The 42,521-nt window shown below is 73.8% G+C and carries 30 protein-coding genes and 1 pseudogene; 14 read left to right on the plus strand and 17 right to left on the minus strand.

The genetic code is table 11. From position 1 onward, the window contains the following. Nucleotides 1–493: 493 nt before the first annotated feature. Nucleotides 494–1,540, minus strand: coding sequence for an MGDG synthase family glycosyltransferase (locus ACZ5CW_RS10075; protein WP_468599852.1), 1,047 nt, complete (start codon nucleotides 1,538–1,540; stop codon nucleotides 494–496). 271 nt (nucleotides 1,541–1,811) lie between these two features. Between ACZ5CW_RS10075 and ACZ5CW_RS10080 the strand changes: the two genes are divergently transcribed. Then, nucleotides 1,812–2,642 carry a ribonuclease BN gene (locus ACZ5CW_RS10080; protein ID WP_468599815.1) on the plus strand — a complete coding sequence of 277 codons (831 nt, stop codon included), beginning with the start codon at nucleotides 1,812–1,814 and terminating at the stop codon, nucleotides 2,640–2,642. A gap of 27 nt (nucleotides 2,643–2,669) precedes the next feature. On the opposite strand, the gene ACZ5CW_RS10085 is transcribed toward ACZ5CW_RS10080, so the two are convergent. The 5 genes from ACZ5CW_RS10085 to ACZ5CW_RS10105 form a co-directional block, all read right to left on the minus strand. Then, entirely contained in the window at nucleotides 2,670–5,495 is a 2,826-nt protein-coding gene (locus ACZ5CW_RS10085; RefSeq protein WP_468599816.1) for an NHLP bacteriocin export ABC transporter permease/ATPase subunit, read from the minus strand. A gap of 1 nt (nucleotide 5,496) precedes the next feature. Next, the gene (locus ACZ5CW_RS10090; protein WP_468599817.1) at nucleotides 5,497–7,719 is read right to left on the minus strand and encodes an NHLP family bacteriocin export ABC transporter peptidase/permease/ATPase subunit; all 2,223 of its coding nucleotides are present in this window, start codon (nucleotides 7,717–7,719) and stop codon (nucleotides 5,497–5,499) included. Next, nucleotides 7,716–8,522 carry a hypothetical protein gene (locus tag ACZ5CW_RS10095; protein ID WP_468599818.1) on the minus strand — a complete coding sequence of 269 codons (807 nt, stop codon included), beginning with the start codon at nucleotides 8,520–8,522 and terminating at the stop codon, nucleotides 7,716–7,718. The genes ACZ5CW_RS10090 and ACZ5CW_RS10095 overlap by 4 nt, the downstream gene beginning before the upstream one ends. Before the next feature lie 146 nt (nucleotides 8,523–8,668). Further along, complete coding sequence (locus tag ACZ5CW_RS10100) at nucleotides 8,669–8,884, minus strand: type A2 lantipeptide (RefSeq protein ID WP_468599819.1); 216 nt, start codon at nucleotides 8,882–8,884, stop codon at nucleotides 8,669–8,671. A gap of 456 nt (nucleotides 8,885–9,340) precedes the next feature. After that, nucleotides 9,341–9,754, minus strand: coding sequence for a PaaI family thioesterase (locus ACZ5CW_RS10105; RefSeq protein ID WP_468599820.1), 414 nt, complete (start codon nucleotides 9,752–9,754; stop codon nucleotides 9,341–9,343). A 186-nt stretch (nucleotides 9,755–9,940) separates the two neighbouring features. Between ACZ5CW_RS10105 and ACZ5CW_RS10110 the strand changes: the two genes are divergently transcribed. Continuing rightward, a complete protein-coding gene (locus tag ACZ5CW_RS10110; RefSeq protein WP_468599853.1) occupies nucleotides 9,941–11,461 on the plus strand; it encodes a S1 family peptidase in 1,521 nt (506 codons plus the stop codon). Nucleotides 11,462–11,631: 170 nt separating this feature from the next. Here the strand turns inward: ACZ5CW_RS10110 and ACZ5CW_RS10115 are convergent, their stop codons facing one another. Then, on the minus strand, nucleotides 11,632–13,782 hold the full coding sequence (locus ACZ5CW_RS10115) for a SpoIIE family protein phosphatase (protein ID WP_468599854.1): 2,151 nt from the start codon (nucleotides 13,780–13,782) through the stop codon (nucleotides 11,632–11,634). Between the two features lie 362 nt (nucleotides 13,783–14,144). Between ACZ5CW_RS10115 and ACZ5CW_RS10120 the strand changes: the two genes are divergently transcribed. Then, nucleotides 14,145–14,753 carry a LuxR C-terminal-related transcriptional regulator gene (locus ACZ5CW_RS10120; protein WP_468599821.1) on the plus strand — a complete coding sequence of 203 codons (609 nt, stop codon included), beginning with the start codon at nucleotides 14,145–14,147 and terminating at the stop codon, nucleotides 14,751–14,753. Here the strand turns inward: ACZ5CW_RS10120 and ACZ5CW_RS10125 are convergent, their stop codons facing one another. From ACZ5CW_RS10125 to lanKC, 4 genes are all read right to left on the minus strand, one after another. Further along, a complete protein-coding gene (locus ACZ5CW_RS10125; RefSeq protein WP_468599822.1) occupies nucleotides 14,754–16,805 on the minus strand; it encodes an ABC transporter ATP-binding protein in 2,052 nt (683 codons plus the stop codon). It abuts the gene before it with no gap. A gap of 181 nt (nucleotides 16,806–16,986) precedes the next feature. Continuing rightward, nucleotides 16,987–18,894 carry an ABC transporter ATP-binding protein gene (locus tag ACZ5CW_RS10130; RefSeq protein ID WP_468599823.1) on the minus strand — a complete coding sequence of 636 codons (1,908 nt, stop codon included), beginning with the start codon at nucleotides 18,892–18,894 and terminating at the stop codon, nucleotides 16,987–16,989. Between the two features lie 98 nt (nucleotides 18,895–18,992). Then, nucleotides 18,993–19,106, minus strand: coding sequence for a SapB/AmfS family lanthipeptide (locus tag ACZ5CW_RS10135; RefSeq protein WP_055704589.1), 114 nt, complete (start codon nucleotides 19,104–19,106; stop codon nucleotides 18,993–18,995). Nucleotides 19,107–19,165: 59 nt separating this feature from the next. Next, entirely contained in the window at nucleotides 19,166–21,769 is a 2,604-nt protein-coding gene (lanKC, locus tag ACZ5CW_RS10140) for a class III lanthionine synthetase LanKC (RefSeq protein ID WP_468599824.1), read from the minus strand. A 220-nt stretch (nucleotides 21,770–21,989) separates the two neighbouring features. Between lanKC and ACZ5CW_RS10145 the strand changes: the two genes are divergently transcribed. The 3 genes from ACZ5CW_RS10145 to qcrB all read left to right on the plus strand — a co-directional run bounded on the left by ACZ5CW_RS10145 (nucleotide 21,990) and on the right by qcrB (nucleotide 26,278). After that, nucleotides 21,990–24,437: a SpoIIE family protein phosphatase gene (locus ACZ5CW_RS10145; protein ID WP_468599825.1), complete on the plus strand. Its 2,448-nt coding sequence runs from the start codon at nucleotides 21,990–21,992 to the stop codon at nucleotides 24,435–24,437. 81 nt (nucleotides 24,438–24,518) lie between these two features. Continuing rightward, nucleotides 24,519–24,788 (plus strand): hypothetical protein, encoded by a 270-nt coding sequence (locus ACZ5CW_RS10150; protein ID WP_468599826.1) that lies wholly within the window; start codon nucleotides 24,519–24,521, stop codon nucleotides 24,786–24,788. Then, complete coding sequence (gene qcrB / locus ACZ5CW_RS10155; protein WP_468599827.1) at nucleotides 24,785–26,278, plus strand: cytochrome bc1 complex cytochrome b subunit; 1,494 nt, start codon at nucleotides 24,785–24,787, stop codon at nucleotides 26,276–26,278. Before ACZ5CW_RS10150 ends, qcrB begins: the two co-directional genes overlap by 4 nt. Here qcrB and ctaF read toward each other — a convergent pair. Beyond that, nucleotides 26,214–26,597 carry an aa3-type cytochrome oxidase subunit IV gene (ctaF, locus tag ACZ5CW_RS10160; protein ID WP_468599828.1) on the minus strand — a complete coding sequence of 128 codons (384 nt, stop codon included), beginning with the start codon at nucleotides 26,595–26,597 and terminating at the stop codon, nucleotides 26,214–26,216. The genes qcrB and ctaF overlap by 65 nt on opposite strands. Next, a complete protein-coding gene (gene ctaD, locus ACZ5CW_RS10165) occupies nucleotides 26,594–28,276 on the minus strand; it encodes an aa3-type cytochrome oxidase subunit I (RefSeq protein ID WP_468599829.1) in 1,683 nt (560 codons plus the stop codon). The genes ctaF and ctaD overlap by 4 nt, the downstream gene beginning before the upstream one ends. Nucleotides 28,277–28,420: 144 nt before the next feature. Between ctaD and ACZ5CW_RS10170 the strand changes: the two genes are divergently transcribed. Both ACZ5CW_RS10170 and ACZ5CW_RS10175 read left to right on the plus strand, forming a co-directional pair. Beyond that, nucleotides 28,421–28,789: a DUF6479 family protein gene (locus ACZ5CW_RS10170; protein ID WP_468599830.1), complete on the plus strand. Its 369-nt coding sequence runs from the start codon at nucleotides 28,421–28,423 to the stop codon at nucleotides 28,787–28,789. Nucleotides 28,790–28,864: 75 nt separating this feature from the next. Continuing rightward, nucleotides 28,865–29,050 carry a hypothetical protein gene (locus ACZ5CW_RS10175; RefSeq protein WP_468599831.1) on the plus strand — a complete coding sequence of 62 codons (186 nt, stop codon included), beginning with the start codon at nucleotides 28,865–28,867 and terminating at the stop codon, nucleotides 29,048–29,050. A gap of 76 nt (nucleotides 29,051–29,126) precedes the next feature. On the opposite strand, the gene ACZ5CW_RS10180 is transcribed toward ACZ5CW_RS10175, so the two are convergent. The 3 genes from ACZ5CW_RS10180 to ACZ5CW_RS10190 are packed head-to-tail and all read right to left on the minus strand — an operon-like array spanning nucleotide 29,127 to nucleotide 31,556. Then, complete coding sequence (locus ACZ5CW_RS10180) at nucleotides 29,127–29,711, minus strand: isochorismatase family protein (RefSeq protein ID WP_468599832.1); 585 nt, start codon at nucleotides 29,709–29,711, stop codon at nucleotides 29,127–29,129. Between the two features lie 7 nt (nucleotides 29,712–29,718). Beyond that, the gene (locus ACZ5CW_RS10185) at nucleotides 29,719–31,122 is read right to left on the minus strand and encodes an MFS transporter (RefSeq protein ID WP_468599833.1); all 1,404 of its coding nucleotides are present in this window, start codon (nucleotides 31,120–31,122) and stop codon (nucleotides 29,719–29,721) included. Next, nucleotides 31,119–31,556: a MarR family winged helix-turn-helix transcriptional regulator gene (locus ACZ5CW_RS10190; protein ID WP_468599834.1), complete on the minus strand. Its 438-nt coding sequence runs from the start codon at nucleotides 31,554–31,556 to the stop codon at nucleotides 31,119–31,121. Before ACZ5CW_RS10190 ends, ACZ5CW_RS10185 begins: the two co-directional genes overlap by 4 nt. 140 nt (nucleotides 31,557–31,696) lie before the next feature. Here ACZ5CW_RS10190 and ACZ5CW_RS10195 point away from each other — a divergent pair, with 140 nt between their 5' ends. The 5 genes and pseudogenes from ACZ5CW_RS10195 (at nucleotide 31,697) to ACZ5CW_RS10215 (ending at nucleotide 38,223) form a co-directional block, all read left to right on the plus strand. After that, on the plus strand, nucleotides 31,697–34,738 hold the full coding sequence (locus ACZ5CW_RS10195) for an FAD-binding and (Fe-S)-binding domain-containing protein (RefSeq protein WP_468599835.1): 3,042 nt from the start codon (nucleotides 31,697–31,699) through the stop codon (nucleotides 34,736–34,738). After that, nucleotides 34,735–35,844: an enolase C-terminal domain-like protein gene (locus ACZ5CW_RS10200; RefSeq protein ID WP_468599836.1), complete on the plus strand. Its 1,110-nt coding sequence runs from the start codon at nucleotides 34,735–34,737 to the stop codon at nucleotides 35,842–35,844. The genes ACZ5CW_RS10195 and ACZ5CW_RS10200 overlap by 4 nt, the downstream gene beginning before the upstream one ends. 48 nt (nucleotides 35,845–35,892) lie before the next feature. Continuing rightward, a pseudogene (locus tag ACZ5CW_RS10205) lies at nucleotides 35,893–36,892 on the plus strand (SDR family oxidoreductase). Nucleotides 36,893–36,911: 19 nt separating this feature from the next. Continuing rightward, complete coding sequence (locus ACZ5CW_RS10210) at nucleotides 36,912–37,412, plus strand: metallophosphoesterase family protein (RefSeq protein WP_468599837.1); 501 nt, start codon at nucleotides 36,912–36,914, stop codon at nucleotides 37,410–37,412. 196 nt (nucleotides 37,413–37,608) lie between these two features. After that, nucleotides 37,609–38,223: a GNAT family N-acetyltransferase gene (locus ACZ5CW_RS10215; protein ID WP_468599838.1), complete on the plus strand. Its 615-nt coding sequence runs from the start codon at nucleotides 37,609–37,611 to the stop codon at nucleotides 38,221–38,223. A 516-nt stretch (nucleotides 38,224–38,739) separates the two neighbouring features. Here the strand turns inward: ACZ5CW_RS10215 and ACZ5CW_RS10220 are convergent. Beyond that, nucleotides 38,740–39,846 carry an XdhC family protein gene (locus ACZ5CW_RS10220; RefSeq protein ID WP_468599839.1) on the minus strand — a complete coding sequence of 369 codons (1,107 nt, stop codon included), beginning with the start codon at nucleotides 39,844–39,846 and terminating at the stop codon, nucleotides 38,740–38,742. Nucleotides 39,847–40,078: 232 nt separating this feature from the next. On the opposite strand from ACZ5CW_RS10220, the gene ACZ5CW_RS10225 reads away from it, so the two are divergent. After that, nucleotides 40,079–42,406, plus strand: coding sequence for a GTP-binding protein (locus tag ACZ5CW_RS10225; RefSeq protein ID WP_468599840.1), 2,328 nt, complete (start codon nucleotides 40,079–40,081; stop codon nucleotides 42,404–42,406). Nucleotides 42,407–42,521 lie beyond the last annotated feature (115 nt).

Below are 42,521 nucleotides of genomic sequence, written 5' to 3' on the forward strand. Positions count from 1 at the left end.
CCTCGGTGCCGGTTCGGGCCCTGGCGGATGGCGGAGGGTGTCGATGAGGGCCCTGGTCGAGGAGGGAGTGGCGGGCGTGGGTGGCTCGGTGCCGGTTCGGGTGTCGGTGCTGATGCCGGCCTCGGCGGATGAGGAGGGCCGTCGATGAGAGCCCTGGTCGAGGAACGAGTGGCCGGCATGTGTGGCTCGGCGTGGGGCCGGGCCTTGGTGTCGACGTTGGTCTTGGCGGATGGGTGCTGATGCCGCTTTCGGCGGAGGAAGGGCAGGTGCCGATGAGAGGCGCGGTCGAGGAGGGCGTGTGTGGCTCGGTGTCGGCAGGGGTCTGCGTTCCGGTGCCGGAGCCGGCGGATGACGGAGGGCGTCGATGAGAGTGCCGGACGAGGGGCGAGCGGGTGCCGGGCGGAGGTCGGGATCGGTCGGCTGCCGTGCGGTTGTCCTGCGGATCGGGCGCGCCGCGTGGCCCGGCGTCCGGCCCGGCCGGGTACCGGCCGCCTCACAGCTCGGCCACGCACTCCATAGGGTCACGTCGGAAGAGGGCGCGGCCGCGGGCCACCCGTTCCGCGCGTTCCCGGCCGGTCCCCGAGAGCCTGCCGAGCGCCGCCAGCAGCGCCGGGCCGTCGCTGGTGAAGTCCGACAGGCCGAGCGCGGCCATCCGGCGCACCCCGTCCGCCCCGTGGCCGGGCAACGGCCGGTGTCCCACCACGGGCAGCCCCGCCGCCAGGGCCTGCACGGCGGTCTGACCGGCGGCGTTGTCCACCAGGGCGTACGCGGCCGACAGCAGGCCGGGCATGTCGTCGACCCAGTCCAGGGCGACCGCCGACGGCACCTGGGACACCCGGGCGAGCAGCCGTTCGTTGCGGCCGCACAGCACGACGGGCAGATAGCCCGCCCCCGCCAGCAGCCGGGCCGTGTCGGCCGGGCGGGACGCCGTGCCCCAGGCACCCGCGGACAGCAGCACCGGCGGCCGGCCGGGCGCCCGCCCCGCGAACCGCTCGCGCCAGCGTGCCGCTGCCGCGACCGGTCCCAGGAAGGCGGGCGCGACCACCGGGCCGGTCGTCACGGTGGGCGTGCCCAGTGCCCGGCGCACCTCGGCCGCCGCTGCGTCCGTCAGGCACAGGTACCGGTCGTTGCCGGGATGCAGCCACTGCCGGTGCACGGCGAAGTCGAGCAGGAAGACGGCGCTCGGCACCCGCAGCCCGCCCCGGGACCTGAGATGCCCGGTCAGCTGTGCGGCCAGATGGAAGACGGACACCACCACGTCGATGTCCAGCCGGTCCACCAGGTCCGTGAGGCGGCCGGCGGCGAGCCGGGCCAGCGGCACCCCGCTGGGGCGCGATCCGGTGCCGCCGCGCAGGAACGCCCCGTAGACACCGGCGTACACCCAGGGGGCGTGCCGTACCGAGGCCTGGTAGGAGAGGCGCAGGCCGGTGCCCAGGCCGTACGGCAGCAGCCGCAGCACGTCGACCACGTGCGGTGCGTGCCCGTACGCCGCGGCGCGGCGCGCGAGTTCCGCGGCCACGGTGTCATGGCCGGCGCCCATGCCCGCGCTCACGATCAGCGTCCGTCGCCGGCCGCCCGGGGGGCGCGGTTTTGGGCGGGGCACCTCGGCAGGAGTACGCACGGGGTCCGATTCTCCGGTGACGTGACCGGCAAACGGCGGACCCGTCGGTCGTGTCGCCGGATCGGACGGCCACGGCTGCGCACCATGGCGCCGTGCCGGTTCCCGCTGCCGTCCGGCCAGGCGCCCGGTCCGCGCCGGGGTGGGGGAATCGGCACAGGAGAGCGTGTGGGCGGCGAGCACGGGAGGAGCCGTGAACCGGTTGCGGCGCGGTCTGCACCGCGCTAGGGAATGGCTGAGCATCGGGCGCCTGTTCGCGCACGGCCGCGAGCTGGAGCTGATGCACCGGGCCATGGGGTTCGCGACGCTGGCACTGGTGACGCTGGCGCCGCTGCTGATCGTGATCGCCGCGGCGGATCCCCTGGCGCGGGGCGGTTTCGCCTCGTGGCTCACCGACGGCATGGGATTGTCGGGAAAGTCCGCCCACGCGGTCACCGACGTCATCAGCCCCCCGCGCAGCGTCATCGGCACCACCAGCGTCTGGAGCGGGATCCTGCTCGCGGTCTTCGGCGTGGCCTTCGGCGGCAGCGTGCAGAACGCCTACGAGCGGATCTGGGGCCTGGCCTCCGGCCCCTGGCACCGGGTCTGGCGCCAGGCGACGTGGCTGGTGGTCCTCATGGCCTACCTGTACCAGGAGGTGGCGACGAAGACGGCGCTGCACGGCGGCCAGCGGATCGCCCTGTCCGCGGTCAGCGGCGTGGCGTTCTTCTGGTGGGGGCAGCGCTTCCTGCTCGGCGCCCAGGTCCGCTGGCGCGCCCTGCTGCCGGGTGCGCTCGCCACCGTCATCGGCCTGGTCGGTCTGCGGGCCTTCTCCTACCTCGTCTTCACCCCGCTCATCGTCACCAACGCCCTCAGTTACGGCGCCGTCGGCACCGTGCTCGTGGTCGAGTCCTGGCTGATCGGCGTCGGTTTCGTCATCTACGGCGGGGCCCTGTTCGGCCGCTGGTTCGTCGAACACCACTGGATGCCCTCCCACGACGACCACCGGGACGACGACAGGGAGCGGCGCAGGGGCAAGTACTGACCGCGGCGGCCGGCCGGGCGACGGGGCCTAGGTGAGCTGCCGGCGCACCAGCTCGTGCAGCCGCCCCCCGGTGTCCGCGAGCAGTTCGGCAGGTGTGCCCTGCTGGACGACCTTGCCGTCCTCCATCACGATCACCCGGTCGGCGTCCAGCACCGTCGAGAGCCGGTGGGCGATGACGAAGCGGGTGGCGTTCAGCTTCCGGGTGCTGTCGATGACGATGCGCTGGGTGTCGTTGTCCAGGGCGCTGGTGGCCTCGTCGAAGAAGAGGATGCGCGGGCGCCGGATGAGAGCCTGGGCGATCATCAGGCGCTGCCGCTGCCCGCCGGAGATCGCGCCGTTGCCCGCGACGATCGTGTGCAGGCCCATCGGCATCCGCTGGATGTCCTCCGCGAGCCCCGCCAGCTCCGCCGCCGCCATCGCCTCCTCCGGCGTGTACGGCTCGGTGCCGCAGATGACGTCCAGGATGGAGCCGGTGAAGGGCTGGGCGTGCTGCAGGACCACTCCGCACTGGCGGCGGACCGCCGACTGGTCGAGGGCCGCCAGGTCCTGGCCGTCGTACAGCACGCTGCCCGACACCGGCTTGTCGAAGCCGATGAGCAGCCGCAGGAGGGTGGACTTGCCGCAGCCGCTCGGGCCGACGACCGCCACGAACTCGCCCGGCCGGACGGCGAAGGACACGTCGTCGAGGACGAGCGGGCCGTCGTCGGCGTACCGGAAGGACAGCCGGCGGGCCTCGACGGCGCCGGACAGCGGGCCGGGGCGGGTGCTCGCCGTGCGCACCTCGGGCGTGGCGTCCAGGACCGGCCTGATCTCCTCGAAGAGGGGCAGCGCGGCCACCGCCGAGACGAAGGAACCCGTGAGCTGGGTGACCGAGGTCAGCACCATCGTCACCGAGGTGTTGAAGGTGAGGAACGCCGCCGCCGACATCGCGCCCCGCGCCGGACCCGCCAGCAGCATGAACATCAGCAGGGTGCACACCGGCAGATAGACCGCGCCCAGCACCGTGGTGAGGTTCTTGATCCGGCCGACCCTCTGCTGGAGTTCCCGGCTGCGCGCGAACTCCCGCGCCCACGCCGCGTACGCGTAGTTCTCCGCCGCCGCCACCCGCAGTTTGGGCAGCCCGCGCAGGGTCTGGAACGCCTGGTTGTTCAGCTTGTTGCCGAGCACCACCAGCCGTCGCTGCCAGCGCACCTGCCACAGCCCGAGCCCCAGGAACACGGCCGCGATGACGACGAGCATGCCGATCGCCGCCATCGCCATCGGCACGCTGTACCAGAACAGCAGACCGAGGTTCATCGCGCCGACCGTCACCGACTGCGCGACCACCGGCCCGACCCCTGCGAGCAGCCGGCGGATCGCGCTGATGCCCATGGCCGCGCTCGCCAGCTCACCGGTCGAGCGCTGGGTGAAGAACCGGGTCGGGAGCCTGAGCAGCCGGTCCCACACGGCCGGCTGGAGCGCCGACTCGATACGGCCCTCCAGCCGCAGGATCGTCAGGTTCTCCAGCAGCGTGAACGCGGCCGACACGACGCCGCTGATCATCACCGCCAGGCAGACCTGGACGATCAGGCCCGTCTGGGCCCTGGGAACGTACTCGCCGAGCACCTTGCCGGTCGCGATCGGCACCAGCGCGCCGATCACCACCGTCACCAGCCCGGCGAGCATCAGGCTGACCAGGTCGCCGCGGGTGCCGCGCAGGCTGAACCGCAGCAGTCCCAGCGGTCCGAGCCTCTTGTCGGGCAACGGCCGGTAGAACATCACCGCGCGCGGCTCGAACTCCTCGGCGTTCGCCTTCTCGATCGGCGTCTCACGCCCGGTCGCGGGCTGGACGGCCACATAGCCGCCGCGCCGCCACAGCAGCGCGACCGGCGCCCCGGACAGCGCTCGGTGCCCGACCAGCGGACCCACGTTCTCCCGCCACCAGCGCCCGTCCAGGCGTACCGCCCGGGTGCGCACCCGGGCGGCCAGCGCCACCCGCTCGACCGGGTCCAGGCGGTCGCTCTCGGTGCCGCTCTGCGCGGGCCCGGCGAGAGTGATCCCGGCCGCCTCGGCGACGAGCTTGCAGGCCGCGTAGGAGGCGTCCGCGTCGGCTGCCGTCGTGCGGCGGGCCGAGCGCTTGCCGATGGAGGCCAGCAGGGTCTGGTCGGCCTGGGCACGGACCGCCTCGCCGGCCTTGATCCCGGCGGCCGTGCGCGTCTCGTGCGTGCGCTCCAGCTGCTCGATCCACCGGTCCAGCGCGGTCAGCAGCCGGTACTGCTGGTCGACCATGCTCTGCCACAGAGCGGGGTCCATCAGCAGGTCCGCGGCGGCCTCCGCGCCGTACAGGGAGCCGTACTGCACACTGCCCGGCGGCACCTGCATCCAGAACACGTCGTCGTCGGCCGGAGCGGCGGCCCGTTCCTCCGCCATCGGAGCCTGGAAGAGGACGGACAGGCCGCGGCCCACGCCGAGGGCGACCGCGTACTCCAGCGGGCTCGAAGCGGGCGGCACGTACTGCGGATTGCCGTACTCGTCGTACGACCAGGTCTGGGTGTGCGCCGGCTGGTACAGCTCGCGCAGGTTGACGCGGTGCACCACGCAGTCGCGGACCGGGCGGGCCACCAGGGTGTGTTCGGGTCCGGCGACCGGGCCGAGCAGCAGCGCCCCCGCCTCCAGCCGGCCGAGGTGGTGCCAGTGGCCCTGCTGGGCGGCGTCCACCGCGAACAGGTCCAGGGCGCCGGCCGCGACCAGCCACAGCACCTGCGGACCCTCCAGGTCCAGGCGGCTCAGACCGGCGCAGTCGAACCGGGTGCCCAGCGAGCCGAGCGCACCCAGGACCAGGTCGCCTTCGTGCCCCTCCTGCACAGTCGTCATCTCACTGCTCCCTGACCAGCGCGGCGTACGCGCCGCCGCGCGCCACCAGCTCCTCGTGCCGCCCGCGCTCGACGACCGTGCCGTGCTGGAGCACGACGATCTCGTCGCTGTCGCGGACCGTGCTGAGCCGGTGGGCGATCACCACGCAGGCACAGCCGCGCCGGCGCAGGTTGTCCATCACGACCAGCTCGGTCTGTGCGTCCAGCGCGCTGGTGACCTCGTCCAGCACCAGGATGCTGGGCCGCCGCACCAGCGCCCGGGCGATCTCCAGACGCTGACGCTGGCCGCCGGAGAAGTTGCGGCCGTCCTGCTCGACCTTGCTGTGGATGCCGCCGGGCCGGCGCATCACCACGTCGTAGAGGGCGGCGTCCTTCAGCGCCTCCACCACGGCCTCGTCCGGGATCGACGGGTCCCACAGTCCCACGTTGTCGCGGACCGAGCCCTCGAAGAGGAACACGTCCTGGTCGACGAAGGAGACGGAGGAGGCGAGCGCGCCGCGCGGGATGTCCTCCAGCCGGCGGCCGTCGATGCGGATCACCCCGTCCCAGGGCGCGTACAGGCCCGAGATCAGCCGGGAGACCGTGGACTTGCCGCTGCCCGAGCCGCCGACGAGCGCCACCTGCTGCCCCGGACCGACCGTCAGGTCGAAGCCGGTCAGCAGCGGCTGGTCCAGCGGGCTGTAGCCGAAGGTGACGTTCTCCAGCTCGACGTGCCCGTGCAGCCGGCGGGTGGAGTCGCCACCGCCGGGGCGGGCGTAGAGCGGGTCGGCCTGGAAGTTCTCGACGTCCTTCAGCCGGGCCACGTCGGCCGCGAAGTCCTGGATGCGTCCCGCGACGCCGTTGAGCCGGGTCAGCGGGGCGGTGAAGCGGGTGACCAGCGCCTGGAAGGCGACCAGCAGACCGACCGAGATGTGTCCCTCGACCGCTCGCATGCCGCCGATCCACAGGATCAGCGCGCTGTTGAAGGTGGCGAGCGTCGGCGCGACCACCCCCAGCCAGGCGCTCGGTACCCCGAGCCGCTGCTGCTCCTCGAGCGTGGTGGCGTGCTGCCCGGCCCACTTGCGGAAGTAGCCGTCCTCGCCGCCGGTCGCCTTCATCGTCTCGATCAGCTGCAGGCCGGTGTACGAGGTGTTGGTGAGCCGGGCGGTGTCCGCGCGCAGCTTCGCCGTGCGGGTCGCGCGCAGCCGTACGACCAGCCGCATGGCCACGATGTTCAGCAGGGCCACGCCGATCCCGAGGAACGTCAGCTGCGGGTCGTAGGTGTACAGCAGCACCGCGTACAGCACGACCACGATCGCGTCCACGCCGGCCGCCGCGAGGTCGCGGGCCAGGGTCTCGGCGACCTGGTCGTTGGACTGCAGCCGCTGCACCAGGTCGGCCGGGGAGCGCTGGGAGAAGAACGTGACCGGCAGCCGCAGCAGATGGCGCAGGAAACGGGCGCTGGAGAGGGTGGAGGAGATGATCCGGCCGTGCAGCAGGTTGGCCTGCTGGAGCCAGGTCAGCACCAGCGTGAGCAGCACACAGCCGGCCATCGAGGAGAACAGCACGCCCAGCAGCGAGGTCTGCCCGCCGATGAGGAACATGTCGATGTAGGTGCGGCTCAGCGCGGGTACGGCCGCGCCCACCGCGACCAGCAGCAGGCTGGCCAGCACGGCGGCGGGGAGGGTGCCGGCGGTGCCGCGCAGCCGGGCCGGCACGGCGCCGAGCACGCCCGGCCTGCGCCCGCCCCTGGTGAAGCCCTCGCCGGGTTCCATCACCAGGACGACGCCGGTGAAGCTGCCGTCGAACTCCTCCAGGGGCACGAAACGACGGCCCTTGGCGGGGTCGTTGACGAACACGCCGCGCCGGCCGAAGCGGCGGCCCATGCCGTCGTAGACGACGTAGTGGTTGAACTCCCAGAAGAGGATCGCCGGTGAGCGCACCTCCGCGAGGGCGGCCAGGTCCATCTGCATGCCCTTGGCCGTCAGGCCGTAACCGCGCGCCGCCTTCAGCAGGTTGCTGGCGCGCGAGCCGTCGCGGGAGACACCGCAGGCGATCCGCAGCTCCTCCAGCGGGACGTGCCGGCCGTAGTGGCCGAGGACCATCGCGAGGGAGGCGGCGCCGCACTCGACGGCCTCCATCTGGAGCACGGTGGGCGTACGGACCGTGCCGGTACGGGGCTTGGGGACCGGCCGCTTGGCCGGGGCGGCCCGTCTGCGGCCACGGGTTTCCTGCGTGGTGGTCACGGGAGCAGCCAATCGACGGGGCGCTGGTCGGCCAGCTTGACCGAACCGGAGGCGAGGGTCATCGAATCGAGCGCGTAAGGGGGCCCGTCGGCGGTGGACCAGCGGTAACCGCTCTTCGTCGTCCTCGACCTGTCCAGCTCGACGAGGACGGCCACCGGGCGGCCCTTGCGGCTGAACTGCTCCCCGAGCTGGCTGTCGCCGAGGAACGCGGCGATGGACTGGGCGGACTGGGCGGTGCGGTCCACCGACTTCACCCGGCCGCGCAGTACGCCGTACTCCTGGCTCGGTACCGAGGACACGGTGAGGTCCACGGAGGCGTGTGCCGGAATGGCTGCGGCGTTCTCGGCGGGAACGTACACGGTCGCGTACAGCGGGTCGGAGGCGTGGGCGACCTTCTCGACCGCGGCGACGTTCGTGCCGGTCCGGATGATCTGCCCGATGGTGGCGGCGAGCGTGGTGATCCGGCCCGCGGCCACGGTACGGACCACGGAAATGCCCTGCGGGGTACGGACCTTGACGACCGGCGCGTTCGCCGGCAACCGCTGGCCCTGTTTGGCGAGAACGGACGTCACCTGCCCGGCCACGGGGCTCTGGAGCAGATAACTGCCCTGCCCGTGCGTGAGGACGGCCTGCGCGCTCACCGTGGAGGCGACCGACCCGGTCACCGCCCAGACGGAGGCCGCGGCCATGACGACGACGGTGACGCCCAGCGCGAGCCAGCCCTGCGGGCGGGCGAGACGCACCGGTAGGTCCAGCTCTTCCGGTGACTGGAGCTTGGCGAGGGCCTGTTGGCGGAACTGCACGGAACTTCCCTCACCCGAGGAGAGACGTCGTTACGACGAACGACTGCGACGACATGGGCGCGCCGAGGGACCGTCGGGCCCTGCGGGCACCCGAGAGCCCCGGAGCCGAGGGACGGCTCCGGGACCAAGGTGACACCGAGGTGCGATCAGAGACCGGCGACCAGGTTGGTGACCGGCGCGGTGTTCAGGCCGGTGACGCCCTCAACGGTGCCGACGGCCGTGTCGACCAGGCCGGCAACCGGGGCGATGCCGTTGACGGCACCGGTCACGGTGTTCAGGGCGTTCACGGACAGGCCGCCGGAAACGTTGTCCAGCTCGGCGTCCGAGATCTCGACGGTCTCGACCTGGGGGGTGGAGTTCATGGTGGAACTTCCCTTCATATGGATATTTCACAAGGGGGAGAGCGGCCCCCTCTGGGGACAGACGGACGGCCGCGACCGCGGACGCCGGGCACCCGTGGAGCGGGGACCCGGGCGACCCCTGCGGTGCGATGGATCAAAGCACGCACGCGGGGCGCGCTTCCAATCAACCAGCGCTCTCACCTGGGCACTTGGCTGGCGTACGGGCTCATCCGTGCAGGCGTGCGCACGCCGTGTCGGCGACTCCTTCACATGCCGCACGGCATCGTCGCACCCAGGGCCCTTGCCGCCCGGACGGCGAATCCGGCACTCCGCGCCAAAGGCGTATCCGGGGGGCGTGCGGATGTGCAGATCCGCTGACGACAGTGACTTGGTTGAGTATTCAATGTGTAGATTCCCTGAAGCAGGCATTCCACTAAGCGCCGGGAACTGACCGTCACCGAGCGGTTGCCGAGCGTGTCAGCCCAGGATCGCGTAGACCGTGCTCGCCCGGGCCGCGAGCGCGCCCGAACCGGCGTCGGTCAGCGTGACGTCCGCGAACGCCGTCCGGCGGCCCAACTTGGTGAGGACCGCTTCGATCAGGACATCCGAACCGGTCACCGCCCGCTGGAACGACGTCGACTGCTGAACCGTCGTCATCGGCACGAACCCGCCCCGCGCGGCCGACACCGCGATCACCGTCGCCGTGTCGGCGGCCGCCATCAGCGCCTGCCCGGACAGTCCTCCGCCCTCCCGGGCCAACTGCTGCGACCAGGGCAGACGCAACACGGCCCGGTCCTCGTCCACCGCCTCGACGGTCAGCCCGAGATCGAGCACCCAGGGGGCGAAGTTGGCGGAGAGGATCTTGTCGGCTTCGGCGGTGGTCATCGTCATATGGGGGATTGTTCCCGGCCGCCCGCCGGAACACGCGGAGCCTGGCCGATTCGCCCCCCGGGGCAGGGCCGTCGGGAAACGGAATTGAACACACCGCGCGGCCGGTGCGTACGTACGGCCATCCAGGCGCCCTGATACGAACTGCCCCCCGTCCCCAGGAGGTCGAGAAGTTTGAGTCACAAGCGAATGCCCAAGCGCAAGGCCGCGATAGCGGTGGGCGGTGTCGCGGCGCTCGGAGCGGCGGCCCTCCTGCTGCCCAACGCCAACGCGTCACAGGACAAGAACGACCAGAACGCGGCGTCGGGCGCCACCGGCACCGCGAAGACCCTGAAGGCCGCGGACGCCTCGGACCTCGCCGCCCAGCTGCAGAAGATCCTCGGCGACGCCTTCGCCGGGTCGTACTACGACAGCGGCAAGCAGCAGCTCGTCGTCAACGTGGTCAGCGGCGACGACAACGTCATCGTCCAGGCGAAGAAGGCGGGCGCGGTCGTCCGCAAGGTGGACAACAGCACCGCCGAACTCAAGGCGGCGGCCAAGACGCTGAAGACCAGGGCGACGATCCCCGGCACGTCCTGGGCCGTCGACCCGCGCACCAACAAGGTCCTGGTCACCGCCGACTCCACGGTCACCGGAGCCAAGTGGAACCGGCTGGAGTCGACCGTGCGCGGCCTCGGTTCCGGCATGGCGACCCTGAAGAAGTCCGCGGGCACCTTCAAGCCCTTCGTCTCGGGCGGCGACGCCATCTTCTCCCAGGTGCAGGGCGGCAACGTCCGCTGCTCCCTCGGCTTCAACGTCACCGCGTCCGACGGCAGCCCCGCCTTCCTGACGGCCGGTCACTGCGGGGTCGCCGCCAAGGACTGGTCCGACTCCGAGACCGGGCAGCCCATCGCCACCGTCGACCAGGCGACCTTCCCGGGCAGCGACTTCGCGCTGGTCAAGTACAACGACGCCGCCACGCAGGCGCCGAGCGAGGTCAACGCCGGCAACGGGCAGACCGTGCAGATCAAGCAGGCGGCCGACGCCACGGTCGGCGCGACGGTGTTCCGGATGGGGTCCACCACCGGTCTGCACAACGGTCAGGTCACCGGCCTCGACGCCACCGTCAACTTCCAGAGCGAGACCAACCCGGGCGGCGTCGACACCGTCAACGGCCTCATCCAGACCAATGTCTGCGCCGAGCCGGGCGACAGCGGTGGCTCCCTGTTCACCCAGGACGGCAGTGCCCTCGGCCTCACCTCCGGCGGCAGCGGCGACTGCACCAGCGGCGGCGAGACCTTCTTCCAGCCCGTCACCACCGCTCTCCAGGCCACCGGCGCAACCCTCGGCGCCGCCGGCGACGGCGCGGGCGGCCAGGCGGGTGCCGGTGACCAGGCAGGCGCGGGCGACCAGGCGGGCGCGGGCGACCAGGCGGGCGCGGGCGACCAGGCGGGCGCCGGTGACCAGGCGGGCGCCGGTGACGAAGCCGGTGCCGGTGACCAGTCGGGCGCGGCCGACCCGTCGGCCTCGGCGGGTGCCGGTGACCAGGCGGGCGCCGGTGACCAGGAGGGTGCGGGCGACCAGGCGGGTGCGGGCGACCAGGCGGGTGCGGGCGACCAGGCGGGTGCCGGTGACGCCTCCGGTGCCGGCGGCGACCAGATCGGTGGCGGCGCCGACCACTCCGGCAACGGCCAGGCGGACGACGGCTCGTCCCTCACCGACACGCACTGAGCCGGGCACACCCCGAACCCCTGTCGACCCGGCGCGGTTCCGTCCGGCAGGCACCGGTCCGGCCCTCCGGCGGGAGGGCCGGACCCACCGGTGCACCAGAGCGGTCACAGGTGGTGGTCCGTGGCGCACGGGCCGGCCCGCGGACCGCACCGGGACGTGGCTGTGGGGGTTCAGTGGTCGGTACGTGCCCGCAGTAGCAGGACCGCTACGTCATCCAGGCGTTCCCGGGCCGCCGCGCTGTGCCGGAGGATCTCGTCCGCGAGATCCTCCAGTGGCCGGTCGCCGATCTCCGAGAGCAGCCCGCCCAGTTCCACCAGGGCATCCTCGATGTCGATGCCGGGGGACTCCACCAGACCGTCGGTGTAGAGGACGAGGACCGAACCGGGCGCGAGGGAGACCTCGGTGGTCGGATAGGCCGCCGCCGCGTCGATCCCCAGCAGCGGGCCCCCGGCCAGGTCCAGCACCCGCACCCGCCCGTCCGGACGTCTCAGCAGCGGCGGCGGATGCCCGGCCCGCGCCATCACGGCACACGCGCGGGCCGGATCCAGCCGCAGGTACAGACAGCTGGCGAACAACTCGGCACCGAGGTCGATCAGCAGCCGGTTGGTGCTGCTCATGACCTCGTGCGGCGCCTGCCCGACCGCGGTGTACGCGCGCACCCCGGTGCGGAGCTGTCCCATCAGGCCGGCCGCCGTCACGTTGTGCCCCTGGACGTCCCCGATCACCGCCGCCGCCAGCGGCCGGGCCGGCACCAGGTCGTAGAAGTCGCCGCCGATCTCCATGCCGTGGGTGGCGGGCAGATAGCGGGCCGCCGCCTCGAGGCCGGGCAGCGGGGGCAGCGAGCGCGGCAGCAGCGCCTGTTGCAGACCGTGGGCCAGCCGGTGCTTGGCGTCGTAGAGCAGGGCCCGCTCCAGGGCCTGCGCGATCAGCCCGCCGAGGGACGTCAGCACGGCCCGCTCGTCGGCGGGGAAGGCGTGCGGCTCGGAGTACGCCAGCACGCATGTGCCCACCGGCCGCCCGGACGCGATCAGCGGCAGATAGGCCCAGGCCGCGAAGCCGTCGGGGGTTTCGTGCCGACCCGGATACAGCCGCTCCAGCTGCGTCCGGGAGTCGAAGAACCCGGGCACCCCGCTGCTCAGTGCCTGGGTCCCCGGTGTGCGCTCGCTCAGCGGCAGCCCGTCGAACCGCTCCACGACATGCGCGTGCGCGTACCCCCGATGCCCCAGCACGTGCAGCCGCCCGGCCTGCGAGCGCAGCAGCACCAGAGCCTGGCTGCCGACCGCCGGGGCCACCTCGTCCCAGACCAGCTGCACCACGTCCTGCACGCCCACCGCCTCGGTCAGCGCACCCGCCAGACTCAGCACCTGGGAGATCGTCACGAGCCGGGCCGGGTGCGGATCCGCCTCCGGCGCCCTCCGTGCCAGATCCGCCACCGCCCGGGCCCGGCTGATGCGCACGCTCAGCCCGGTCGTGCTGGGATACAGCCGGAACGACAGCCAGTCGCCCGGCGGACGCAGCGCCACGAAGGACATCACCTCCTGGCTGATCAGCGCCGCCCGGTAGCGGTCCTCGTACACCGGGTCGTTCAGCCAGGGCACCGACACCCACGGCAGGGTGCCGAGCAGTTCCCCCGCCGCTCTGCCGAGCAGTTCGGCCGCCGCCGTGTTGACGAAGCCGATCCTGCCGTGCAGATCCAGCGAGACCAGCCCGTACGGCAGCCGGGACACCATCCGCGCCGCCTCCACCGAGCCCAGCGTGCCCGCCACGCCCGACACCGGCGCCGCGAGCACATCGGCCTCGGGCCCCACGGGACGGTTCTCCTCGGCGGCCCGTTCCAGCCGCAGCGCCAGCCGCGCGCAGGCCGCCGTCAGATGCTCGCGTTCGCATTCGGACAGCTCCGGCGGATGCGCACCCGGCCAGGTCACGAACACCGCGCCGTACACCTCGCGCTCCGTCGCCACGGGCGCCGCCGCCAGCGCGAACGGGTACGGCAGCACCACCGAGATCCGCGGATAGCGGCGGGCCATGTCGTCCTCGCCGCCCACCCACACCAGCCGCCGCTCACGCACCGCGTCGGCGACCGGGATCGGCGCGCTCAGCCCCACCCGTTCCCACGGTGCCGCGAAGGCCCGGGGCATGCCCGCCATCACCGCCATCTCCAGGACCGGTTCGTCGGGCCGGAGCAGGTACACCGCGCCGGAGTGCGCCCGCACCTCCTCCAGCAGCGAGGCCAGCGCGAGCGACAGCACCGGCTGGCCGGCCGACGCCCCGTCGGCCGTCGGCTCCCGTCCCGGCCCGGGCCCGTCGGACACGCCGACCACCTCCTCGTAACGGCCGCGCGTCGCTCTAGGGGACAAGACTCCCCCGCGGGAGCGCCCCGCGCATGACGAGCGCGTCCGCGACCTCGAGCCGGGCCCTCGTGAGGGACTCCCCCGGATACCCCGAACGCCCGGACCCATGCCCCGGCAGCGGATGCGCGGGGCGGCACACGGGCGCCCTGCGTGCGCCCCCGCGCACCGTGATGGCTGGTTCTCCGCGCCCGCGAACGATGATCGGGCCCAAGAATGGGCACGCGCTTACCGCGCCCGGGGCAGACGGCGCGGAGCACGAACGAGACGGACGCCGACTTAGCACGGCGACGGGAACGAACGAAGGCAACACGAACATCCGAGGGGGCGGGGTAGTGATCCAGGTGCTTCTGGTGCACGACACGAGTCTGGTGCGATCGGTCCTGGCGGAATGGCTGCGCCGGGATCCCGGGCTCGACGTGGAGGACACCCAGTGGAGCGGCGCCGGGGCGCGGGTGCGGTCTTTATGTCCGGACGTGTGCGCGGCGGATCTGGACTCCGCCGACGGCCTCGGGGTGCCACCGCTAGGCGAGCTGTGTCCGCCCGGCACCGCGGGCAGGCCGCCGGCGCTCGTGGTGCTGGCGCACGCGGACCGGCCGGGACTGCTCAAGCGGGCCGCCGAGGCCGGCGCGCTCGGCTTCGTCGACAAGGCGGGCTCCCCGGACCGCCTGGTGCGCGCCATCCGGAGCGTCGCGAGGAGGGAACGTTTCGTCGATCCGTCGCTGGGCTTCGGCTTCCTCAAGGCGGCGCAGATGCCGCTCACCAGACGTGAGCTGAGCGTGCTGTCCCTGGCGGCCGGGGGCGCGTCCATCGCGGAGATCGCCGGGAGCCTGCACCTCTCCCACGGCACCGTCCGCAACTACATGGCGTCCATCACCCGCAAGACCGGGGCGCGCAACCGGATCGACGCGATCCGGATATCTCAGGGGGAGGGCTGGGTGTGACTAGCGGGGCAGCGGCGCGCGGGACGGGGGCGTGGTCCAGCCGCCGACCAGGTTCCGGTACAGCGCCGAGGCCCGCAGCAGTTCTTCATGCGTGCCGCAGGCGGTGCGCGCGCCGTCCATGACGAGCACCCGGTCGGCGCGCCGGGCGGAACTGATGCGGTGGGCGACGACCACCAGTGTGCCGCCAGGACGCGCGGCGAAGGCCCGCTCGGCCCGCGCCTCGGCCTGCGGATCGAGATGGCAGGTCGCCTCGTCGAGCAGGGCGAGCGGGGCGGGGGAGAGATGGGCCCGGGTCAGCGCGATCAGCTGCCGCTCGCCCGCCGACAGCGCCGCCGGTTCGACCCGGCCGCCGGGCCCGCCCAGGGACCGCAGCAGCGGGGTCAGCCCGACGGCCTCGGCAGCCGCCAGCAACTCCGCCTCCGGCACCGGGCCGGGGCGGAAGAGCGCCAGGTTCTCGGCCAGGGTGCCGCCATGGACGTAGGCCTCCTGCGGAATCAGCACCCGCAGGGCGGCCGCGTCCGGCGCCGGTACCGCATGCCCGTACACCCGGATCGTGCCGCGCACCGGCCGCAGCAGCCCGGCGACCAGCCCGGTGAGCGTCGACTTGCCGATCCCGCTCGGCCCGACGACGGCCAGGTGCCCGCCCGCCGGGACGGTGAGGTCGAGCCCGTCCAGCACGGGCTCGCTCGCGGGACCGTAGGCGAAGGCGACGGAGGCGAGGGCGAGCGCGGGCGCCCCGGGGACCGGGACTCCGGTCCGGGCCGGCCGAGGGGCTGGTGACCGCCGCTCCGGTGGCTGGGTGACCGGCGGTCGCCGGGCGGCCGGCGGCGCGGCGGCCGGCCGTCGGTCCGCTGTCCGGCCGGCCCCCGACGGCTGGGCCGCCGGCCGCCCGGCGAGCGGCGGCCCGGGAACGGGCCGGGCGTCCGGCGACCGCCCCGCTCCCAGGGACTCGACCGGTGCGGGTCCCGTCGTCGGTGCGGCGGGGGCCGGAGGCGGTCCGGCCGGCGACTGCGGTGCCGGTGCCTGTGTCGGTGTCTGTGCGGGCGGTCGTTGACCGGCCTCGGGGTGTCCGGCCCCCGGGGGCGCGGGGGGCGCCTGGGCTGTCCGGAGTCGTGCGGCCGTGACCTCCCCGGCCGGCGGTGTGGTCAGGCGGCGCAGGACGACCGTCAGGCGGGAGCCGCCCGTGCCCAGGCCGTGGACGAGGTTGTGCAGGGCGGGCAGCAGGGACTGGGTGACGTAGGCGAGCGCCCCGACCAGGGCGCCCGGGGTGACGCCGTGGCCGAGCAGCCAGGGCGTGGTGGCGAGCAGCAGCACCACGGGCAGCTGGCCTCCCACCGCCAGAGCGGCCACCCGGGCCACGCTCCAGCGGGCCAGCGCGCGGGCGGCCTCCAGCTCCGCGTCGATCCGTTCCCCGGTGCCCACGGCGATCCGCTCCTCGGCACCGGCGGCCGTGATGTCCCGCAGCCCCGGGCACACCGCGCCCCACTCCCCGGCCAGCGCCTCGTCGGCGGCGAGGAACGCCTCCTGACGGCGGGCCAGCGGTCCGAGCGTCGCCGCGAACAGGGCCACCCCGGCCAGCAGCGGCGGCAGGACCACCGCCAGCAGCAGCGGCGCCAGCGAGAACAGACCGATCAGGGCACCGACGGCGGTGAACAGGAACGAGCGGGAGACCAACACCAGCCCGGCGAGCGAGTCCCGGGCGATCTCCACCTGCTGGGTCAGCCCGGACAGCGTCCCCGGGTCCGCCTCCCGGACCCCGCGCGCGACCACCGCCGTCGCCAGCCGGTCCCGGACCGGCTCGACCAGCGCGGCGACCGCGCCGTAGACCCGCCCGGTTCCGTACGCCCCGGCGGCCACGGCGAGCCCCCCCGCTCCCAGCCACAGCAGACCCGCCCGCGCGTCCCCGGCCAGGAAACCGGTGTCCAGCGCCCGCGCGAGGGCATATCCGACGACGAAGGTCTGCCCCGCCTCCAGCACGGACCAGGCACCGAGCCGGACCAGCACCCGCCACCGCGCCCGGAGAAACCGCCATGCCTGCCTGCGTGTGTCCATCAGCCGTAGGTCTCCGTTCCGTCTGCGCACACCGCGCGGCGGGACCGGCATGCCTGCCCGCGCCCGCGTACGTTCATCGGCCGGCGGTCTCCGCGCCGGCGTCCCGCACGGCCCCGGAGGAACGGGTGCGCTCGCCGTCGTCCGCCCGGGAGCCCCGCGCCGGCGTCCCGCCCGCGTACGTTCATCGGCCGGCGGTCTCCGCGCCGGCGTCCCGCACGGCCCCGGAGGAACGGGTGCGCTCGCCGTCGTCCGCCCGGGAGCCCCGCGCCGGCGTCCCGCCCGCGGCGTCCTCGCCGCGTTCGCGTGTCTCTGCCGGGGCCTCCCCTCTCCGTTCGGCGTCCTCGCCGCCCGCGGCTTCGCCCTCCGCCCCCGCCTCCGCTCCCTCGCCGAACACCCCCCGGTAGTCCGCGTCGCCCCACAGCTCCCGGTGCGTGCCCAGCGCGCGGATCCGCCCGGCGTCCAGCCAGGCCACGGTGTCGGCGCGGGCCGCGGTCGTCGGGCGGTGGGCGATGAGCAGGCGGGTCGGGCCCGGCCCCGGGGCCAGGAGCGAAAGGGCGATCTGGTGCTCGGTGACCGTGTCGAGGCTGGAGAGGGCGTCGTCCAGGACGAGCAGCCGGCCGCCGTGCGCGAAGGCCCGGGCCAGGCCGAGGCGCTGGGACTCGCCGCCGGAGCGGGGGGCGTCGGCGCAGCGGGTCGCGTAGCCGTCGGGCAGGCGGCGCACGAAGGCGTCGGCTCGGGCCCTGCGGGCGGCGGCACGCACGTCGGCGGGGGACGGGGTGGTGAGTCCCAAGGCGATGGTGTCCTCGATCGTCGTGCCGAGCAGGGCGGGGCGTTCGAAGGCGTAGACGACGGCGCGGCGCAGCTCGGCGTGGGTGAGATCGCCCAGCGGGACGCCGTCGAGGAGGACCTCGCCCGCGTCCGGGTCGGCGAGCCGGCCGGCCAGCTCCGCGAGGAGGGACTTGCCGGTGCCGGAGCGGCCGACGACGGCCAGTGTCGTGCCGCCCGGGACGGTCAGGTCGATGCCGTTCAGGACCGTGCGCGAGCCTCGCCGGGCGGTGACCTTCCGCAGCTCCAGGCGGCCCGGTCCGGGCGGCAGCCGACGGGTGCCGTGTCCGGGCGCGGGTTCGGACGACACCTCGGCCAGTCGTGCCGTCGCCGCGCGGGCCCGGCCGACCGCCGCCAGCCGGCCGACCAGCACACCGACACCGGTCGCGAGGACCGCGTACCGGGACGCGGCCAGCAGCTCGCCGACCGACAGGCGGTGCCGGGTGAGCAGCAGTCCGGCGACCGCCAGCACGCCCAGGTTCAGCAGCGGTGCCACGGTGACCGACTGCGCGGCGGCCCGCCCCTGCACCCGCCACATACGGTGCCCGGCGCGGGACAGCTCGGGCAGCGGAGCGAGCACCCGTGCCGCCTCGCGGTCCTCGGCGCCGGCTGCCCGGATCGTCCGGAAACCGCCGACCGCCTCGGCCAGAGCCTCCGCGATCCTTCCCTGCACCCGCTGGTACTCCGCCGCACAGGCCGTCGTGTCCCGGGCGAAGGCCCGCAGCAGCAGGGCGAGCACGGGCGCCCCGGCGAGGAACACGGCCGCCAGCCACGGGTCGATGAGACCGAGCGCCACCACGCCCCCGACGGGCCCGGCGAGCGCGGCGAACAGCGCGGCCAGCGCCCCCGGCGCCGTCCCGGCCTGTGCCGCGCCGCCGACCAGCCGCGCCACCAGGTCCCCGGCGCCGAACCTGGCCGTCGCGCGCGGTCCGAGCGCCAGCACGTGCCCGGTGGCGCGGCGGCGCAGCCAGGCGGTGGCTTCCGCGTCGGTCGTGCCGGCGAGCACGCCCGCGCAGCCCTCCAGCAGGGCGGTCAGCAGCACGAGCCCGGCGCAGACGCCGACCCAGCGGGCCGCCGGTGCGTGCGCCAGCAGCAGGTCGAGGGTGTGGCCGAGCAGGGCGGGCAGCAGCAGACCCGTCGCCGTGGCCGCCGTGCTCACGGCACACAGCGCGGCGCACCGGGCGCCGGTGTGCCGCAGCATCGCTCGTGACAGGGCGCGGCCGGCCGGGGGAGAGGACGGGGTGCCGTCGGGACGCAGGGTCATCGGCTGCTGCCTCGCTCGGGTCGGACGGGAACGGGAAGGCTCCGGACGGCCCCTCCCCGAGGAGGAGGCCGTCCGGAGCCGTGGACTTGCCGGCCCGGTCAGAGACAGAGCAGAACGCTCGCCGCGGAGACGCAGGAGAGCAGGCTCGCGGTGCTCGCGCCGGTGTGGGTGTGCTCCTCGGACTCAAGGGTCTGCAGGTCGAGAAGTGCCATGGTGGTGTCCTTTCTCTGGGTCGGTCCCTGTAGGGGACGGGGGTTGTGTCACGACTCCGTCAGGTTGCGGAGCCGCGTGTGGGGGCCGCCGCTGGGGGCGGCAGGAAGGGCAGGTGCGCGATGCCCTCGGGATCGCGGGCCGCGGCGAGCGCGAGCAGGCAGCCTGCCGTACCGGTGGCGAGGTCCATGGAGAGCCGCATCATCTGGTGCCCGGGGAAGGCCAGTTGGCCCTGGTACGCCATCGCGAACCAGCCGAGTCCCGCGATCTGCTGCTCCAGCCGCTCCCGGGTGGCCGCCGGGGCGGAGCTGCGGGCGAGGTGCAGGATCATGCCGGCGCGGCCCTGGAAGAGGCCGGGCTGGGCGTAGAAGCGGGAGGTGGCGGCGGTGAGGATGCCCGCCCTGGCCGCCTCGAACTGCGGGCTGCCGGCCCGTGCCAGGTAGTCGTCGAGGACCAGCCCGATGCCCGCGCTGCCGTCGCCGAGGTAGGGCAGGGTGCGCCAGCCCTCGTCCACCTCCAGGCCGCCGCCCGCCTCCTGCACCACGCAGCAGGCCAGGTCACGGCGGAGCGCCTCGGCCGCCGCGTCCAGGAAGCGGGCCTCGCCGGTCTCCTCGTACCACCGGATCAGGAACAGCGCGGGCCCGCTCGCACCGCGCAGCAGCCCGGCGCGTCGGCGCGGGGTGTCCGGCACCGGTTCGGCGAGGCGTCCTGCGAGGATGTCGGCGGCCTCGGCGGCACGTTCCCGCAGCTCCGCCTCGCCGGTCGTGGCCGCCAGCCGGCCGAGCACCAGGCCGAGTCCGGCCAGGCCGCCGTGCAACTCGGAGGAGAGGTTCCGCCAGTTCTCCCGCAGGATGCCGTCCGCCAGGTCCAACGCCCGCTGCCGGTGGCCCAGTTGTTCCAGGACCAGGGCGACGCCCGCGAGGCCGTCGTACAGGCCGAGCGGGGTGCCGGGCGGTGGCGGGGCGGTGTGGTCCAGCAGCCAGCGCTCGCCCTCGTCGTACCGGCCGGCCCCGGACGCCTGGAGCGCGTACAGCACCCCCGCCGCGCCGTGCGCGAGGCCGAGGCCGCCGCCGTCGGAGAACTGGGCGATGTCACCGGGGAAGAGCCGGTCGTCGCGTTCCGGGGTGGCGGAGGCGAGGATCGCCTTCACCATCGAGTCCCGGCTGTAGGGCCAGTCACCGGGCACCACCGGAGGGGCGGACCTGCTGCTCGGCCGTCCCGCCGGATCCCGGGTGATCTCCGCGACGGCCTCGTCCAGGAAGGCGCGCGGCACGTCCGGGAACTGCTCCGCGATCACCTCCGCGAGATGCGCGGCCTTGCCCCGGTCCACCACGAACAGCGTGGTCACCGGCAGGAACAGGGCCAGGCGCAGACAGGCCAGCGCATACCGGTCGACATCCGTGCCGCGCCGGTCCGGCGGCGCGAAGAAACCGGGGTGGGCGACGGTCTGCCGGGCGTTCTGCGCGGCGGGCGCGGCGGCCTCGAAGTCGATCAGGTACACCGACTCGTCGTCCGGGGCCACCATGATGTTGAAGACGTGCAGGTCGTTGAAGACCAGACCGCGCGCGTGCACGGCGGCCACCGCGTCCTCCACCGCCGCGTGGACGCGTAGTGCCCACGCCGTGTACGCGGCGATCTTCGCGGGGTCCGGGTCGGGGGTGAGCAGCGGATGCCGTTCGGCGAAGAACGAGTTGAGCGGGCGGCCGTCGAGGAAGTCCATGACCAGGAAGCGGTGCTCGCCCAGCGTGAACCAGTCCCGCACCTCGGGCACCACACCGGTCCCGGCGGCCTGTTCCAGTGCGGACTTCTCCCGCTCCAGCCGGGTCACCGCGTCCGCGCCGTCGGCGGCGAGGCCCGCGTGCGGCCGGGCCTCCTTGAGCACCACCCGGCGCCCGTCCCGGGTGTCGGTGCCCGCGTACACCCCGCCGCCGTTGGAGAAGTGCAGTGCCTTCTCTATCCGGTACGGAAGATCGCCGACCGTCGTGGTGTTGCGGGCCTCGAGGTGCGGCCGCAGGAACTCCGGCAGCGTCACCCACTGCGGTACCTGGAAGGACGGCGCCCGCCGGTCCGGCACCAGACGTCCCGAGCCGTCGGTCACGGCCGGGACCAGCGTGCCCCGCTCGTCGACCACGTACCGGCGGGCGAAGGCGCCGTAGCGGACGTAGAGCGGACCGTCGTGCCAGCGCAGGTCGGTGAGGACGTAGGGCCCCTCCGAGCCCGCCAGCAGCTCGCCGAGTTCCTCCAGGGTCCGCCGCAACTGCTCCTCGTCGGCCGGGTACACCGTGACGAACTTGCCGCTGGTGTCGCGTCCCGCGTACTTGGCGTTGCGCAGATGCAGCAGGTGCGGGCCCGGCACGAACTTGAACGGGATGCGGCGCGGCACGCAGTAGTCCCACACGACCGCGGCGATCCGCTCCGCGTTCGCCGCGGTCGCCGAGGAGTGGATCTTCCAGCCCTGTGCCGGCGACGGGAGCGGCGCGCCGTCCGCGCCGAGCGGGGTCAGGGTGAGCCAGTCGCCGCTGCGGGCCGCGTGCCAGCTCTCCGGGACGGCGCGACGCGCCGTCGCGAACAGCGGCGCGGGCTCCCCGCCGTCCGCCGAGAGCCGATCGGGCGTGTCGTAGAAGTGCCCGTCGGCCAGCGCGTACACCTCGTAGCGCTTGTCCATGCGCCTCCCGTCCCTCGTCGTGGGTGACGGCTAGACACTCGCAGCAGTCGCACGGTCGCGGACAGTAGCGTCTGTCACGAGAAGGCCGTGCGGAACTCACGGGTCAAGATGTGTTCGGCGGCTTTCGAGCGACGGGTGGGAAGCCGGATGAGCGGGTGCCCGCGGTACCCGTCCGTTCCCAGGGGCTGCGCGGGCGGCCGACACGCGCTGTAATGGCGAAGTGGTCAGTGAGGGCGCTGCTGCGATCAGCAGAACGAGGACGGAGCGTGCCGAAGCCGCCCTTGAAACCCTCACCGCGTTCGCCACGCCCGACCGGCTGCGCCGCGTGCTCGAACAGGCCCTCGTCTTCGCCGGGGCGGCCTTCGCCGGGGTGTACACGCCCGGCGGCGACCCGTCCCATCTGTTCCTCGCCGAGTCGGCGGGTCTGCCCCGCACCCAGTACGGGCTCCGCGACGGCTACCCGGCCGCGGGCGGCTCCCCGGTCGCCGAGGCCCACCGCACCGGACGGCCGCTGTGGCTCGGCCCCGCGGAACTGGCCGGCTGCCCCGAGGCGCGGCGCACCCCCTCCGGTGACTTCTCCCTGGCCGCCCTGCCGCTCGGCCCGGCGGGCGGCGGCTGTCTGCTGGCCGTCAGCGAGCACCCCGGCGGCTTCGGCACCGACGACCGCTCCTGCCTGGAGCTGATCGCCCGCGCGATCGCCCTGCCCCGAAGGGAGGCCGCCGCCGACGAGACCGGCGAACTGCTCCCGGGCGCCTTCAGCCTCGCCATGGACACCGGCCGGGTCGAGGTCGGCGACGCGATCCTGCGGCTGTTCGACATCGACCGGGACGTCTTCGACGGCCGGGTGGAGACCCTCCTCGGGCGGACCGTGCCCGAGGACCTGCCGGCGCTGATGTCCGTGGTCGAGGCCGACCACATGTCCATCGGCGACCGCGAGCTGGAGTTCCGCATCCTGCAGCCCTCCGGCCCGCCCAAGTGGCTGCGGCTGCGCGGCCGGCTGGTGCCCGGCGGGGAGGGCCGCCCGGCCCGGCTCGTCGGCACCGTCGCCGACGCCTCCACCCTGCGCTCCGACGTCACCGACGTGGCCCGGGTGCAGCGCCTGGCCGCCGCCCTGGCCACCGCGGGCACCGTCAAGGACGTCGGCCAGGCCGTCGTCGCCGCCCTGCGCAAGCCGCTGCAGGCCGACCGGATCGCCCTGGCCGAACTGGAGAACGACCGGCTCGTGGTCACCGTCCTCGACCCGCCCGAACCCGAGGCCTGGCCCGAGGTGTGGCGCAGCGAGTGGCGCACCGAGTGGCCCGACGCGCCGGTGCGCGCCATGCCCACGCTGGCCGCCGCGCTGCGCGAGGGCCGCGCCCGGATCTGGCCCGCCGGCAGCGCGCTGGAGCCCGCCCTCGCCGAGGTCGGCCCCGGCGGTCTCGCGGTGCTGCCGCTGCCCGCCGGCGGCCGCATGGCCGGTGCCTGCCTCATCGGCTGGGACCGCCCGCACGACTTCGCCCCCGACGAACGCGCCCTGCTCACCGCCTGCGCCGCGCTGACCGGCCAGGCCCTGCTGCGCGCCCACGCCTTCGACGCCGAGCACGAACTCGTCGGCATGCTCCAGCGCACCCTGCTGCCCCGCCGCCTGCCCCGGCTGCCCGGCGCGGTCGCCGTCGCCCGCTACCTGCCCACCACCGCCGGTCTTGAGGTCGGCGGCGACTGGTACGACGTGATCCCGCTCGCCGACAACCACGTGGCCCTCGTCATCGGCGACGTCCAGGGCCACAACGCGGGCGCCGCCACGCTGATGGGCCAGATGCGCACCGCGCTGCGCGCCTACGCCGCCGAGGGCCACACCCCCGACGTCGTCGTCGCGCACGCCAACCGGCTGCTGCTGGACATGGAGACCGACCTCTTCGCCACCTGTGCCTATGTCGACGTCGACATGGAGCAGGGCACCGCCTGGTGCGTGCGGGCCGGCCATCTGCCGCCCGTGCTGCGTCACCCCGACGGCTCGGTCGAGATCGTGCAGACGGAGGGCGGCCCGCCGCTCGGGGTGCTCGGCCAGGCCGAGTATCCGATGACCCCGCTCAGGCTCCAGCCCGGCACGGTGGTCGCGCTGACCACCGACGGACTCGTGGAGTCCGCCGACGCCGACATCGACGTGGGCATGGACCGGCTCGCCGCCGAACTGGCCGCCGCCGACCCCGGCCACCTCGGACTGGTCGCCGACGCCCTGCTCACCGGCGCGCACCGCGGCGACGACGTGGCCCTGCTGCTGATGCGCTACGACGGCATGGCCGTGCGGCCGCTGCGGGAGAGCTGGACGGTGTGGCGGCTGCCGGAGGCGGTCCGCCACGCCCGCCGCTTCACCCGGCGCTCCCTGCGCACCTGGGGCGTCTCACCGGACACGATCGACGCGGCCCTGCTCGTGGTCTCCGAACTCGTCACCAACGCCCTCGTGCACACCGGTGGCCCGGTCCGGCTCGACCTCAGCCTGGTCAACCACCGGCTGCGGCTCGCCGTCGCCGACTCCTCTCCGCGCAGCCCCGTCAAGCCCGCCAGCATCGGCTGGGAGGCCACCGGCGGCCGGGGCATCCTGCTGGTGGAGGCCGTGTCGGCGGCCTGGGGCACGATCCCGGTCAGCGGCGGCAAACAGGTCTGGGCGGACCTCGTGCCCGAAGGCTGACCCGCCACTCGGGTGCGGTACAGAGCCGTTCAGGCAGCCTGGGGAGGCGCGCTCGGCGACCCGTGCCTAGGGTCGGATGATGTGGCACACACCTTCGAAGAACTGGTGCAGAAGCAGCGCGCGGCCGACGCGGCCCACGCCACCGTCCAGGACCTGCGGGACACCTACGGCCCGCCGGCCGAGCGACGGATGACGGGTGCCCAGTCGGGCACCTACGAGACCGCCCTGCGCGCCTGGCGGGACCTGGCCCGGGACGTGCAGACCGCGGTGAGCGAGTACGCCAAGGAGACGGGCCGGCCCCGGGCCGAGGTGGAGGCCGAGGTCGAGCAGGCGGCGACGGAGGACGCATGAGCCGAGCCGGCCGGCGGGCCGAGCGGCTCGTGGACGCGGCCGACGCGCGGCTGCCCGTCCTGGAGGGCGGGGCGCTGCTGCGCAAGGCGTTCCCGGAGCACTGGTCCTTCTTCCTGGGGGAACTCGCGCTCTACAGCCTGCTCGTGCTGATCCTGACGGGCGTGTGGCTGACGTTCTTCTTCCAGCCGGAGATGCGCGAGGTCGTCTACACGGGCTCCTACGTACCGCTGCAGGGCGTGCTCATGTCGGCCGCGTTCGACTCCACCCTGCGCATCAGCTTCGACGTGCGCGGCGGCCTGCTGATAAGGCAGACCCACCACTGGGCCGCGCTCGTCTTCGTCGCCGCGATCGGCCTGCACATGCTGCGGATCTTCTTCACCGGCGCCTTCCGCCGGCCCCGGGAGCTGAACTGGGTCATCGGGCTGACCCTGTTCGTGCTCGCGCTCGCCGAGGGCTTCGCCGGCTACTCGCTCCCCGACGACCTGCTCTCCGGCACCGGGCTGCGCATCGCGCAGGGCATCATGATGTCGATCCCGGTGGTGGGCACGTACGTGGCCTTCTTCGCCTTCGGCGGCGAGGTCCCGGGCCACGACATCATCACCCGTCTCTACCCGGTGCACATCCTGCTGCTCCCCGGCGCCCTCATCGCCCTGGTGACGGTGCATCTGGTCCTGGTCTTCCGCCTCAAGCACACCCAGTGGCGAGGCCCCGGCCGCACCCGGCGCAACGTCCGGGGCAAACCGCTCTTCCCGCAGTTCACCGCCACCTCCACCGGTCTGTCCCTGACCGTCTTCGGCGTTCTGGTGCTGGTCTCCGGCGTCGCCCAGATCAACCCCGTCTGGTTGTACGGCCCCTACCGTCCGGACCTGGTCTCCACCGGCTCCCAGCCCGACTGGTACGTGGGGTTCCTGGAGGGCGCGCTGCGGCTCGTACCGCCGTGGGAGACGAACGTCGCCGGGCACACGGTCATGTGGAACGTGCTGCTGCCGGCCGTCGTCCTGCCGGGCCTGCTGTTCGCCGTGCTCTATGCCTATCCCTTCGTGGAGCAGCGGCTGACGGGGGAGCGGTACCAGGAGCAGCACCTGTGCGACCGGCCGCGCGAGCGTCCCGTGCGCACCGGCCTCGGGGTGGCGGGCACCGTCTTCTACGGCGTGCTGCTGCTGGCGGGCGCCAACGACATCATCGCCCTCACCTTCCGCGTCTCCGTCAACACCCTGACCTGGGTGCTGCGCATCGCTCTCGTGGTGGCGCCCGTTCTCGCGTTCCTCGTCACCCGGTGGCTGTGCCGGGCCCTGACGGCGGCCGAGCGGGAACGCCTCGCCGAGGGCGTGCCCACCGGCGACATCCGGCAGAACGTCGCCGGCGGCTACGAGAGCGACCACGAGCCCGTCGAGGACTTCCGGCCCGGCGCTCCCCGCAGACCGCTCACCGGCGCGCGTACTGGAACACCATCCCGAACACCCCCCGCGCCAGAACGCCGAGACCGATGAGGAACAGCCACAGTCCGTAGACGACGCCGGTGGCCGTCACCGCGAAGCCGAGCGCGGTGACGATCGGCCACAGGCTCTCGTCCGGGAAGAACGCCACCGGCCCGGCCCCCTCCGCAACCTCGGCGTCGGTGCGGTCCTGCGGGCGTGAGCCCCGGCGCCGGTACTGGATGAGACAGAAGAAGGAGACCAGCGCCGCCATCCCGAACGCGACGACCAGCGCGGTCGTGCCCGTCGCGTCCTGCGACCACACCCCGTACAGGGCGGCCGAGCCCCCGAAGAACAGCGCCACGCCGCCGAACAGCATCGCCTCCGCCTTCATCGCGCCGTCTCCTGCCCGGCCGGCGCCTCGACCTCCGGATGGTGCAGGTCGAAGGCGGGTGACTCCGACCGGATACGGGGCAGCGCGGCGAAGTTGTGCCGCGGCGGCGGGCAGGAGGTCGCCCACTCCAGACCGCGCCCCCACCCCCAGGGGTCGTCCAGCAAGACCTTCTCGCCCCTGGCGGCGGTGCGCCAGACGTTGTACAGGAACGGCAGGGTGGACACGCCCAGCAGGAACGCGCCCGCCGACGACAGCGTGTTGAGGAGCGTGAAGCCGTCCCCGGGCAGATAGTCCGCGTAGCGGCGGGGCATCCCCTGTTCGCCGAGCCAGTGCTGCACCAGGAACGTCAGCTGGAAGGCCGGGAACAGCAGCCAGAAGTGCAGCTTGCCGAGCCGTTCGTCCAGCATCTTCCCGGTGAACTTCGGCCACCAGAAGTAGAAGCCGGCGAACATCGCGAACACCACCGTGCCGAACAGGACGTAGTGCAGGTGCGCCACGATGAAGTAGGAGTCGGTCAGATGGAAGTCGAGCGGCGGAGAGGCGATCAGCACCCCGCTCAGCCCGCCGAGCAGGAACGACACCAGGAACCCCATCGACCACAGCATCGGTGTCTCGAACGAGAGCGACCCGTGGATCATCGTCCCGATCCAGGCGAAGAACTTGATGCCCGTGGGCACCGCGATCAGGAACGACATGATCGAGAAGAACGGCAGCAACACCGCTCCGGTGGCGAACATGTGATGCGCCCACACCACCGCCGACAGCATGGTGATCGAGATCGTCGCCCCGATCATCGGCAGATAGCCGAACAGAGGTTTGCGGGAGAAGACCGGGATGATCTCCGAGACGATCCCGAAGAACGGCAGGGCCACGATGTACACCTCCGGATGCCCGAAGAACCAGAACAGGTGCTGCCACAGCAGCGCGCCCCCGTCCGCCGCGTCGAAGACGTGCGCCCCGAACTTCCGGTCGGCCTCCAGCGCCAGCAGGGCCGCTGCGAGCACCGGGAACGCGGGCAGGATCAGGATCGAGGTGAACAGCACGTTCCACGTGAACATCGGCATCCGGAACATGGTCATGCCGGGCGCGCGCAGGCACATGACCGTGGCGATGAAGTTCACCGCGGTCAGCGTCGTGGACACGCCCGACACCGCCAGCCCCATGACCCACAGGTCACCGCCCGCGCCGGGGGAGAAGTAGGCGCTGTTGAGCGGCGCGTAGGCGAACCAGCCGAACGCCGCCGCCCCGCCCGGCACCAGGAACCCGGCCACCACCATCAGGCCGCCGAACAGGTACATCCAGTACGACAGCGCGTTCAGCCGCGGGAAGGCCAGGTCGGGCGCGCCGATCTGCAGCGGCATGACGGCGTTGGCGAACCCGGCGAACATGGGCGTGGCGAACAGCAGCATCATGATCGTGCCGTGGATCGTGAAGAACTGGTTGTACCCCTGATCGCTCAGGAACTGCAGGCCGGGGCGGGCCAGTTCCGCGCGCATACCGAGCGCCAGCAGCCCGGCCAGCAGGAAGAAGCAGAACGCCGTGACCATGTAGAGACGGCCGATCACCTTGTGGTCGGTCGTGGAGACCCAGCGCATCAGGGTCCGGCCCGGTCGCGGAGCCGGCGACGCATAGCGGGCGACGATCTCCGTGATCTCGGGCATCTGCGGCGATTCGGTCATCTCGGATGACGCTACTCCGGGCAGCCGCAGCCCCGCCCACGCCACGCCCTGCGCGCCGACGCCGGGCTGTGTCGCCGGCTGAACCGATCGGGTGACGGTGTGCGCGCCGGGCATCGCCGGCAGACCCCCGGGTACCCGGCGCTCATGGACACTGCCATGTACGAAGCAGCCGCCGGAGTACAGGTCTTCGGGTACATCGTCATCCTCCTCGTGGGCGTCGCCTGCGCGGCCGGGCTGATATGGGCCTTCCGCCTGGGATTCAAGGTGCGCCGACGTGAACCCGGTCCCCCCGGGCCCGAGGAGCAGCCCAGGCTGCCGTCGTCCGGGCCGGTGCGCGAGGTCCGTGAGATGCGCGAGCCCGACGAGGTGCCCCGGGCCGCCGACGGCAGCGAACGGCTCACCCCGTACCAGCTCGGCAACGTCGGTACCAAGCGCGCCGACGACCAGCGCCGTATGCGCTGGTCGCCCGGCTCCAGCGGGTCCTTCGGCGGCGGTGGCGGCGGCCGGACCTGACCGCTGCCGCCCGCCCGGGGTTTACCGGGTCCCCGGCGCGGGGACCCGGGCGGGCATCGACAGCACAGAAGGAAGATGAACGACGTGACCGCGCACGGCAGTGAGAAGCCCGCCCTGCCCTATGCCGAGACCGGATGGGCGAAGGCCCATCGCAGGCCGGGCCCGGGAGTGCGCACCTGCCTCCCCGCCGTCCTGGAACGCGCGTCCACCGAGCGGCGGCACGCCCCGGCCGAGGACACCATAGTGCGGGGCGAGGACTGACCGGAGCACGCCCAGCGGGGGGCCGGGCACCCCATGCCGGTCCGGTCACGAAGCCGCGGTGAACCCGGCGGCGACGTCAGGCGCGGGTCTTGGCCAGCAGTTCCAGGATCTCGGCGGTCGTGCCGCTCTCCCCGAGCCGCGGGAAGATCCGCTCGACGCTGCCCGTGTGCGCAGCGGGGTCGCTGTCGGCCATGGCGTCCGTGGCGAGGGTGACGTGGTAGCCGTGGGCGTAGGCGTCGCGGGCGGTGGACTCCACGCCGATGCTGGTGGCGACGCCGGTCAGCACGATCTGGGTGATGCCCCGGCGGCGCAGCTGGACGTCCAGGTCGGTGCCGTGGAAGGCGCTCCAGTTGTGCTTGGTGACACGGATGTCGCCGGGGTGACCGGACAGTTCGTCGACGATGACGTCCCAGCCCTCGGGGAAGGCGAGTCCGCGCGGCTGGCGTTCGGTGCGGCCGGGGACGGCGTCCGCCCCGTCGGACGCGAAGGAGACCCGGACGAGGACCACGGGCAGGCCGTGGGAGCGGAAGGCGTCGGCGAGTTCGGCCGTGCGGGAGACGACGTGCGCGCCCGGGTACGGCTCGGTGGGCATGGCCACGATGCCGTTCTGCAGGTCGATCGCGACGAGGGCGGTGCGGGGGTCGAGGGTGGTGAGCGACATGGGTCGGTCAGGCCTTTCGGGGGGTTGGGGGGATACGAGGAGTGAGCCGGCCGAGGGAACGGTCGGGCAGGGTCGCCGCCAGCAGCAGTGCGGAGCCGGCGAGCATGAACAGGGCCAGGCCGTGCAGCCCGGCCGTGTCGGCGCGGTGCGGGAAGAACGCCGCCGTGGCGACGGACGCGCCCAGCGCGCCGAGGTAGGTGAAGGTCCGCAGCAGTCCCGCCGCGGAGGCGATCCGCTCCGGGTCGGCCTGCCGGTACAGGGCGTTCTGTGTCGCCAGACCGATCAGTCCCTGCGGGACGCCGAGCAGGGCGCCGACCGCGAGCAGCAGCCACAGCGGGCTGTCGGCACGCACCAGGAGCAGCAGGGCGCAGCCCGCGAGTTGCAGCACGGAGCCCGCGATCAGCTTGGTGCGGACCGCCTCGCGGCGCCCGGTGAGCGTGGAGACGGTGAGCGCGGCCACCGACAGCGGCAGCAGCGCGAGCCCGGCGGTGGAGGCGCTGAGTCCGCGCCCCTGCTCCAGCCACTGCGTGTAGCCGTACATGAAGGCGTAGGCGGTGGTGTAGCCGAGCAGCTGGCGCAGGTAGGTGGCGAGGAGCGGGCCGTTCCCGCCGAGGACGCGCAGGTCGATGAACGGGTCCGGTACGCGTAGCTCGCGCGCCGCGAAGGCGGCGGCAGCGGCGGCGGACAGCACCGGCAGGTACCAGCGGTCGGACCGCGGACCCATCAGGAACAGCATGAGCGCGACCAGCACCGCCGCGAACAGCGCCATGCCGGGTGCGTCCACGCCGCGCCGACGGGTCGCGGTGTGAGGCAGCCGCAGGGCGCCGAGCACCAGGCAGGCCGCCGAGAGCGGCACGTTGACGGCGAAGACGGTCCGCCAGCCGCCCGCACCGATGAGCAGGCCGCCGAGCGCGGGCCCGACGACGGCGACGGTCTGTCCGGCGACGGCGAGCGCGGCCAGCACGCCCGCCGGGCTGTCCTGCCCGGTGCGTTCGGCCTCGCTCCGGGTCAGCCGCATCGCCGCCGGGTACGCCGCCGAGGTGCCGAGGCCCAGCAGGGCCCGCGCCGCGATCAGCGTGCCGAGCGAGGGCGCGAGGGCGCCCAGCAGGCCGGCGGCGCCGACCAGGGCGGTACCGCCGAGGTAGAGGCTGCGCGGGCCGTACATGTCCACGAGGCGGCCGACGACCGGCTGGCCGACGGCGGTGGCCAGGTAGAGCGCCGAGACCAGCCAGACCGTCTCGGCGGGCGGTGCCCCGAAGGCGACGCCGATCGGCACCAGGGCCACGGCGATCATCGAGGAGTTGACCGGGTTCAGGACCGTACCGACGAGCATCGGCGGGATGAGGCGGCGGTCGAAGCCGGCGGGGGAGGGACCGGCGGTCCCGGCGCGTGCGGTGAGCCGCGGTATCACGGCTGGGACAGCCGTTCCATCAGCTCCAGTGCCCTGAGGACGGTCTCCCGCTCCTCGTCCGTGAACCGGTCCTGGAAGGCGCGGGCCAGCCATTCCTCGCGCACCTGCTTGTTGCCCTCGATGCGGGCCCGGCCGGCGTCGGTCAGGGTGACCAGCTGGCGGCGGCCGTCGGCGGGGTCGGGGGCGCGGCGGATCAGCCCGTGCTGGTCCAGCGCGGCCAGCGTGGTGGCCATGGACTGCGGCCGTACGCCCTCGGCGGCGGCCAGGGCGCTGGCCGTGGCCGCGCCGTGCTTGCCGACCAGGGTGAGCGCAGATTCCTGGGAGGGGGTGAGATCGGCGTCCTGCGCGATCTCACGGATACGGCGCCGCAGCCGGCTGAACACCACGCGCAGATCGCGCGCGGCCCGGACGGCCGAGTCGGAGATGTGAACCATTCCGCCAGCGTAGAACCGTCAGGCCAAACTGTCCAGGAGAAACTGTTCAGCTTTGACTGAAGAATTGCCGGGTACTCGCCGGCCCTCGGACCACCCGACGGGCCGGCGGCCCCGTACGCCGGTGAAGCGAAGGAGCGCAGATGACCTCTCCGGACATGTCCGGCCTGGAGGCGGCCCTCCGCGCCGAGGTGGACGGCGAAGTCCGCTTCGACGCGGGCAGCCGGGGCGCCTACGCCACGGACGGATCGAACTACCGGCAGGTCCCCCTCGGCGTCGTCGTCCCCCGCACCGTGGAGGCGGGCGCCCGCGCCCTGTCGGTGTGCGCACGCTTCGCCGCCCCCGTCCTGTCCCGGGGCGGCGGCACCAGCCTGGCCGGCCAGTCCACCAACACGGCCGTCGTGATCGACTGGAGCAAGTACTGCACCGAAGTCCTCTCCGTCGATCCCGAACAGCGCACCTGCGTGGTCGAACCCGGCATCGTCCTCGACGAACTCGACCGGCGACTCGCCCGCCACCGGCTGCAGTTCGGCCCGAAACCCTCCACCCACAGCCACTGCGCCGTCGGCGGCATGATCGGCAACAACTCCTGCGGCGCCTCCGCCCAGGCCTTCGGCAAGACCGTCGACAACGTGCGGCGCCTGGAGATCCTCACCTATGACGGGCAGCGCGCCTGGGTCGGCCCGACCCCGCCGGACGAACGGGCCCGGATCATCGCCGGCGGCGGCCGGCTCGCCGAGATCTACACCGGCCTCGACCGCATCGCCGGTGAGTACCTGGCCGACATCCGCCGCGGCTACCCCAAGATCCCGCGCCGCGTCTCCGGCTACAACCTCGACTCCCTGCTGCCCGAGAACGGCTTCGACGTCGCCAAGGCCCTCGTCGGCAGCGAGGGCACCCTGGTCACCGTGCTGCGCGCCGAACTCGGCCTCGTCCCGGTCCCGGCGTACCAGTCGCTGCTGGTCCTCGGTTACGACGACATCTGCGCCGCCGCCGACGACGTACCCCGCCTGCTCGAGCACTGCAACCCCAGCCAACTGGAGGCCCTGGACGGGCGCATGGCGCAGCTGATGCGCGAGGAGGGCGCCTACCTCGACTCCCTCCGCGTCCTGCCCGAGGGCGACAGCTGGCTGATGGTGCAGTACAGCGGCGACAGCCAGGAGGACGTCGACGAACAGGCCCACGCACTGCTGCACGCCATCGGCCGCGGCGAGAAGGACGGTGACGTCGCCTTCTCCGACGACCCCGAGCGCGAGCAGAAGATGCTCAGGGCCCGCGAGGCCGGACTCGGCGTCACCGCGCGCCCGCCGGACGACCGCGAGACCTGGGAGGGCTGGGAGGACTCCGCCGTACCGCCCGAGCGGCTCGGCGACTATCTGCGCGACCTGAAGGAGCTGTTCGAGGAGTTCGACTACGACCACCCCTCCCTGTACGGGCACTTCGGGCAGGGCTGCGTCCACACCCGCATCCCGTTCGGGCTGAGGAGCGCCGAGGGCGTCGCCGACTTCCGCCGCTTCCTGGAACGCGCCGCCGACCTCGTCGCCTCCTACGGCGGCTCCCTCTCCGGCGAGCACGGCGACGGCCAGGCCCGGGGCGAACTGCTCACCCGCATGTTCGGCGAACGGCTCGTGACCGCCTTCGGCGAGCTGAAGGCCCTCTTCGACCCCGGCAACCGGATGAACCCCGGAAAGATCGTCCACCCCCAGCCCGTCGACGGACAGCTGCGGCTCGGCCCCGCCTGGCGGCCGGCCACCCCCGCGACCCACTTCGGCTTCCCCGAGGACGAGCACTCCTTCGACCGCGCGGTGATGCGCTGCGTCGGCATCGGCAACTGCCGCGGCCACTCCGGCGGCGTGATGTGCCCCTCCTACCGGGCCACCATGGAGGAGGAGCACTCCACCCGCGGCCGCGCCCGGCTGCTGTTCGAGATGCTCGACGGGCACGCCGACTCCGCCGTCGTGGACGGCTGGCGCTCCACCGCCGTCCACGACGCGCTCGACCTGTGCCTGGCCTGCAAGGGCTGCAAGTCCGACTGCCCGACCGGAGTCGACATGGCCACCCTCAAGGCCGAGTTCCTCTCCCACCACTACGAAGGCCGGCTCCGCCCCGCTGCCCACTACTCGATGGGCTGGCTGCCGCTGTGGGCGCGGCTGTCCCGCCTCGCCCCCCTGCTGGTCAACTCCGCGCTCCACGCGCCGGGCCTGGCCCGCGCGGGCAAACGGCTGGCCGGCCTCGACGAGGCCCGCTCGGCACCCGTCTTCGCCGAGCAGTCCTTCCTCCAGTGGTGGCGGGCACGCGGCACCGAGGACCCCGACCCGGCCGACCCGCGCACGCTGCTGCTGTGGCCCGACACCTTCAGCAGCTACTTCCACCCCTCCATCGCGAAGTCGGCCGTACGTGTCCTGGAGGATGCCGGATTCCGGGTCGCCGTCCCCACCGAACCGGTGTGCTGCGGCCTGACCTGGATCTCCACCGGGCAACTGCCCGTCGCCAAGAAGGTGCTGCGCCGCACCCTCGACGTACTCCGCCCTCACCTGGAGGCGGGCACCCCGATCATCGGCCTCGAACCCTCCTGTACCGCCGTCTTCCGCGCCGACGCCCCCGAACTGCTGTCCGGCGACCAGGACGTGCAGCGGCTCGCCGGACAGGTCCGCACCTTCGCCGAACAACTCGTCCACCACGCGCCCGGCGACTGGCGCCCACCCCAGCTCGCCCGGCAGGCGACCGTGCAGACCCACTGCCACCAGCACGCCGTCATGAAGTTCGACGCCGACCGCGAACTGATGCGCCGCGCCCACCTCGACGCCGAGGTGCTCGACGAGGGCTGCTGCGGCCTGGCCGGCAACTTCGGCTTCGAACGCGGCCACCACGAGGTCTCCCTGGCCGTCGCCGAACAGGGCGTCCTGCCCGCCGTACGAGGAGCCGCCCCCGACAGCCTGGTCCTCGCCGACGGCTTCAGCTGCCGCACCCAGATCGAACAGGGCGGCACCGGCCGGCGCGCCCTGCACCTCGCCGAGGTCCTGGCGCTCGCCCTCGACGGCAACCTGCCCAGCGACCACCCCGAACGCCTGGCCGACCGCCCGCCCGAGCCGTCCCGTACGGCCCGCTGGGCGACCACCGCCTCCGTGGGCGCCCTCGCCCTGGGTGCCGCGTACGGGCTGCGACAGTCGAGGAAGCGGCCGTGAGCGACCAGCCGGCCGTCGACGCCGTGGACACCGCCGTCTACACGCTCCCCACCGACGCCCCCGAGGCGGACGGCACCTTCACCTGGGACGAGACCACCCTGGTCCTGGTCACCGCCCGCTCCGGGACCACCACCGGGCTCGGCTACACCTACGCGCCGGCCGCCACCGCCCACCTCGTCCGCGAACTGCTCGTCGGCACCGTGACCGGCCTGACGGCGTTCGACGTGCCGCGCGCCAACGAGCGGATGTGCCGGGCCGTGCGCAACGCCGGACTGCCGGGAGTGGCCGCCCAGGCGATCGCCGCCGTCGACATCGCCCTGTGGGACCTGAAGGCCCGCCTGCTCGGCCTTCCCCTCGTCCGCCTGCTGGGTGCCGCGCGCGACGACGTGCCCGTCTACGGCAGCGGCGGCTTCACCACCTACGACGCCGAGCGCCAGGACCGCCAACTGCGCGGCTGGACCGAGGAACAGGGCATCCCCCGCGTCAAGATCAAGATCGGGGAGTCATGGGGCACCCGGGAGGCCCGCGACCTGGAACGGGTCGCCCGCGCGCGGGCCGGCATCGGCGACGCGGCCGAGCTGTACGTCGACGCCAACGGCGCCTACACCGGGGGCCAGGCCGTGCGCATCGCGGACGCACTCGCCGACGAGGGCGTGACCTGGTTCGAGGAGCCCGTCCCCTCCGACCACCTCACCACGCTCGCGGACCTCCGCGGCCGGCTCGCGATGGACGTCACGGCCGGCGAATACGGCTACATCCTGCCCTACTTCGAGCACCTGCTGGCCGCCAAAGCCGTCGACTGCCTGCAGGCGGACGTCACCCGCTGCGCAGGCATCACCGTCTGGCTGCGCGCCGCCGCGCTCGCCCAGGCGCGCGGGATCGACATCTCCGGGCACTGCGCGCCGCACGCCCACGCCCACGTGGCCGCAGCCGTGCCCAACGTCCGCCATCTCGAGTGGTTCCACGACCACGTCCGCATCGAACGGCTCCTCTTCGACGGCACCCTCGACCCCGGCGGCGGCAGCGTGGTCCCGGGCGCCGACGGGGCACCCGGACTGGGCCTGAGCCTCGCCGGGGAGCGGGCCGGCCCCTACCGGGTGGAGTGAGCCGCACCGCAGGTCACCGTGTCGGAAGCCGGAAGAAGAGAGGAACCGATGCCCTCCACCGTCGTCATCACCGGAGCCAGCGCCGGCATCGGCCGCGCCACCGCCCGCCGGTACGCCCGGCGCGGCGCCGACGTCGTCCTGGTCGCGCGCGGCGAGGGCGGCCTTCAGGCGGCGGCCGACGAGGTCGCGGCGCTCGGCGGACGACCGCTGGTACAGGTGGCCGACGGCCGACCCCGCGCAACTGGAAGCCGCCGCCGAGGCCGCGGAGAAGGCGTTCGGCCCGATCGACGTATGGATCAACTGCGCGTTCTCCACGGTGTTCGCACCGTTCGAGGAGATCACCGCCGAGGAGTTCCAGCGGGTCACCGAGGTGACCTATCTCGGCTTCGTCAACGGCACCCGCTCGGCGCTGAAGCGCATGGTGCCGCGCGACCGGGGCACGATCGTGCAGGTCGGCTCGGCGCTCGGGGAACGGTCGATCCCGCTGCAGTCGGCGTACTGCGGCGCCAAGCACGCCATCAACGGCTTCACGTCCTCCCTGCGCACGGAACTGCTGCACCGCGGCAGCAACGTGCACGTCACCGTCGCCCAGATGCCCGCCGTCAACACACCCCAGTTCCAGTGGGTCCGCTCCCGGCTGTCCCAGCACCCCATGCCGGTCCCGCCGATCTACCAGCCCGAGGTCGCGGCGCTAGGGGTGCTGTACGCGGCCGACCACCCACGCCGCAAGCAGTACTACGTCGGCGCCACCACCGTCGCCACCCTCTGGGCGAACCGTCTCGCCCCGGCCCTGCTCGACCGCTATCTGGCCCGCACCGGCTTCGCCTCCCAGCAGAGCGACAGCCTTCCGGCCGCGGGCCTGGACAACCTCTTCGAACCGGTCGACCGCGAGCCCGCCGACGACCAGGGCGCGCACGGCGCCTTCGACGACAGCGCGCACTCCCGCTCCTGGCAGGCGACCCTGGTCCGGCACCCCGCCGTCACGGCCCTCGGCGCGGGCGCCGCCGCGCTGGGCGCGGTGCGCGGCATCCGCCGCCTGACCTCCTGAGCACGCCTAGGCTGACCACGTGCGCCTCCTCCTCATGTCCGACACGCACCTCCCGAAGCGCGCGAAGCGGCTCCCGGAGCCGCTGCTCGCCGAACTCCCGCACGCGGACGTCGTGATCCACGCCGGGGACTGGGTGGACACCGCCACCCTCGACCTGCTGGAGAGCCGTAGCCGCCGGCTGATCGGCGTCTTCGGCAACAATGACGGCCCCGCGCTGCGCGCCCGGCTGCCCGAGGTCGCGGACGCCGAACTGGGCGGCCTGCGCTTCGGGGTCGTGCACGAGACCGGCCCCGCCCAGGGCCGCGAGGCCCGCTGCGCCGCCCGCTTCCCGGACCTCGACGTCCTCGTCTTCGGCCACAGCCACATCCCGTGGGACACCACCGCCCCCGGCGGCCCGCGGCTGCTCAACCCCGGCTCCCCGACGGACCGCCGCCGCCAGCCCCACTGCACCTACCTCACGGCGACGGCCGCCGACGGAGCGCTCACCGACGTGACCCTGCACCGCCTGCCGCCGCGATAGCGCGCCGCACACCGCCGCGACAGCTCGCCGCTCGTCGCATACCTCTTGCCGTCGCGGTAGCTCGTCGCTTGCCGCACACCGCCCGCCGTCGCGGTAGCCCGCTGCTCGCCGTTCGCCGCACACCGCCTGCCGCAGCGCCGGCGCACCCCTGCCCGGCGCGCGGTCGCGTGTCCGCCGCTCGTGCGAGGATGCCGGAATGATCTCCAGCGCCGGCATACCCGACGTCGTACCCGCCGGCCGCATGGCCGACCGCGCGCAGCCGGTCCTCGATCTGCCGGGCGGCCGGGAACTGCGGCCCTGGCGGCCGGAGGACGCGGACTCGCTGCTCGCCGCCGGACAGGATCCCGCGATCCGCCGCTGGAACCTGTTCACCGTGACCGACCGCGCGGAGGCAGGCGCCCGGATCGCCCGCATGCACGAGCGGTGGCGGGCCGAGACCGGCGCCGTGTGGGCCGTCGCCCGGCCGGGCGACCCGGCCGTCGGGCTCATCGGGCTCAACGACGTCGACCTGGCGGGCGGCGCCGCCGAACTCGTCTACTGGCTGCTGCCGGCGGCCCGCGGCGGCGGGGTCGCGGTCGAGGCGACCCGGCGGCTCGCCCGGTGGGCCCTGGACGACCTGGGCCTGCACCGCCTGCGCCTGTGCCACTCGACGGCGAACCCGGCGTCCTGCCGGGTGGCCGGGAAGGCCGGATTCACCTTCGAGGGCACCCAGCGCGGGGCCCTGCTGCACGCGGACGGCTGGCACGACCAGCACCTGCACGCGCGCGTGGCCGGCGACCCCGAGCAGCCCGCTCCGGAGCACGGCGGGTAACGCGCGGAAGGGGAAGGCCGGCGCCGCGCGGTACCCGTGACGCACGGCTCACCCACCGACAGCTCTGCCACGGCGCGCGGTGCGGACGTCGGCGGACCGCGGTGAGTGGTCGCCGGGTACGCGCCGGCACCGGCCTCCCCGATGCTCACCAGCGGCACCGCCGGGGACCGGTACGGCCACCAGCGGGTCGTGCCGGCCGGGCTCGTGGAGTTCGGTGCCGGGTCGCCCGGCTGCGGCCTCGCCTCCGGGGTGTCCGTGCCGGTGGCCGCCCGCGTGGCACAGGGGATCGGCGCCGTCCTGCTGCTGCCCGGCACCTTGGCGATCATCGCCCGCGCCTTCCCCGACCTGGCGAACGGGCCCGCGCGATCGGCGTCCGGGCCGGCATCGGAGGCCTCGCCCTGCCCGCGGGCCCGCTGCTCGGCGGCGGGTGCCGGTGGCCGGTCACGTGGTTGCCCGCGCCCCCTCGCAGCCGACCTCGGCGTGCGGCGGGCCGGACACCGGTCACCGTCGGATCGCTCAGGGGGCCGCGGCCGGGTGGATGGCCCCGCTGGTCGCGGTGAGCGGCGCCCCGCTGCCGCCCCAGCGCAGGGCGACGATCTCGGCGGCGACGGAGACGGCGACCTCCTCGGGCGTACGGGCCCCGAGGTCGAGCCCGAGCGGTGAGCGCAACCGGGACAGCTCGGCCTCGATGAGACCGGCCTCGGCCAGCCTCGCGCGCCGCTCGTCGTGGGTGCGGCGGCTGCCCATCGCCCCGATGTAGGCGGCCGGCCGGCGCAGCGCCTCCCGCAGCAGCGGTACGTCGAACTTCGGGTCGTGGGTGAGGACGCAGATCACCGTACGGTCGTCGGTGTCGGTGCCCTGGAGATAGCGGTGCGGCCAGTCGGCGACGACCTCCACGGCCGCCGGGAAGCGCTTGGGCGTGGCGAAGACCGGGCGGGCGTCGCACACGGTCACCCGGTAGCCGAGGAAGTCGCCGATACGGGCCACCGCGGCCGCGTAGTCGATCGCGCCGAAGACCAGCATGCGCGGCGGCGGCGCGAAGGACTGCAGGAACACCGTGACATCGTCCTCGCGGCGCTCCCCGCGCGGCCCGTAGTGCCTCAGGACGGTGGCGCCGAGGGCGAGTTCGCCGCGCGCGTCGGCGGTGACGGCGACATCGAGCCCGGCCGCGCCCAGTGTCCCCGCCACGGTGTCCGGCCAGACCGCGAGGGAGGCACCGCGCGCGGCGGGTCCGCCGACCACCGTCGCCAGGGTCACCGGCTCACCCGCGGCGACCGACGCGGCGACCGCGCCGAACGCCGGGTCCGAGGCGGACGTGACCGGCCGCAGCAGTACGGTGATCTCGCCGCCGCAGGTGAGACCGACCGCGAACGCGTCCTCGTCGCTGTACCCGAAGGTCTCCAGCCGCGCCTCTCCGCTCGCCACCACCTCCCGCGCGAGTTCGAACACCGCGCCTTCCACACAGCCCCCGGACACGCTCCCGACGACCTCGTCGTCCGGCCCCACGGCCATGGCGGCGCCGGGTCCGCGCGGGGCGCTGCGGCTGACCGCGACGACGATGGCGAGCCCGAACGGGCTGCGGGTCGCGTACCAGCGTTCCAGCGCCGGGAGGATCTCACGCACGCCGCGCTCCTTTCTTCCCGGCCGGCGTGGTGCCGTCACTCTATGGCCCCGCCCTGGGGGCGGCGAGCGCTGCGGTGCGGCGACTAGTTGAGCGTTAATCCATTGCCGCCGGGGGAGTGTCCCTGCTCCACTGCTCGGGACCCGACGTCACACAGAGAGGCCCTCCAGATGCGCGCTGCGTGCATGTCCACCCAGGAAGGAACCCACCCCATGCCGAAGGACATCACGCTCAGTGCATCTGCTCAATCTCGGAATTCTCGCGCATGTCGACGCCGGTAAGACCAGCCTGACCGAACGGCTGCTGCACACGGCCGGAGTGATCGACGAGATCGGAAGCGTCGACGCCGGCAGTACGACCACGGACACGCTCGCCCTGGAGCGGCAGCGCGGCATCACCATCAAGTCCGCGGTCGTGTCGTTCCCGCTCGACGGCGTCTCCGTCAACCTCATCGACACCCCCGGTCACCCGGACTTCATCGCCGAGGTCGAGCGGGTGCTCGGCGTCCTCGACGGCGCCGTCCTGGTCGTCTCGGCCGTGGAAGGCGTCCAGGCGCAGACCCGGGTGCTGATGCGGACCCTGCGCCGGCTGGGCATTCCCACCCTGGTCTTCGTGAACAAGATCGACCGGCGAGGCGCCCAGCACGACGCCGTGCTGCGCCGGATGGCGCGGCGGCTGACCGTACCGCTCGTCCCCGTGGGGCGGCCCGCCGCGCTCGGCACCCGTGCCGCCCGTTTCGTCCCCGGCCTCGGAACGGCCGCACTGGACGTCCTGGCCGACCACGACGACGACCTGCTCGCCGCGTACCTGGACGGCGGTGTCCCCGACGGCCGACTGCGTGCCGCGCTCGCGGCCCAGACCCGGCGGGGACTGGTCCATCCGGTGTACTTCGGCTCCGCCATCACGGGCGCCGGAGTGCCCGAGCTGATCGAGGGCATCGAGCGGCTGCTGCCCGCCGCCGACGGCGACCCGGACGGCCCGCTGTCGGCCACGGTCTTCAAGGTCGAGCGCGGCCCGGCCGGGGAGAAGGTGGCCTACGCGCGCATCTTCTCCGGCACCCTGCGCGTCCGCGACCGCGTCCCCTTCGGCGACGCCCGAGACCCGGACCGGACCGCGAACGCACCCGAGACGAGCCGGCCCACCGACCACAAGTCAGACCGGCCCGCCGACCACAGGACAGGCCGGCCCACCGACGGCGGGAAGGAGGGCCGGGAGTCCGACGGCCGCAGGGAGGGCCGAGAGGTGGGCGGTCGCCAGTTGGGCCGGGAGGCCGACGGCCGTGAGGTGAGCCGGGAAGCCGAGGGTCGTAGGGAGGGCCGCAAGAGGGGCCGAGAGGTGGGCGGTCGCCAGATGGTCCGGCAGACCGACGGCCGTGAGGTGAGCCGGGAAGCGGACGGTCGTAGGGAGGGCCGGGACGCGGGCGGTCGGAGGACGGGCCCGGAAGTCGAGGGCCGTGAGGAGGGGCGGGTCACCGCGCTCAGTGTCTTCGAGCGGGGTGTGGACGAGCGGCGGGAGAGCGCCGGCGCCGGGCGGATCGTGAAGGTGTGGGGTCTCGGCGGCATCCGTGTCGGCGATGCGCTCGGCGAGCCCCGAGCGGCGTACGAGCACCACTTCGCGCCGCCCACCCTGGAGACCGTCGTCGTCCCCGGACCCGGTACCGACCGGCGCTCACTGCACCTCGCGCTCACCCAGCTCGCCGAACAGGACCCGCTGATCGGCGTCCGCCACGACGAGCTGCGCAAGGAGACGTCGGTCTCCCTCTACGGCGAGGTGCAGAAAGAGGTCATCCAGGCGACCCTCGCCGACGAGTACGGCCTGGACGTCACCTTCCGCGAGACGACGACCCTGTGCATCGAACGGCCGGTCGGCACCGGGCACGCCGTGGAGTTCAACAAGAAGGAACCCAACCCCTTCCTCGCCACCGTCGGCCTGCGCGTCGACCCGGCCCCGCCCGGCTCGGGCGTGGCGTTCCGGCTGGAGGTGGAGCTGGGCTCCATGCCGTACGCCTTCTTCAAGGCCGTCGAGGACACCGTCCGCGAGACCCTCGGCCAGGGGCTGCACGGCTGGCGGGTCACCGACTGCACGGTCACCATGACCCATTCCGGCTACTCGCCCCGGCAGAGCCACGCCCACCAGGGCTTCGACAAGAGCATGTCGAGCACCGGATACGACTTCCGGGGCGTGACCCCGCTGGTCCTGATCGAGGCGCTGCGCCGGGCCGGCAGCGTGGTGCACGAGCCGATGCACCGCTTCCGGCTGGAGGCGCCGGCGGACACGCTCGGCGCGCTGCTGCCGGTGCTCGCCCGGCTGGGTGCCGTACCCGAGGCCACCGGCACGCACGGGCCGGCCTGCGTCCTGGAGGGAAGGGTGCCGGCCGCCCGGGTGCACGAGCTGGAGCAGCGGCTGCCGGGGCTGACCCGGGGCGAGGGCGAGCTGGAGACGGCCTTCGACCACTACGCGCCGGTCGCGCGCGGCACGGTGCCCGAACGGCCGCGTACCGACCTCAACCCGCTGAACCGGAAGGAGTACCTGCTGAACGTGACGCGCCGGGTGGGGGACTGAGCCCGCTCACGGACGACGGGCCGGGGGGGGGGGGGGGGGGGGGGGGGGGGGGGGGGGGGGGGGGGGGGGGGGGGGGGGGGGGGGGGGGGGGGGGGGGGGGGGGGGGGGGGGGGGG

The organism is Streptomyces sp. NPDC031379 (genome assembly GCF_055569615.1).

Bases quoted from the DNA above. Each gene is read 5' to 3' on its own strand.
- ctaD (WP_468599829.1), bottom strand. From the start codon at position 28,276: ATGACCGAATCGCCGCAGATGCCCGAGATCACGGAGATCGTCGCCCGC.
- ACZ5CW_RS10085 (WP_468599816.1), bottom strand. From the start codon at position 5,495: ATGACGACTGTGCAGGAGGGGCACGAAGGCGACCTGGTCCTGGGTGCG.
- ACZ5CW_RS10135 (WP_055704589.1), bottom strand. From the start codon at position 19,106: ATGGCACTTCTCGACCTGCAGACCCTTGAGTCCGAGGAGCACACCCAC.
- ctaF (WP_468599828.1), bottom strand. From the start codon at position 26,597: ATGAAGGCGGAGGCGATGCTGTTCGGCGGCGTGGCGCTGTTCTTCGGG.
- ACZ5CW_RS10100 (WP_468599819.1), bottom strand. From the start codon at position 8,884: ATGAACTCCACCCCCCAGGTCGAGACCGTCGAGATCTCGGACGCCGAG.
- ACZ5CW_RS10175 (WP_468599831.1), top strand. From the start codon at position 28,865: ATGAACGACGTGACCGCGCACGGCAGTGAGAAGCCCGCCCTGCCCTAT.
- ACZ5CW_RS10105 (WP_468599820.1), bottom strand. From the start codon at position 9,754: ATGACGATGACCACCGCCGAAGCCGACAAGATCCTCTCCGCCAACTTC.
- qcrB (WP_468599827.1), top strand. From the start codon at position 24,785: ATGAGCCGAGCCGGCCGGCGGGCCGAGCGGCTCGTGGACGCGGCCGAC.
- ACZ5CW_RS10110 (WP_468599853.1), top strand. From the start codon at position 9,941: ATGCCCAAGCGCAAGGCCGCGATAGCGGTGGGCGGTGTCGCGGCGCTC.
- ACZ5CW_RS10130 (WP_468599823.1), bottom strand. From the start codon at position 18,894: ATGACCCTGCGTCCCGACGGCACCCCGTCCTCTCCCCCGGCCGGCCGC.
- ACZ5CW_RS10125 (WP_468599822.1), bottom strand. From the start codon at position 16,805: ATGGACACACGCAGGCAGGCATGGCGGTTTCTCCGGGCGCGGTGGCGG.
- ACZ5CW_RS10215 (WP_468599838.1), top strand. From the start codon at position 37,609: ATGATCTCCAGCGCCGGCATACCCGACGTCGTACCCGCCGGCCGCATG.
- lanKC (WP_468599824.1), bottom strand. From the start codon at position 21,769: ATGGACAAGCGCTACGAGGTGTACGCGCTGGCCGACGGGCACTTCTAC.
- ACZ5CW_RS10195 (WP_468599835.1), top strand. From the start codon at position 31,697: ATGACCTCTCCGGACATGTCCGGCCTGGAGGCGGCCCTCCGCGCCGAG.
- ACZ5CW_RS10075 (WP_468599852.1), bottom strand. From the start codon at position 1,540: ATGGGCGCCGGCCATGACACCGTGGCCGCGGAACTCGCGCGCCGCGCC.
- ACZ5CW_RS10190 (WP_468599834.1), bottom strand. From the start codon at position 31,556: ATGGTTCACATCTCCGACTCGGCCGTCCGGGCCGCGCGCGATCTGCGC.
- ACZ5CW_RS10180 (WP_468599832.1), bottom strand. From the start codon at position 29,711: ATGTCGCTCACCACCCTCGACCCCCGCACCGCCCTCGTCGCGATCGAC.
- ACZ5CW_RS10170 (WP_468599830.1), top strand. From the start codon at position 28,421: ATGGACACTGCCATGTACGAAGCAGCCGCCGGAGTACAGGTCTTCGGG.